Origin of the sequence: [Scytonema hofmanni] UTEX 2349, assembly GCF_000582685.1 — a bacterium.
In the GTDB taxonomy this organism is placed as follows: domain Bacteria; phylum Cyanobacteriota; class Cyanobacteriia; order Cyanobacteriales; family Nostocaceae; genus Hassallia; species Hassallia hofmanni.
This window is the reverse complement of record NZ_KK073768.1, coordinates 2,092,987-2,150,657: the sequence shown is the minus strand read 5'-3', so window position 1 is coordinate 2,150,657 and position 57,671 is coordinate 2,092,987. Positions and strand designations below refer to the sequence as shown.

50 protein-coding genes and 1 pseudogene (1 of these 51 running past the window's edge) are annotated in these 57,671 nt (G+C 41.5%); 25 read left to right on the top strand and 26 right to left on the bottom strand.

Annotated features, from left to right (window positions below; all coding sequences use genetic code 11):
- Both ctpB and TOL9009_RS0114675 read left to right on the top strand, forming a co-directional pair.
- On the top strand, positions 1–1,113 hold the 3' portion of the coding sequence (gene ctpB, locus TOL9009_RS0114680; protein ID WP_029633475.1) for a carboxyl-terminal processing protease CtpB. Its footprint begins 225 nt before the window's first position; only the last 1,113 of its 1,338 coding nucleotides appear in the window; its start codon lies beyond the left edge, outside the window; its stop codon occupies positions 1,111–1,113.
- A 78-nt stretch (positions 1,114–1,191) separates the two neighbouring features.
- Entirely contained in the window at positions 1,192–2,160 is a 969-nt protein-coding gene (locus TOL9009_RS0114675; protein WP_029633474.1) for a glycosyltransferase, read from the top strand.
- Between the two features lie 25 nt (positions 2,161–2,185).
- Here TOL9009_RS0114675 and TOL9009_RS0114670 read toward each other — a convergent pair whose 3' ends face one another.
- Positions 2,186–3,367 (bottom strand): RNA-guided endonuclease InsQ/TnpB family protein, encoded by a 1,182-nt coding sequence (locus TOL9009_RS0114670; RefSeq protein ID WP_029633473.1) that lies wholly within the window; start codon positions 3,365–3,367, stop codon positions 2,186–2,188.
- 51 nt (positions 3,368–3,418) lie between these two features.
- On the opposite strand from TOL9009_RS0114670, the gene tnpA reads away from it, so the two are divergent.
- Positions 3,419–3,817 (top strand): IS200/IS605 family transposase, encoded by a 399-nt coding sequence (tnpA, locus tag TOL9009_RS0114665; RefSeq protein ID WP_029633472.1) that lies wholly within the window; start codon positions 3,419–3,421, stop codon positions 3,815–3,817.
- Positions 3,818–4,193: 376 nt separating this feature from the next.
- Entirely contained in the window at positions 4,194–4,889 is a 696-nt protein-coding gene (locus TOL9009_RS0114655; protein WP_029633471.1) for a response regulator transcription factor, read from the top strand.
- Positions 4,890–5,497: 608 nt separating this feature from the next.
- On the opposite strand, the gene TOL9009_RS0114650 is transcribed toward TOL9009_RS0114655, so the two are convergent.
- Positions 5,498–5,779 (bottom strand): Npun_R1517 family heterocyst differentiation transcriptional regulator, encoded by a 282-nt coding sequence (locus TOL9009_RS0114650; RefSeq protein WP_029633470.1) that lies wholly within the window; start codon positions 5,777–5,779, stop codon positions 5,498–5,500.
- 1,368 nt (positions 5,780–7,147) lie between these two features.
- Between TOL9009_RS0114650 and ndhM the strand changes: the two genes are divergently transcribed.
- The 5 genes from ndhM (at position 7,148) to TOL9009_RS0114620 (ending at position 14,810) form a co-directional block, all read left to right on the top strand.
- Positions 7,148–7,501 carry an NAD(P)H-quinone oxidoreductase subunit M gene (gene ndhM / locus TOL9009_RS0114645; protein WP_029633469.1) on the top strand — a complete coding sequence of 118 codons (354 nt, stop codon included), beginning with the start codon at positions 7,148–7,150 and terminating at the stop codon, positions 7,499–7,501.
- A 186-nt stretch (positions 7,502–7,687) separates the two neighbouring features.
- A complete protein-coding gene (locus TOL9009_RS0114640; protein WP_242055727.1) occupies positions 7,688–9,025 on the top strand; it encodes an esterase-like activity of phytase family protein in 1,338 nt (445 codons plus the stop codon).
- Positions 9,026–9,832: 807 nt separating this feature from the next.
- Entirely contained in the window at positions 9,833–12,202 is a 2,370-nt protein-coding gene (locus TOL9009_RS39195; RefSeq protein ID WP_051502901.1) for a PP2C family serine/threonine-protein phosphatase, read from the top strand.
- A gap of 139 nt (positions 12,203–12,341) precedes the next feature.
- Positions 12,342–13,925, top strand: a complete 1,584-nt coding sequence (locus TOL9009_RS0114625; RefSeq protein WP_029633466.1) for a CHAT domain-containing protein — start codon at positions 12,342–12,344, stop codon at positions 13,923–13,925.
- A 237-nt stretch (positions 13,926–14,162) separates the two neighbouring features.
- Entirely contained in the window at positions 14,163–14,810 is a 648-nt protein-coding gene (locus TOL9009_RS0114620) for a hypothetical protein (RefSeq protein ID WP_029633465.1), read from the top strand.
- Between the two features lie 343 nt (positions 14,811–15,153).
- Here TOL9009_RS0114620 and TOL9009_RS0114615 read toward each other — a convergent pair whose 3' ends face one another.
- The gene (locus TOL9009_RS0114615; protein ID WP_029633464.1) at positions 15,154–16,527 is read right to left on the bottom strand and encodes a PrsW family glutamic-type intramembrane protease; all 1,374 of its coding nucleotides are present in this window, start codon (positions 16,525–16,527) and stop codon (positions 15,154–15,156) included.
- A gap of 663 nt (positions 16,528–17,190) precedes the next feature.
- Here TOL9009_RS0114615 and TOL9009_RS0114610 point away from each other — a divergent pair.
- The 3 genes from TOL9009_RS0114610 to TOL9009_RS39185 are packed head-to-tail and all read left to right on the top strand — an operon-like array spanning position 17,191 to position 20,738.
- Positions 17,191–17,745 (top strand): CHASE domain-containing protein, encoded by a 555-nt coding sequence (locus TOL9009_RS0114610; protein WP_029633463.1) that lies wholly within the window; start codon positions 17,191–17,193, stop codon positions 17,743–17,745.
- A 7-nt stretch (positions 17,746–17,752) separates the two neighbouring features.
- Positions 17,753–19,678, top strand: coding sequence for a PAS domain-containing protein (locus tag TOL9009_RS39190; protein ID WP_029633462.1), 1,926 nt, complete (start codon positions 17,753–17,755; stop codon positions 19,676–19,678).
- Complete coding sequence (locus TOL9009_RS39185; RefSeq protein WP_084763217.1) at positions 19,671–20,738, top strand: diguanylate cyclase domain-containing protein; 1,068 nt, start codon at positions 19,671–19,673, stop codon at positions 20,736–20,738. Before TOL9009_RS39190 ends, TOL9009_RS39185 begins: the two co-directional genes overlap by 8 nt.
- Here the strand turns inward: TOL9009_RS39185 and TOL9009_RS0114595 are convergent.
- From TOL9009_RS0114595 to TOL9009_RS0114585, 3 genes are all read right to left on the bottom strand, one after another.
- Entirely contained in the window at positions 20,718–21,182 is a 465-nt protein-coding gene (locus TOL9009_RS0114595; protein WP_029633461.1) for a nitrate reductase associated protein, read from the bottom strand. The two genes, TOL9009_RS39185 and TOL9009_RS0114595, sit on opposite strands and share 21 nt — an antisense overlap.
- A 17-nt stretch (positions 21,183–21,199) precedes the next feature.
- Complete coding sequence (locus tag TOL9009_RS0114590) at positions 21,200–21,658, bottom strand: phosphate-starvation-inducible PsiE family protein (protein ID WP_029633460.1); 459 nt, start codon at positions 21,656–21,658, stop codon at positions 21,200–21,202.
- 71 nt (positions 21,659–21,729) lie between these two features.
- On the bottom strand, positions 21,730–22,419 hold the full coding sequence (locus TOL9009_RS0114585; protein ID WP_029633459.1) for a helix-turn-helix transcriptional regulator: 690 nt from the start codon (positions 22,417–22,419) through the stop codon (positions 21,730–21,732).
- 123 nt (positions 22,420–22,542) lie between these two features.
- Here TOL9009_RS0114585 and TOL9009_RS43485 point away from each other — a divergent pair, with 123 nt between their 5' ends.
- Both TOL9009_RS43485 and TOL9009_RS0114575 read left to right on the top strand, forming a co-directional pair.
- Complete coding sequence (locus TOL9009_RS43485) at positions 22,543–22,968, top strand: DUF6220 domain-containing protein (RefSeq protein WP_072022139.1); 426 nt, start codon at positions 22,543–22,545, stop codon at positions 22,966–22,968.
- Positions 22,965–23,816: a sulfurtransferase gene (locus TOL9009_RS0114575; protein WP_038296355.1), complete on the top strand. Its 852-nt coding sequence runs from the start codon at positions 22,965–22,967 to the stop codon at positions 23,814–23,816. The genes TOL9009_RS43485 and TOL9009_RS0114575 overlap by 4 nt, the downstream gene beginning before the upstream one ends.
- A 54-nt stretch (positions 23,817–23,870) precedes the next feature.
- On the opposite strand, the gene TOL9009_RS39180 is transcribed toward TOL9009_RS0114575, so the two are convergent.
- The 4 genes from TOL9009_RS39180 to TOL9009_RS0114555 form a co-directional block, all read right to left on the bottom strand.
- A complete protein-coding gene (locus TOL9009_RS39180; protein ID WP_038296353.1) occupies positions 23,871–26,183 on the bottom strand; it encodes a molybdopterin oxidoreductase family protein in 2,313 nt (770 codons plus the stop codon).
- A gap of 649 nt (positions 26,184–26,832) precedes the next feature.
- A complete protein-coding gene (locus TOL9009_RS0114565) occupies positions 26,833–28,335 on the bottom strand; it encodes a NarK family nitrate/nitrite MFS transporter (RefSeq protein ID WP_029633457.1) in 1,503 nt (500 codons plus the stop codon).
- A gap of 218 nt (positions 28,336–28,553) precedes the next feature.
- Complete coding sequence (locus TOL9009_RS0114560; RefSeq protein ID WP_029633456.1) at positions 28,554–30,182, bottom strand: ferredoxin--nitrite reductase; 1,629 nt, start codon at positions 30,180–30,182, stop codon at positions 28,554–28,556.
- A gap of 567 nt (positions 30,183–30,749) precedes the next feature.
- Positions 30,750–31,322, bottom strand: coding sequence for a fascin domain-containing protein (locus TOL9009_RS0114555; RefSeq protein ID WP_206757746.1), 573 nt, complete (start codon positions 31,320–31,322; stop codon positions 30,750–30,752).
- A gap of 349 nt (positions 31,323–31,671) precedes the next feature.
- Here TOL9009_RS0114555 and TOL9009_RS0114550 point away from each other — a divergent pair, with 349 nt between their 5' ends.
- Positions 31,672–32,970 (top strand): HEAT repeat domain-containing protein, encoded by a 1,299-nt coding sequence (locus tag TOL9009_RS0114550; RefSeq protein ID WP_186227563.1) that lies wholly within the window; start codon positions 31,672–31,674, stop codon positions 32,968–32,970.
- Positions 32,971–33,213: 243 nt separating this feature from the next.
- Complete coding sequence (locus TOL9009_RS0114545; protein ID WP_029633453.1) at positions 33,214–34,017, top strand: DUF3598 family protein; 804 nt, start codon at positions 33,214–33,216, stop codon at positions 34,015–34,017.
- A gap of 107 nt (positions 34,018–34,124) precedes the next feature.
- Here the strand turns inward: TOL9009_RS0114545 and TOL9009_RS0114540 are convergent, their stop codons facing one another.
- Positions 34,125–35,483 (bottom strand): pentapeptide repeat-containing protein, encoded by a 1,359-nt coding sequence (locus TOL9009_RS0114540; protein WP_029633452.1) that lies wholly within the window; start codon positions 35,481–35,483, stop codon positions 34,125–34,127.
- A 221-nt stretch (positions 35,484–35,704) separates the two neighbouring features.
- Between TOL9009_RS0114540 and TOL9009_RS0114535 the strand changes: the two genes are divergently transcribed.
- Entirely contained in the window at positions 35,705–36,268 is a 564-nt protein-coding gene (locus TOL9009_RS0114535) for a Uma2 family endonuclease (RefSeq protein ID WP_029633451.1), read from the top strand.
- Between the two features lie 226 nt (positions 36,269–36,494).
- Here the strand turns inward: TOL9009_RS0114535 and TOL9009_RS0114530 are convergent, their stop codons facing one another.
- Both TOL9009_RS0114530 and aat read right to left on the bottom strand, forming a co-directional pair.
- Entirely contained in the window at positions 36,495–36,713 is a 219-nt protein-coding gene (locus tag TOL9009_RS0114530; protein ID WP_029633450.1) for a type II toxin-antitoxin system HicB family antitoxin, read from the bottom strand.
- 644 nt (positions 36,714–37,357) lie between these two features.
- Positions 37,358–37,930 (bottom strand): leucyl/phenylalanyl-tRNA--protein transferase, encoded by a 573-nt coding sequence (gene aat, locus TOL9009_RS0114525; protein ID WP_029633449.1) that lies wholly within the window; start codon positions 37,928–37,930, stop codon positions 37,358–37,360.
- Positions 37,931–37,993: 63 nt separating this feature from the next.
- On the opposite strand from aat, the gene TOL9009_RS0114520 reads away from it, so the two are divergent.
- Positions 37,994–38,323: a hypothetical protein gene (locus tag TOL9009_RS0114520; RefSeq protein ID WP_029633448.1), complete on the top strand. Its 330-nt coding sequence runs from the start codon at positions 37,994–37,996 to the stop codon at positions 38,321–38,323.
- 119 nt (positions 38,324–38,442) lie between these two features.
- Here TOL9009_RS0114520 and rpsN read toward each other — a convergent pair whose 3' ends face one another.
- The 4 genes from rpsN to TOL9009_RS49340 all read right to left on the bottom strand — a co-directional run bounded on the left by rpsN (position 38,443) and on the right by TOL9009_RS49340 (position 40,814).
- Positions 38,443–38,745, bottom strand: a complete 303-nt coding sequence (gene rpsN, locus TOL9009_RS0114515) for a 30S ribosomal protein S14 (RefSeq protein WP_029633447.1) — start codon at positions 38,743–38,745, stop codon at positions 38,443–38,445.
- 161 nt (positions 38,746–38,906) lie between these two features.
- The gene (gene nth, locus TOL9009_RS0114510; protein WP_186227562.1) at positions 38,907–39,560 is read right to left on the bottom strand and encodes an endonuclease III; all 654 of its coding nucleotides are present in this window, start codon (positions 39,558–39,560) and stop codon (positions 38,907–38,909) included.
- The gene (gene rseP / locus TOL9009_RS0114505; RefSeq protein ID WP_029633445.1) at positions 39,557–40,645 is read right to left on the bottom strand and encodes an RIP metalloprotease RseP; all 1,089 of its coding nucleotides are present in this window, start codon (positions 40,643–40,645) and stop codon (positions 39,557–39,559) included. The genes nth and rseP overlap by 4 nt, the downstream gene beginning before the upstream one ends.
- A 37-nt stretch (positions 40,646–40,682) precedes the next feature.
- Positions 40,683–40,814: a hypothetical protein gene (locus TOL9009_RS49340; RefSeq protein WP_260675895.1), complete on the bottom strand. Its 132-nt coding sequence runs from the start codon at positions 40,812–40,814 to the stop codon at positions 40,683–40,685.
- Between TOL9009_RS49340 and TOL9009_RS48430 the strand changes: the two genes are divergently transcribed.
- Together TOL9009_RS48430 and TOL9009_RS0114500 are read left to right on the top strand one after the other, a co-directional pair.
- Entirely contained in the window at positions 40,814–40,984 is a 171-nt protein-coding gene (locus TOL9009_RS48430; RefSeq protein WP_221928646.1) for a hypothetical protein, read from the top strand. The two genes, TOL9009_RS49340 and TOL9009_RS48430, sit on opposite strands and share 1 nt — an antisense overlap.
- 210 nt (positions 40,985–41,194) lie before the next feature.
- Positions 41,195–42,415, top strand: coding sequence for an RNA-guided endonuclease InsQ/TnpB family protein (locus TOL9009_RS0114500; RefSeq protein ID WP_029633444.1), 1,221 nt, complete (start codon positions 41,195–41,197; stop codon positions 42,413–42,415).
- 23 nt (positions 42,416–42,438) lie between these two features.
- Here the strand turns inward: TOL9009_RS0114500 and serS are convergent, their stop codons facing one another.
- Together serS and TOL9009_RS0114490 are read right to left on the bottom strand one after the other, a co-directional pair.
- Positions 42,439–43,719 carry a serine--tRNA ligase gene (gene serS, locus TOL9009_RS0114495; RefSeq protein ID WP_029633443.1) on the bottom strand — a complete coding sequence of 427 codons (1,281 nt, stop codon included), beginning with the start codon at positions 43,717–43,719 and terminating at the stop codon, positions 42,439–42,441.
- Between the two features lie 239 nt (positions 43,720–43,958).
- On the bottom strand, positions 43,959–44,543 hold the full coding sequence (locus TOL9009_RS0114490) for a DUF3611 family protein (protein ID WP_029633442.1): 585 nt from the start codon (positions 44,541–44,543) through the stop codon (positions 43,959–43,961).
- 889 nt (positions 44,544–45,432) lie between these two features.
- Here TOL9009_RS0114490 and TOL9009_RS0114485 point away from each other — a divergent pair.
- Positions 45,433–45,780: a PadR family transcriptional regulator gene (locus TOL9009_RS0114485; RefSeq protein WP_029633441.1), complete on the top strand. Its 348-nt coding sequence runs from the start codon at positions 45,433–45,435 to the stop codon at positions 45,778–45,780.
- Positions 45,781–45,832: 52 nt separating this feature from the next.
- The gene (locus tag TOL9009_RS0114480) at positions 45,833–46,363 is read left to right on the top strand and encodes a cofactor assembly of complex C subunit B (RefSeq protein WP_029633440.1); all 531 of its coding nucleotides are present in this window, start codon (positions 45,833–45,835) and stop codon (positions 46,361–46,363) included.
- Positions 46,364–46,768: 405 nt separating this feature from the next.
- Here TOL9009_RS0114480 and TOL9009_RS0114475 read toward each other — a convergent pair whose 3' ends face one another.
- A complete protein-coding gene (locus TOL9009_RS0114475; protein ID WP_029633439.1) occupies positions 46,769–47,086 on the bottom strand; it encodes a DUF3155 domain-containing protein in 318 nt (105 codons plus the stop codon).
- Positions 47,087–47,371: 285 nt separating this feature from the next.
- On the opposite strand from TOL9009_RS0114475, the gene TOL9009_RS0114470 reads away from it, so the two are divergent.
- Positions 47,372–48,697: a GAF domain-containing sensor histidine kinase gene (locus TOL9009_RS0114470; RefSeq protein WP_029633438.1), complete on the top strand. Its 1,326-nt coding sequence runs from the start codon at positions 47,372–47,374 to the stop codon at positions 48,695–48,697.
- On the opposite strand, the gene TOL9009_RS0114465 is transcribed toward TOL9009_RS0114470, so the two are convergent.
- Positions 48,694–49,263, bottom strand: coding sequence for a Uma2 family endonuclease (locus TOL9009_RS0114465; protein WP_186227561.1), 570 nt, complete (start codon positions 49,261–49,263; stop codon positions 48,694–48,696). The genes TOL9009_RS0114470 and TOL9009_RS0114465 overlap by 4 nt on opposite strands.
- Positions 49,264–49,376: 113 nt before the next feature.
- On the opposite strand from TOL9009_RS0114465, the pseudogene TOL9009_RS45650 reads away from it, so the two are divergent.
- Positions 49,377–49,553 (top strand): annotated as a pseudogene (locus TOL9009_RS45650) (ATP-binding protein); the annotation flags it as partial.
- Between the two features lie 122 nt (positions 49,554–49,675).
- Here the strand turns inward: TOL9009_RS45650 and TOL9009_RS0114455 are convergent.
- From TOL9009_RS0114455 to TOL9009_RS39175, 5 genes are all read right to left on the bottom strand, one after another.
- Entirely contained in the window at positions 49,676–50,917 is a 1,242-nt protein-coding gene (locus TOL9009_RS0114455) for an S-layer homology domain-containing protein (RefSeq protein WP_029633435.1), read from the bottom strand.
- A 657-nt stretch (positions 50,918–51,574) separates the two neighbouring features.
- Positions 51,575–52,240 carry a hypothetical protein gene (locus TOL9009_RS0114450; RefSeq protein ID WP_029633434.1) on the bottom strand — a complete coding sequence of 222 codons (666 nt, stop codon included), beginning with the start codon at positions 52,238–52,240 and terminating at the stop codon, positions 51,575–51,577.
- Positions 52,241–52,850: 610 nt separating this feature from the next.
- A complete protein-coding gene (locus TOL9009_RS0114445) occupies positions 52,851–53,264 on the bottom strand; it encodes a putative toxin-antitoxin system toxin component, PIN family (RefSeq protein WP_029633433.1) in 414 nt (137 codons plus the stop codon).
- On the bottom strand, positions 53,261–53,500 hold the full coding sequence (locus tag TOL9009_RS0114440) for a hypothetical protein (RefSeq protein ID WP_029633432.1): 240 nt from the start codon (positions 53,498–53,500) through the stop codon (positions 53,261–53,263). The genes TOL9009_RS0114445 and TOL9009_RS0114440 overlap by 4 nt, the downstream gene beginning before the upstream one ends.
- 26 nt (positions 53,501–53,526) lie before the next feature.
- Positions 53,527–53,778, bottom strand: coding sequence for a hypothetical protein (locus TOL9009_RS39175; protein ID WP_051502900.1), 252 nt, complete (start codon positions 53,776–53,778; stop codon positions 53,527–53,529).
- Positions 53,779–54,007: 229 nt separating this feature from the next.
- Between TOL9009_RS39175 and sbcC the strand changes: the two genes are divergently transcribed.
- Positions 54,008–57,031 carry an exonuclease subunit SbcC gene (gene sbcC, locus TOL9009_RS0114430; RefSeq protein WP_029633431.1) on the top strand — a complete coding sequence of 1,008 codons (3,024 nt, stop codon included), beginning with the start codon at positions 54,008–54,010 and terminating at the stop codon, positions 57,029–57,031.
- The last annotated feature ends 640 nt before the right edge of the window (positions 57,032–57,671 follow it).

Genomic DNA, 57,671 nt, shown 5'->3' with positions numbered 1-57,671 from the left:
ACCCTTTTAAGTAAAAATTATTCTTCTCGTGAGGAAGCTTACACAGCCATCCGGGAAGCTTTAAAAAAATTGGGCGATCCTTACACTCGGTTCCTAGACCCGAAACAGTATGATGCCCTCACCAGTCAAACATCTGGGGAAGTCTCTGGAATTGGCATTCGGATGGAACTGAATGAAAAAACCAAGCGACTCACCGTTGTGGAAGCTATAGAAAATTCGCCAGCACTCAAAGCAGGTGTCAGAGCCGGCGACGAGATTCTAGCAATTGACGGCAAGCCCATACATGACCTGAAAGTAGAAGATGCCTCTAAGCTGATTCGTGGCAAAGCTGGTACTGCCATAACGTTGCGGCTTGCACGTCAAGGTCAACAAGAAATGGATGTCAAGCTGACACGAGCCACCATTGAAGTGCCAACGGTGAAATACACCCTGAAGCAAGAAGGTGGACGACGTGTTGGCTATATCAGATTGCGAGAATTCAGCGCTCACGCTGCCGACCAAATGCGGCGAGCAATTCGCGACTTGAACGGTCAGCAAGTTGATAGTTACGTCTTAGATTTGCGCGGAAATCCCGGTGGTTTGTTACAGGCAAGTATTGAAATTGCTCGCATGTGGATAGATAATGGTGGAATTGTCAAGACAGTAGACCGTGTGGGAGGAACTGAACTCAGTAAGGCAAATAACACTGCCATTACAAAACGTCCCTTAGCGGTACTGATAGATAACAATTCAGCCAGTGCTAGTGAAATCCTCACTGGCGCACTCAAGGATAATAAGCGAGCAGTAGTTGTTGGCAGTCAAAGCTTTGGCAAAGCCTTGGTACAGTCAGTGCATGAACTGCCAGACGGTTCCGGTGTAGCCATCACCATTGCCCATTACTACACCCCTCAAGGAACAGATATTAACCATAAAGGAATTACCCCTGATATCAAGATAGATTTGTCAGAGGCGCAAGAGCGTCAGTTGGCGATTAATCCAAATTTGGTGGCGACTCAAAACGATCCGCAATATGCGCGGGCGATCGCCGCTTTATCTAGCACAAACTTCGCCCAACCCAATTCAAATCAACGGTCAAAACCCTTGAGCGTTCGTGCCTCAGATTTGAAATTGTAGACCAAATATGATACTACGGATTTACGATTTAGGACTGGGAATAATAATAATTAACCCCACCCCCAAAATCATAAATCCATGAATCATCAGCCACTTGACTTCACCACCACCAACACTTTTTTCCCTCATGTGTCGGTAGTGGTGCCTATATATAATGGTGAAAAAGACTTACCAGATTTAATTTCTTGTCTATTAGCACAAACTTACCCAAAACAGCAGGTTGAGTATTTGCTGGTAGACAATAACAGTAGCGATCGCACTCTCACTTTTCTCGAAACCGCTGCTTTATATTGCCCAATTACAATTCGTCCTTTAAGCGAAAACCAAATTCAAAGCTCTTACGCTGCCAGGAATACAGGCATTCGCGCAGCTAAGAGTGAAATAATTGCCTTTACTGATGCTGATTGCCGTCCGCAACATCAATGGTTAGAAGCATTAGTACAACCTTTTGTCAAGCAAGATGTGATAATTGTCGCCGGAGAAATTGCGGCGTTACCAGGCAAAACCCTTCTAGAGCAATATGCCGATCGCCAAGAGACTTTATCACAAAAGCACACCCTCGCCCATAAATTTTGTCCATACGGTCAAACCGCTAATTTAGCAATTCGACGCACCGCATTTGAAAAAGCAGGTTTGTTCCGTCCTTATCTGACCACTGGTGGCGATGCTGACATGTGTTGGCGAATTCTCAAAGAAAACATTGGGCGTTTAGAATTTTCACCAAGAGCGATCGTCCAGCATCGCCACCGCGCTACACTTAAGGAGCTACAAAGTCAATGGCGGCGCTATGGACGCTCAAATCGCTATTTACACGAACTGCACGGTATTGAGTTGATGCGCGAGACTACAGCAAAGGAATACGGCTATCTCTTGCTGCGTTGGTTGTTGAAAGAAATACCAAAAAATAGCTACAAAGCGATCGCTCGTAAAGCCAGCCTTGTAGACTTGTTAAGTACACCTATTGGTTTATTCACTGGCATAGCACGTTACTCTGGGCAAAAAGATGCCCAATTGCCAGAAAAAGCCAAAATTATTGATTGGCTCTAGGGATGCTTGACATACTCACCGGGAGTCAACGCCTCGGTGATTCTTGACGCTTCAACGGATTCTGCGTGACCGTTGTAGTCTTACAATTCCTCTGCGCCCGTTTAGAGTCGTGGCAATGCCCTATCCCGACTTTGTGTATGTTTTTCGCGGCGTTCTCATCTCGGTCGTGTTCAGTGCCACAATTCAAGCATTGAACCAACCGAACTTTTAAATCAAGTTTGCCCCACTTGTAACCACACTCAGAACAAACTTGACTTGTTGGTTCCCATCGACTTATAACGTGGAAATCACGATTAAATTTCTCGGATTTACCTTCACACAGCGTCCTAAAATCTCTCCACCCCTGCAAGCTTATTGCTCTAGCAAGTTTGCGGTTTTTGACCAGTCCTGAAACATTCAAATCTTCCAAAACAATAACTTGGTTTTCGCTAACGATATGGAGCGATAGTTTGTGCAAGAAGTCTTTACGGGTATCCGCGATTCTGTTATGCAACTTTGCGATTTTAATCCGAGTTATGCTTCTACGTTTTGAGTCTTTGGATTGACGTGCTAATTTTTTCTGAAGCTTGCGAACATTTCTGTCTAGTCTTGAGTAACTAGGACTTACAGCTTTTTCGCCGTTACTCATTACAGCAAAGGTTTTCATACCCAAATCTATACCTATACTTTGATTCTTGGCATCAATATAAACTGGTTCAATCTCTACTACAAAGCTGAGGAAATAACGGTTAGCACAATCTTTAATTACCGTGACAGAGCTAGGCGCAGAGGGTAAAACTCTTGACCAAATAGGCTTAACATTACCGATTTTGGCTAGATAGACCTCATTGCCCTTTATTGAAAAGCCTCCTATTCTAAACCGTGCTGATTGCTGATTAGTTTTCTTTTTAAACTTGGGAGTGCCAACTTTTTTACCTTTGCGTTTCCCTTTCAGAGAATCGAAAAAGTTTTTATAAGCAACACCTAAATCTGCAACCGATTGTTGCAAGGGGATATTTGAGACATCAGATAACCAACTTCGCTCAAGAGTTTTTTTGGCTTGAGTAATTACCAACTTTTGTAAGTCGTTATTGCTTGGTAACTTTTCTGACTGTTTACAGATTGCCAAGGCATCATTCCAAACTACACGAACACAACCAAACAACTGAGACAAAAGTTGTCGCTGTTGGTCTGTCGGGTAGAAACGGTATTGATACCTAGCTTTCATTGTTAATGCTATAATTGGTCTGTAAAATAATTATACATTGGTCTGCATATAATGGCAACTATATTTAGAAGAGAAAGACATAGCGTTACGGACTTAAAAATACACTTGGTCTGCGTAACAAAATATCGTAAATCTATATTTACGTTAGAAAGCCTTGCGGGAATTGAAAAGTCGTTTCAAGAGGTGTCCAAAAAGATGGATTTTCAAATAATTGAGTTTAACGGTGAAGGGAATCACGTTCACGCGCTGATTGAGTATCCACCAAAACTATCTGTTTCTCAGATAGTTAATGCTCTAAAAGGTGTTTCTAGTCGTCGTTACGGACAACAAGGATATAAAAAACCCCACTCATCCGCTTTATGGAGTCCTAGTTATTTTGCTATTTCTGTAGGAGGTGCGCCATTGGAAATTCTTAAGGAATACATCAGAAATCAAGAAACACGTACTTGAAGGACGGGGCTTGAATCCCATTTTTTCGGTCAAGAAGAAGGGTGTAGGGTGTGGGGGGTAGGGTGTAGGGTGTAGGGTGTAGGGTGTAGGGTGTAGGGTGTAGGGAACACAGCATTGGTAGGGGCGTATGGTTAGAAAGACAAGGGTGTCGGGAAAGAATATAGAGCTATTTGAACAAATCTGTATTTTATTTCCATACCCCACACCCCACTCAGCCACCCCCAACACCCTTTCTTTCACCACACCCCACACCCTACACCCTACACCCCAAGCCAACGGGGATGCGTGAATTTTGGATTGGCAATAATTTTATTACCCATTCCCCATTCCCCAATTTCCGCTAAATTTAATAAAAGTAGTGTCAAGGAAACTTCAAATGTCAGCACAACTGTTACTGGTGGATGATGAACCGGGATTGCGTGAAGCCGTCAAGGATTATTTGCAAGAAAGCGGTTTCAGCGTTCAAGTTGCCAGTAACGCCCGTGAGGGGTGGGACTTGATGCAGCAAAGTATACCTGATTTAGTGATTTCCGACATCATGATGCCTCAGGTAGATGGCTATCAGTTCTTAAAGCAACTGCGGGAAGACCCCCGCTTTAAAACCCTGCCGGTGGTCTTTTTAACGGCAAAAGGAATGACAACCGATCGCATTCAAGGTTATCAAGCTGGTGTTGATGCTTATCTACCCAAGCCTTTCGATCCAGATGAATTAGTCGCAATTATCGAAAATTTACTGATCCGTCGCACCCAAAAGCCTCATGCTACAGGTGAAGAGGGAGAAACCTTTGATATTGCGGAACTAGCCAATCAGATTGCCCAAATTAAAGCGTTGTTAACTCAAAAAAATGCGATCGCTCAATCTCCTGCACCTTTTGCTATCGACTTGACCCCCAGAGAACAAAGTGTTTTAAATTTGGTCGCTGAAGGGCTAATGAATAAAGAAATTGCCCGTCGTTTGGAAACCAGCGTCCGCAACGTCGAAAAGTACGTCAGTCGTTTGTTTAGTAAAACTGGCACTAATAGCCGTACTGAATTAGTTCGTTTTGCTTTAGAACACGGTCTTGCTAAGTAGTCATTAGTTATTTGTCATTAGTCATTAGCTTTGGACAAAAGACAAATGACAACTGACTATTGACTCTTGCCTGGAGGGGTATCTTTGTTTGGTTGAGAATAATAAATCGGTTAAATGCACCCGATTGAATTTGTTTTGCTTACTATGTCAGTAAACAGCTACCTAATCTTTAGACAAAACAGACACTCAGGGTAATGTCTCAAACTCTAGATGACCGATATCTCATGGCAAGGTTACTAGCTTAGGCTTCCTTTATTTTGTAAGAGTAATCTGGTTTGAGCAATAAAGAAAAGAAAAATACATCTTCAAAAACCCTAAGTAACTTCAACTGTTTTGGTATAAAGGCATAGTAAGCACCCAATCATAACCGTAGTGCAAAGAAAGTAAAGGCTACTGTAAATGCGATCGCAACTTAAGCTTAAAAGCCTAATTAAATCGGCTTCCAAATAGAGCGTACTAAGTCTTTGTTCCCCTGACGCACCTTAAAAGAGGTGTCAAATCCCAAGTGAGTGTAAATAGGCAAATGGTTAAACTTAAAAAAATCACCATTTTCTGACCGATATACGATTTGCTACTACCGAAATAAGATAAGCACTCTTAGCACCTAACTATTGAATAGTTTCAGTAGAGTTTCGCAATCGCATCAGTTGACGACGCATTTGCGGTGAGGCTTTAAGTTCAGAAACCTCCTGTGCCTTGACAGACGCGTGCAGGGTTTCCAGAAACTCGTCAGACCCTTCTGTTAAAGCTTCTAACAGTACTTGCAACAGTTGATCGCGATCGCTTAATATACTCTTTTCCTCAATCATTCGGAACTTGAGATGAATTTCGCACTCATAAACACTTACATCAATGTTATTTACCTGACATGGCAATGCTTTGGAGTTCATAGTGTTTAGGATTCCTTTACTTGGTGGTGATCATGGTTGGCAGCTAAATTTCCGGCACAAATTCTTTATATTTTTTTTTGAATCCAAAGTGTTTGAATTAAGAATTTGTCTTCATTCATCGAAACTCCTTGCGGTCTGAAACCCCGTCCTTTAGTACCGGTTTATATTTGCTCCATTACACGGGGGTTGTTTAATTCGGTGTGCCGTTGTATTGCACTTTCAATGGGACAATTACCATTTCAAATCTCACAACCCTGTACGCATAACGGTTTTGTTCCTTACGGAACCTCCCTTTCGGGGTAAAGTTAGCTTCGCCAATGTTTTAAGAGCTTTTTAAACTTGTAACACTGTTCCAGTGACCTTAGAACTGTTTAATCACAAGTGACAGAGCGGAAAACTAGCTTGTCTTGCGACACGCTTACGCGAACGCATTCTCCGGTGTCGTGACTCAAAAAACGTAGTCAGTTAAGACTTAGGCTGGTCAGAATGGCTTGATGAGTTCTCATGCAAGCCCTATGCCTTGAGGCTAGGGTTCCTGACAACATTTGTATTCCATTGCACTCTCCTGCTTGTTTTTTTCTAGCTAGACTTTTGATATCTAGATTTTCGCCACGACTGTGCCATCTGCGCTTTATAGTAAGCCATAACTATTATTCAGTTTTTAAGATTCTATACAATAAAGTTTCTGTAAGAAGTTGCCTGACCTTTTTAAAGCTTTTTACATCAACTTTATCTTTACGTCAATAACAGTTCTACATTTGACTAGAAAACTAGTGGTTACACTTACGCAAAAGTCAGGTTTTTTCTCTATTTCATTAGAGCCTGAGGCGGTTATAGCATAATTCCGTAAAATTACTACATGTGCGATTTTTTCATAAGAAATTAGATGAGGCATTTATAAGAAAAATTATTAGAGATAAAATTTTTTTTCGGGATGACATACACACCAATCCAATTATTCTGTGTTGAGTGCCTCACTGTGGCATGACTAAAGCGGCTGACGAACGCCAAAAGGGGCATAAACTTTTTAGCTTTGATTAGCAGACCGCTACGGCAAATTTGGGGTTCCCCAGACAGGAATGAGGAATAAAATTTATTTTCCTCTTTATTAAGGTACATCTGTTCTTGATTTTAGGAGTCTGTTTTTCCTTCAGCTTTAAGCATTGACTTTTTCTTTCTATCATGCATTAGCTTCCCTCAATAAATGGTAGAACCTCATGATTAACGCTCCGCAAGGTTTATAGGCATGATTACCACCCATAAAGGAAGTAAGGTGCGCCTTAAATGATAATCACAAGAAGACATTCAAGAGAAGAAAGAGCGTTTACAATAATTTCAGTGTAATCAACCAAAATCTTACACCGTTTTATGGACAACCCGATGCTGCTCAAGTCAACAACCCGGCATATCCGCATTTTTGCCGGAGAAATTGACTCTCATGGCGAACTGGTTCCTAGCAATCAGGTCTTAACGTTAGATGTAGACCCAGACAACGAATTTAACTGGAACGAAGATGCGCTGCAAAAAATTTATCGCAAGTTTGATGAATTGGTCGAAGGATCTAGTGGTGCAGACCTTACAGACTATAACTTGCGCCGCATAGGGTCAGATTTAGAGCATTATATGCGATCGCTTCTACAAAAAGGCGAAATCAGCTACAATCTCACTGCCCGCGTCACTAACTACAGCATGGGTCTTCCCCAAGTCGCTGTAGAAAACTAACAAAGTAGTCACAAAGAAGGGTGTGGGGTGTTGGGGGTAGGGTGTGGGGAAGACGGCTCATGCCAGGAGATTGAACTCCGACCAATGCTGTGTTCCCTACACCCCACACCCCACACCCCACACCCTTCTTTTTGACCCTTAACCCTTGACTATATGACTAAATTTTTCACAAGCAGGCTCATTTTTATGCCTGCTCTTATTTTGTCACTGTTACTCAACTCTCCAGCACTAGCCGCAGAATTGGTAGGACGTGCAGTTTTACCAGCCGATACTTTTGCTCCTGGTTCAACCACAGGTCAATTAAAGAAGACAAATCGCACCGTTCCCTTTATCAATGCACAACCCGTGCAGGGATTTTCCGCTGTCATACCAGGACAAAAAGTCGGTACTTATCTAGTAATTTCCGATAACGGTTTCGGTTCAAAAGCGAATTCACCTGACAACGTGCTGCGTATTTACGCACTAGAACCGGATTTTACTACGGGTCAAGTTTTCGCAGTTAATTTCCAAACTGGTGAAAGACTTAAAAGCTTTAACCGCAAAAGTTTTTTAGAACTAAATGATAAAAGAAATTTAGTTAACTTCCCCATAATCGCTTCACAGAAAGTTTATCCAAGTAGTAACATTCCCGTCAGTCGCGGAATAGCGAAAAATCGCTTGCTGACAGGAGGAGATTTTGATACAGAATCTTTTCGTCGAGTCAGTGATGGCACTTTCTGGGTAGGAGATGAGTTTGGTCCATTTTTACTACACGTAGGAAAAGATGGTGAATTGCTGGATTCCCCGATTCCTTTGCCTAACTTTGTAGCGATCGGTAAGTTAAATTTTGTAAAATCTCCAGATAATCCAGAATTAGCCAATTTACCTGATGATACTGCCCGAACTGCTGCCGCTAATCTTGGTGGTTCTAAGGGGTTTGAAGGCTTGGCGCTGAATAGTAGCGGCACAAAGCTTTACGCTATGCTAGAAGGGGCATTAAAGGATGAACAAGTGCAATCTAGGGCTTTGACTCTGGAGACGCGATCGCGGTTGTTAATTAATGAATTTGATTTAGCAACCAAACAGTACACAGGTAAAGTTTTTTCCTATAAGTTAGAAAACCCCGATTACGCAATAGGTGATTTGACTGCGATTAACGACAACGAATTTATTGTCATCGAACGCGATAATAACCAAGGCGACCCTAATAATCCAGCTTTTAAAACACCTGCTCAATTCAAACGCCTTTATAAAATTAATATCACCAATCTAGATAAACAGGGTTTTCTCAAAAAAGAATTACTAGTAGATTTGCTGAAAATATTCGACCCCAAAGGTATTGCTGGAAACCTTAGCAAAAATGGTATATTTACATTTCCTTTTGTGACAATCGAAAACGTTTTGCCTATAGATGCCAGAACATTGCTGGTAATCAACGATAACAATTATGCTGATAGCATTGGTCGTTATCCAGCGCAAGCCGATAATACTGAATTCATCAAAATTAGGCTAGATAAACCCTTAAATTTAGTTAAAAGTCAATAAGATTAAGTTTAATTAAGAAATTTTGGGAAAAAATACAGTTATTGCAGCAGATTGCGTTATGAAATACACGTAGAGACGTAGCAATGCTACGTCTCTACAAGGAGAGGGGTTTTACGCATGTACCTCCTAAATCTAAAATTTTCTGTAAGTATTTGAAAATGCAGATAAATTATTTATATTTTTATGAGTGAGAAAATTGACACGCAGCTTTAGTCCTATCTTATTTTCTAGCCTTGAGCGCAAGATTTCTATCTTCAACAGAATTTTATTAATTTTGATTACAGTTTGATTGAATTCAATGTGCCAATCTGCTAGGCGCAAGTAATGTAAGTGGTAATAAATCCAATTTTTGAGCGTCGCATCCGCACTTATTGTCATGAGCATGAAGCCAGTAGCAATTAGTGCCTAACAATTCGTTATCTTTAGGCTTAATTAAGGTTAATTTATGTCAACCTACTTATAAACTATAAAAATACCAGATTATCTGCCTATTGCTGATGAAATAATTCATCAAAAGCAAACTGGATGTTCTGGTGGGGGTTATGATTTGGTAACAGGTCTGGAGTAATAGATGCTTTAGTGACAAAGAGTAACAGAGCAGAGAAGCTATGATTGGGCTGTAGGGTTTACTATTGAGTATGTTAGTTGGGAAAGCTGATAAAGTTGATAAATAAGTATTAGCACCTGCTGGCTGCCGCGCTGGCGTTCCGATGATTCTATCATTAGATAAGTCAAGTTAAACATGAGCGGTCTGCCGCTGTCACTGCTGTTTTTGGAAATTGCTAATCGCTGATCGGTGCGAAAATTATGGAAAATGACGCGGCAACGCTATATTGCCCAAATGAACTTTGTCAGGCGCCCAACCCCTTAACCCATAAGTTTTGTCAGCAATGTCGCACACCCTTACCGAAGCGTTACTTGTGGGTGGTGGGAGATGGGGAAAGTGTGGGTAACTCCGGAGAAACATTAGCCGATCGCTATTTAGTCATCAATGAATCAGTTCTTTTAGATACTAAACCCGCTTTTGCACATGACACTCCAGGGTTAGAAAATTTCCAGTCAATCAGACCTTATCTGCGACTAATTCCCTACCGCTTACATGTTCCGCAGGTTTATGGAGTGCTACAGCTAGCTTCGAAGCAGCAAGTGCGGGAAATATTACTTATAGAAAAACCGCCACTTTTCACCAATAACAGCACCAACCAAGTACAACTCTACAACGATTTAATTACTGCTTGGAGTCATGCCACATCAATGCGGCAACTCAATTGGCTGTGGCAAATCGCTCAACTTTGGCAACCTTTAGCGAGTGAGGGTGTCGCCTCTAGCTTACTCGATCCTCATTTATTACGGGTAGAAGGATCGTTAGTGCGTTTGTTGGAATTGCGTGTAGATTCAACAACACCAGAGTTACCTGAATTGGGTAAATTTTGGCAGCAGTTATGCATCAAGGCAAAAAGTGCGATCGCCCAATTAGTAAATCAAATTTGTCATTCTTTGATTCAAGGAGAAATAAACTCCTCTGAACATTTAATAGAAGTTTTAGATAAAGGACTGGCAGACGTAGGCAAAACACAAAAACCTACGATTAAGATTATCACCAAAACCGAAACAGGTCCCAGCCGCCAACGCAACGAAGATGCATGTTATCCTCCCGCAGGAACTCTTTTAAGCAAACCCCCTAACTCCACAGCTTTAGCTATTGTCTGTGATGGTATCGGCGGACACGAAGGTGGTAATGTCGCATCACATTTAGCAATTGAAACGATTCAGCAGCAAGTACAGCATCTGAGCAAACTTCCCCCCGACCATATAGTAGCGGCAAATCTGCTCACAGACTTAGAAAACGCAGCAGCCGTTGCCAACGATCAAATTAGTCAGCGTAACGACAGCGAAAATCGCCAAGGACGCCAGCGTATGGGTACAACTCTGGTGATGGCGTTGCCTATTGCCCATGAAATGTATATTACCCACGTTGGTGATAGCCGCGCCTACTGGATTACACGCCACGGCTGTTATCAAGTTACCCTTGATGATGATGTCGCCTCCCGTGAAGTGCGGCTAGGCTATGCTATTTACCGTGAGGCTGTGCAACAAAGTTCCTCTGGTTCTTTAGTGCAGGCTTTAGGTATGAGTCCCAGTCTTTCATTGCATCCTACGGCACAGCGGTTTATCCTGGACGAAGATTCGATTTTCCTGCTGTGTTCTGATGGTTTAAGCGATTTTGACCGAGTTGATGAATACTGGGAAACGGAAATCTTGCCGATTCTTACTGGTGAAACAGATGTTGTCAAAGTCGCTAATCGGTTAATTGAAATTGCTAACACCAAAAATGGACATGATAATGTAACCATAGCTTTAGTACATTGTCAAGTCAAATACTCGGAACCAAAATCAAAGTTGACAGCAGTCATTCCTGAACCTTCCCTAATTAAAACTTCTGATTACGCGCCCACAGTAATTCAAAGCGCTGCTTCCAGCACTCCCAATCAAAAAACGCAAGTAATTCCCGAAACTAAGCCAGCGAGACGGTTGAAAGTGCCGCTACAGTTGGGAATTATCTTATTATTGGTTACGGGAGCCGGGTTATTCAGCTACTGGGTGACGGAATGGTGGCGATCGCAATCAATAACTGCAAATTTTCGCACTCTTCCAACTCAGGTGCAACCTACAAATCCGAGTGTTACCACTCCACCTGAGAAACAACTATCGCTTTCTGATTTAGATGTTGGTTCTGAGATTACCAGCGATAGAGAAATAACTCTGAGTAAAAAGAGTAAAAATAAATCTGCCCCAAATTTAGCAGTCACAGCACCAGCAGGTAGTATTCTGCAAGTTATCGAGAAACCAATTCCTCAAGAGGAAGACTCTCTAGTGCATCTGCGAGTCTGTTCAGTTGGTAACAAGGCTCAACCGAATAATAACACTGAACAAACAATAAAAAAATCATCTAACACCAAATCCACCACCACCGCTTCTAAACTTTTGGTCAAAAAAGGGGAAAATGTATGGATTCAATTCTCCCAACTTCAGGGCTTAAATCCCTTGATTTCCGCACCGAGGCAATCCGGTCAATGTCAAGCTGATAGTAAAGCTGCACCTGACTCTGTTAACCAACCTGTGGCTCCGTCTATAGTTGCACCCTCACCTGATGATGATGATCTACCCCAAAGGTAGCATCAACGAAGTAAAAGAATCGATAAACCAAAAAAAACCTAAAATAATAATAAAGGAAAAAATCAGCAAGGCAGAAATTTATGCTTTGTAACATGATTATTGGAAATTATTTGATTAAACCTTTTAGTTTGATGAATCCATGCCATTCCTGAACCTGGCGATCGCCCGTCTCAATATCGGCACCGACAACTTCGCCATTTGGGTAGTCAACGCACCCTATCCAAGTGGTTATGCTCACCATGACTGTGTATGGTCTCCACACCTAACTCAAGCATGGATTGAGTGGCAAGAAATGTTTGCTGGTCATGGTCGCTTGGATCTTCCTCCAGGCTCAACTCCTCCACCTACCAATCCACAAACTATGGACTTGGTTTCACCGCCGAATGGTCAGACCCCTGGTCCTTACACTAGTCGTCTGATGCAATACTTGGGAATAAGTTTGTGGCGTTGGGTATTTGACAAAGCTATTCTCGGTAGTCTAGAACGTAGTCAAGGTATGGCTATGGGTGAGCATACACCTTTGCGGTTGCGATTGGAAATTCGCGACCCAGACCTCATCGCCCTACCTTGGGAAATTATGCAGCGAGAAGCTGGTCAACCCGCAATTTCACTTAGTAAACAAGTGTTATTTAGTCGCACAACCACAGAAGTAGATCCTCTGCCGTATTTGCGAACTGATCCAGCTTTAAATATTCTGCTGGTTTTGGGATATGACGAGAAACTCCAACTGGAAAAAGAAGCTGCTATTCTCAAAAAAACTCTTTGCGATAGTCCTGTAGTCGGTAATCATTCTCAAGGATATGCGCCATGTACGGTGACTACACTTTTGCAACCAACTCGACAACAGTTGATTCAAGAGCTAGAAAGCAGAGAATATAATGTTTTATTTTATGCCGGTCATGGTCTGCCAGCCCCAGATGGAGGTTTACTGTTTTTGCAACCGGATATGGCACTTAATGGCATAGAATTAGCGCAAGTCTTGACTCGGAATAACGTAAACTTAGCGGTTTTTAATTCCTGTTGGGGAGCACAACCAGATGGCGTAAATCGCCAAGCTATACCTTCTAGTAGTTTGGCAGAAGTGCTGATTCGTCATGGTGTGCCGGCAGTTTTGGCAATGCGCGATCAAATTCGCGATGATGAAAGTTTAAGTTTTATTCAAGCTTTTGCTCAAGCTTTGCGAAAACGTTTACCAATTGATGAAGCTGTAGCAGAAGCAAGGCAACATTTATTAACAATCTATAAGTTCAATCAACCCGCTTGGACTTTACCAGTTCTCTATTTACATCCCAATTTTAATGGCGAACTGATTAAGAGCTTTGATGAAGGAATTACCGAACTGCCGGAAACGGCTATCCCCAGTATAACTTCCTCAGATCCGACTGCTTCTTTGCGATCGCAAACAGGAGGTGTAACCTGGTTTTTACGAAGTGGTGTTACCCGTATCGGTCGCACGAAAGATAATGATATTGTCATCCCAGAAGGATCTGTTTCTAAACGGCACGCAGAAATTTTATGCCGAAATAATCTCAGCGGTGCTACTCCCATCCGGACTTATTCCCTGCAAGATTTGTCCACTTACGGAACTACCTGGTTTTTAGCGGCAAACAGTTGGCAACAAATCCTCCGTCAGGAAGTACCCTTAAAATCGGGAATGCAGTTAAAGTTTGGTAGTCCTAAAGGTGAAATATGGCAGTTTATTATTGAAGATTCTGAGGACTAGGGACTGGGGACTGGGGACTAGGGACTGGGGACTGGGGACTGGGGACTGGAACAAGAATTATTACCTTGCATAATTAATTTATGAAGATGCCTGATAAAAGAAAATACAATTTATGTCAATATAACTTTTCGGAAAAAAAAATATATCTGTTTCAAGTAAATCAAATTTATTTTGCGGAAATCGGATTCTTCCAACTGTAGCTGTCAATAGTGGTAAATAATCAATCGGAGACGAAAAATGGCTAAAAATATAAACGCTTCAGACACTTTCCATCCCTTACCCTCTCAATTCGATTTAGAATTGTTGTCATCTCTCCTGGAGCCGGAAGATGCTACTTATCCCTGGAATCCTGCTGACGAAGAGTCAGAAATGTATTTTAGAGAACTAGAAGAACAGTTCGCTCAAGATTTAACAGATGAAGAACTGACCAGTAATTCCCAAATTTTTTATGGAAAACTTGACACGCTTTGGTCAGAAATTTCTGAATGCTCACACTACAAATGTAATACAATTAATCTTACTTTAGATAATCTTCAAAAAACTTTACATTCGGCTTTTGCTGCCAGTGTACCCCAAAGTTGGCTAAATGCGATCGCTCAAAAAGCATCAGAAATGTTAAACAGCAGCCGATCAATTGGCGATCAATTATTGGTTGAGTGTGTTCAGAGTGTACTACCAAGTTGGGAAACAGAAGACCTTTTAGTTCTAGCGCGTCCTTACGCTTATGCCATGCGAGGCTTGGAAGCGCAAAATGCAGAATCTACAATTAGTAACATCAACAATCGAGAATGGACAGCTTTATCTCAAATCGAACAAGCAAAAGTTAGTTTAGCGATCGCTCACTATGCCTTCACCCAATTAGATAATCTTCAATCAGAAACCTAAATTGAGAATTCTATGTATCTGGTTTGATTTCTTTGATGTGGGAAAGCAGCAGTGCAGCACAAAGAGCATTTATGTTGCTAGTGTAATAAGGGACAAGGTAGTAAGACTTGTAGTTTTTGTCTGAATGCCTGCGTTATTTTTACGCCTTATATGCCATTCTCACAATCTTTAATTATTTTTTCAAAGTATAGATCGCCTACGTTATCACAACCATAAGATAGACGTTAGATAAGCGTCATCTACCCAAAGACATAAAAGATAATTGAAGTTCAATAAATGTAAGTCAACAGTCAAAAGTCAACAGTCTAAAAAGTCTTGACCCTTGACCCTTGACCCCCATCTCTCATTTTGGTTCGATAAAGCGGGTAGCAAAATTTTGCGATCGCGTTGGAGATAATACCCGTGCTTTGAGAATTGCTGCCATCAAAAAGGCGTAAGACAACACCCCAACCACCACCAAAAGTAAGGCATTGATTGATCCTGTTGCGTTCCACAAAGCGTGGAGTGCTGAAGCGCTAAGATAACCAACAGGCAAAATCTGCCAACTTCTGCGGGGCTTGAGAACAGCTAACCCGATAAAATACCCTAGATACCCGCTATAAGCCATGTGTCCGGCAACAGACCCTAAAATGCGAGGAATTAACAGTTGCAATCCTACCAGTTGACCAGCCGCTATCCCCGATTGTACTGTCGCATTTTGAGTAATCGAAGGTACATACTGTCCCAAAGTTTCTAATAGTGTGAAACCTACGGCAGAAGCAGTTCCTAGAAGGATGCCATCTAGAGGTTCCCAAACGCCAACACGTTCGCGTAAAGGCGAGGGTAGTACTCTGGCGATCGCATAGGCACCCAATACTGGTAGCGCCTTCAGTAATTCCTCCATCAAACCGGCGCCAAAAAAGTAACGTACCAGTAACTCTGTGAAGGTGGGAGTATCTCCACCAGAAGGCAAGTTACCAGGTAAGATACCGCGAAATACGAAGATAAATATATCTAACAAAGGACTGCGTAAAATCAGCGTAGTCGTTAATGCTGAAGCTAATAGCACCCACCAAGGCTTTTGTTTGCCGCAAAGCTGATAGACAAAATAGTAAGCCGCAAAAGCGATGTAAGTGGCGACAATAACTTGATTGGCTTGGGGATGACCTACTGTGGCAAACATTAGTACTACAAATACTACTGTCAGCATTCCCGGTATCAGGTATGCTTTACGAGTTAAATCTTTGCCAGTCGAAATAATCGGAAACAGTTGAGTGAAGCTTACAGAGTCTACTTTTTGGATCGACTGGAGAGGAGTCGCTGCTGGTGGTAACGGTTTAGAAGCAGGTTGCGACATCACCGTTGCTTGGGGGATGAGTTCGTATTCAAACAGTAATTCTGGACCATCATAACCTAAAGTTATGCGATCGCCTGGTTGCAATTCCTGAGTACCTTGCAAGCGTTTTCCATTTAAATAAGTGCCATTAGCACTATTTAAATCAGAAATTACCCAGCTAAATCTAGCATCTGCGGATGATGAGAGGGGACGAACCACCGCATGACGACGCGATACCATCCGATAGTTCATGGCATCGAACATAACTTGGCAATTGGGATCGCGTCCAATTACCGCGTCTTTACTGGCAAGGAGCGAGTAGCGAGATGCCGACCCAAAAGCTGCTTCATTACCAGACACTAGCCGCAGAAAAGCATTATGTCTTGCGTTTTTCCCTGTCATTGAGTTAGAATTCGTTTCTCAATTAATTCGCTTAAATTATCACAGCAGCAGGACTTAACCGTAGCCACATCAACAGCAGCATTGCTAAATACAATATAGCCTCACTTACTGTTAAACAATTAGAAATTTATAAATCAGAATTTAAGATAGTATTATCCCTGACAGGTAAGGATTCTGGCTATCTAAGGTGTAGAAGTGCATTCTTTTTCCTAAGCTGTATAAAGTTATAGCTCATAGTTTATCTGCTTTCAAGCACCTTATTAAAGATTAAATTTATCCTAATTAATAAAATATTAGTAGTCTTTACCAAGATTAATTGTATTTAAAAATATAAAAAGTTTAAAATTTTTTGTAGTAGAGACGTTGTAGCGCAACGTCTCTACTATCTGTATTGCATACAAGTCCAAACCGCTATATTGCCTCATCAGCCGAGACATCTACGTAAGTTCCTTTAGAAAGGCTTATGTCGGGACTACACGCAGGGGAGAGGCGAATAAATACAGGGCTTACGCAGTGTCACTAATTTTCTAGCTTTTTTGTTAACACTCAACATTCTAAAAACCTGGATGCGTGAACTTTCTTATAAAACATCCTCTTAAATAAATTATGCTTTAATCAATCTTTTAGGGAAAACTAAACCACAGTGTAACAAAATGGGGAACAGTGAGAAAACGTTACTTATATCGTTGGTTTAAACTTTTTAGATTCATTTTTCCACAAACCAGCCAAAACCGCCTTTATCAGCTTTTTACTCACCAGAATATTGGGCGATCGCTCCCTGTTGCCATTGGCATTGTCATTTCAATTGTGGTTTTGTTGCTCTGGCAGAGTTTACTGATATATCAGCAAAATGAGATTAACCTTTTAATTGCTCAGGAAGCGACTGCTGTCAAAACTGACTTAAGCAGCCGACTTAACACCCGCATTCCTGCCTTAGAACGGATGGCAAGACGGTGGGAAGCCAGTGGAGGTACTCTTCGGTCAATATGGGAAATTGATGCAGCCAATTATTTGAAGGATCTCAAAGGATATCAGGCGATCCAGTGGGTTGATTCTACTGCTCATGTCCGTTGGATTGCTCCTCTCAAAGGTAATGAGGCTACACTCAATCTGGATCTTAGCCAGAGTGCTGAACGTCGAACTACCCTCTTAACTGCTCGCAATACAAGGCAAACAACCTTAACTCGCACCCTACCTAGAACTAAAACAGGGTGGTAAGGGCTTTTTGGTATTTATTCCTTTGTATATTGGGGAACGTTTCGATGGCTACCTTGTAGGAGTTTTCCAAATACAATCACTTCTTGATCGCATCCTCCCAGAACAAATTACCCAACATTATGAGATTACAATTCTTGATGGAGATGAACTAATTTACAGAGATGGATCTGCGTCTCTAGAGGCTTCCACTTGGATACAGACGCGAAATATTAATCTGCATGGCATTAATTGGCAAGTTCAGATTCTCCCTAGTTCAGCTTTGTTAAAGCAAAAGCGATGGCTCCTTCCAACTCTTATTCTGATTGGAGGACTTTTCATTGCCTGGTCTTTAGCGTTGACTCTGTATTTTGCTAAAGCTGCTAGATGGCATAGTCGTCGTATTGAGTTCATCAACCAGCAACTCGATCTCAAAATATCTGAACTTCAGCAAACAAAGATTAATCTACAGTCAGCTATGACATTCCAGCAAGCCATCCTGGATAGTGCCAACTACACCATTATTTCCACTGACACAAATGGCACAATTTGCACCTTTAATGCGGCGGCTGAACGTTGGTTAGGATATACTGCTGCTGAAGTGATTAGCAAAACAACTCCTGCCATCCTTCACAAACCAGATGAAGTTGTGCAACGAGCCGCAGAACTATCGCAAGAACTCAATTGCCAAATTACACCAGGGTTTGAGGTTTTTGTTGCCAAGGCACAGCTGGGACAAATTGATGAGCAAGAATGGACATACATTGCTAAAGATGGTTCTCGCTTTCCAGTTTTGTTATCAGTGACTGCACTGTATGACCAGACAGGTAAGCTGACCGGATTTCTGGGTATTGGCACTGACATCAGCGATCGCAAAGCCCTTGAGAAAGAACTGGCTCAACAACATGAGCTACTGAACGCATTTATTACTAGTGCGCCTGTTGGTATTACTTTGCTCGATAGTCAATTGCATTTTCTGGTGGTCAATGAAGCATTGGCAGAAATTAATGGAATTCCCGCAGCAGAGCATTTCGGCAAAACACCACGGGAAATTGTCCCTGATTTGGCATCCCAGCAGGAGCAAGTATTCCAGCACGTTTTGACTACTGGGGAATCTGTTCTCGATTTTGAAGTGCGTGGAGAAACTGCCAAATTCCCAGGTGTAGAGCGAACTTGGTTAGCTTCTTACTTTCCGATTAAATCTGGAACCAGGCAGCCGATGGGAATTGGAATGGTTGTTGTCGAAATTACCGATCGCAAAGCGTCAGAACAGTTTTTATTAGAAAGTGAATCCACTCTCCGCAGCTTTTTCAATAGTGGTGCAATGATGATGGGTATTGTCGAGTTACATGACAACGATGTTCGGCATCTCTCAGATAATCTCACCTCTGCACAGTTTTTTGGTACTACCCCAGAGGCATTAAAGAATCAGTTTGCCACTGATTTGGGAGTAACGCCATCGCACTTGAAACTCTGGATTGGTCGCTACCGGGAGGCGATGCAAACTCAAACTCCGGTAAAATTTGAGTATCCACACGCGACTCGTAACGGTCAAAAGTGGCTATCTGTAACCGTTTGCCCTATTGAAAGCCGCACTGGTGGACAGCCACGACTGTCATACATGGTTGAAGATATTACCGATCGCAAACAAGCCGAAGTAGAACTGCGGGAAATTAGTGCTGCCTTGGAAAACGCAGTAGCAGGGATTTCAAAAATCGATCCCCAGGGACGTTACATAGCTGTTAACCGAGCCTACGCTCGCATTACAGGCTACGAACCGGAAGAAATGTTAGGCATGGAGTGGCAACGAACGCTTCACCCTGACGATATTGAACACATAATAGATGCCTATCATCAAATGCTCAGGGACGGCAGAGTAGTTCCTCAACTCGAAACAGAGTATCAAAGGGTAGAAGCCGCTTTAGTATTACAACATCCCAATAGGCAAAATGATTAATTGCGATTTTCAAAATAACTCACCTTTAGTGCTTGTTGTCGATGATGAGAGAGCCTTGCGATTGTTGCTGCATCGAGCTATGGAGAAGGAAGGATATCGAGTTACCGAAGCGTGTAACGGTCAACATTGTTTAGATATTTGTCAAGAGCATCTGCCAGATTTAATTTTGTTAGATGCGATGATGCCAGGTTTGGACGGCTTTAGTTGTTGTACTCAGATGCAAACGCTTCTAGGTGATAATTGTCCGCCAATTTTAATGATTACTGCTCTTGACGATCAACAGTCTGTTAACCGAGCTTTAGAAGCAGGGGCAACAGACTATATCACAAAACCAATCGATTGGAGTGTACTCGGTCAGCGAGTCAATCGCTTGCTGACATCAAGGTGGGCAGTGGGGGAACTTCAACAAAAGATTCAACGAGAATGTATGCTAACAGTACAGGTAGAAGCTGCTAATCGAAAGTTACAAAGCCTCTCCTCTATGGATAGTCTGACTAAAATTACTAATCGTTACTACTTTAATGAATATTTAGAGCGTCAATGGAGCCGTTTACAAAAATATCAATTATCTTTATCTTTAATTTTGATAAACGTTAGCTTTAACAAGGCTGAAAACGAGCATCAGGTTAGAGATGAATACCTGCGCCAAATCGCTGATACTATAAGTAGCTGCAAGCTGCGTGGAGCGGATTTGGTAGCCCGCTTTGGTGATGCACAATTCGCGATGATTTTACCGAATACTCAAGCCGAAGCAGCTTTGCAGATGGCAGATGCCATTGTGTCTGCTGTGAAAGCGATTGACATCGGCGATCGCCATTCAAAAATCGATGAATTCGTCAGCTTCAGCTTAGGTATAACAAGTGTTATTCCCAGTTCGGAATTCTCTGTAAATCAGTTGATTTCCACAACAGAGAAAGCTCTCTCTCAAGGGAAGTTGGCAGCAAGCGATCGCAAAACAGAAGGGGATTGCTTGGTTCCCCTACCCTTGGAGCTTTCTCAAGGAGTAGGCTTCATTCGCTGGGGACATAGTTACGTTTATTTATTTGCATCCAGTATCTAAATTAAATTCTGCGATCGCTTTCGGGAAATTTTCATTTTCATGTCCTGGACGACTGAGTTTCAGCAGAGAGAACCGCTGCAACTCAGTTAAATCTGCCCATTGTTGAGGTGTGATGCTTGTACCTATTTCTTGAAGTTTTTTCTGAAGGCTATCTGGGACATTATTAGCATCCATCCACGGGGGATGAGGTTCGATAAATAATGTTGTCGGTGGTGTGCCGCTACGTTGTAAAATCAAATTCTCAAGATACTCGCGATAAGCTTGAATTTCGCTTTCTGTGGTGCAAGGTAATTCTACTAAAGCTTCACGCTCAACTTGCGTCATGTGGCTCCAATCGGATAATTTCAGCTTAATACCACAAGTATCGAGTTTGTAGCGCACTTGCATGGGAATGCAACGTAGAGATTCAACAAAATCTGCTTCAAATTTAAAAAATACTGCCATAATATTTCAACGATGATTTAAGAATTTGTTTTGGAATTGCTGTAACGAATAATCCAATAACTTATTGATAAAGCGAAAATGGCAATTGCCAAGCCAATCACTTCAACTCCATCGGTTTTTTCTAAATCCAGTAGAATAATTTTCCGAGATACAGCAATCAAAGAAGTTACAATAACCAACTCCACTTGAACAACGTGTTTTTTCAGATAAGCTGTGATGTTTTCTAATATTTCTAAAGCAATTAAAATATTTAAAAATAAACCAAATATTTTAAATAATGTTCTGTTTATTTCACCATATGGAGTACTAAAAAGTTCTTTAACAAGAAGAACTCCTAAGTCAAAAATGGCGACTAAAATTACCACCACCATCGCTACAGATAAAACTTTGGAAACCAGCACTTCTATGCTTTCAATGTGGTGGAGAAATTTATCATCTTTGGTAGAGTCTACAATTCGCTTAAATAGCCTCCGCATCTACTGCACCCCCCCTGTTAAATAAAAACTCTATGCTAATGTTATATCCTTCTCTGGGCTTTTCATGGCGATTACTTTGATTTCAAAAGTTTTGCGTTTGAAAAAAGCCGCGCTACCAACTCAGCACGAGATGAAACTTCAATCTTCCGAAATATCCGTTTTAAAGCTTGCTTAACAGAATTTTCTGTAATCCAAAGTGCTGTCCCGATTTCAGCATTTGTTAGTCCTTGTGCTACCAATTCGGCAATTTCTATTTCACGCTGGGTTAAGCGATTAATTGCCAAAGAATTCAATTCTATTTGTTGCGACCATAATGTTGCTAACTTGGTTGATAAATGTAGGCAAAGCGCACTTAAATCGGCAATATTGTGAACATTAAAAGCAGAAGAACCTCGAACACGAGTAAAGCCAACTCCACCAACAAGACGACCATTACTGACAATTGGTCCAGCCATCACATGTCCGTGGTCAAAGCGCGAGCATATAGTCTTCCAAATACCAGAAGGTAATAACAATTCTTCATGAACTGGAGCATGATGCTCAACTATGTAGCGCAAGACTGGATTATGTTCCAAAGATAAAGCCAATTTCATCATGCGCGGAATATTTGTTTCGGTAGAGGGAAGCTCATGAAATAAAAAAAGCTTCCGACGTTGGGCAACAAAATAGTCACTGATTTTAACCATGATGTGCAGTCGTAATTCTTGCTCATCACTAGCATCAGCTATTGCTTCAAATAAAGACTGCAACGAATTTGTCATCATTACTGCTGCTAAGAGTACTCGTTCGAGGACTAGCCGCGATCGCGCTTTTGTTCTTAGTATAGATTTTGTTGCGACGGAAACATTAGGCTTAGTCCTAATTTTCCCCAAGAATCATCAATCATGACCATAGATTTTAACTCTGATAGCGTGCAGCCATCTGTACGCAAGTTTCAAATTGGCTTTTACTGGGTAGCCACGCTTTTCAATCTCTGCCTGATTGCCCAAGTGTTGACCGTAGGACTCGCATTCTTTCACAACCCGGAGTGGTGGAACATCCATGTTTGGTTAGTACGGGGATACAGCGGACTGACAGTGATTCTGCTTTTATGGGTGTTCTTGATTTCGTTTCCCCGACGAGTACAAAGCCTGACAGCTAGTATTGCAGTACTACTGGGACTGCAATTTATCACAATTCACTTAAATTCGCCTTTTCATGCCGCAGTATTCCACCCACTTATCGGCTTTACGCTATTCTCTGTTTCCACAACTCTAGTTCATCGGGTGCGGCAAACGGTGTTTCCATCAAATAAGGAGTCATTATCATGAATTACGCTCATCCTGAAGTTCTCGTAGATACTCAATGGGTTGCTGAACATTTAAGCGATCGCGCAGCGGGCACTCCGTGCCATCCCAAAGTGCGTGTTATTGAAGCGGATATAGATATCACAGCTTATAACTCTGGTCATATTCCAGGTGCCATCTTCTGGAACGCATTGACCACCATCATGCAACCCGATTACCGTTTCAATTTCGATTCTTCGGCATTTTTAGAACTGCTTACACGCTCAGGTATTGCAAATGATACAACCATCATTATTTATAGCAACCATAATGCTGGTGCCCATTGTGCCTTTTGGTTTCTAAAAGTATTCGGGCATAACGATGTACGGGTAATGAATGGTGGTGGCAAAAAATGGCTTGCTGAAAAACGCCCTGTCTCTACTGAAATTCCCACAATCACGCCAACAGTATATACACTAAAGAATTTAGATACAAGTATCCGAGCGCTGCCAGAGCAGGTAAAAGCAGCAATTAACACAGACTCGATTTTACTGGATGTACGCACAGCCCAAGAGTATTGCGGCGAATTATTTATGATGAAGCCACCAGAAAAAACTGAGCGTGCCGGTCACATTCCGAGTGCAGTTCATCTTTTTTATGAATCAGCTTTGAACGAAGATGATACGTTTAAATCAGCCGAAGAACTGTATGCTTTATACAACAGTAAGGGCATCACTCCTAATAAGGAAGTGATAACCTACTGTGCAGTTGGGGCACGCTCCTCGAATACTTGGTTTGTCTTAAAGTATTTGCTGGGCTACGAGAATGTACGTAATTACGATGGTTCTTGGAATGAGTGGAGCAGATTACCTGATGCACCCGTTGAAACTTGACAGGATTCTGTAGGGGCTTTAAACCCGTATAAGGGAAAAGAATCAATAAAAGTTTTATGCGTGCATCTTTATAACTTCTTCTCCCTTTACCCTTTTTTCCTTTCCCCTTTCCCCCTCCTGTCTGGTAATTGGCGTTAGTTGTACCGCACAAGCTTTTAATTCTGGTTGGAGTGAGTCGGGACAAGATTCTGGATGTGTGAGAGCGTTTGCTTCAGAATTCTCTGCCCACAGTGTACCCCAATGCATGGGGACAAAGACTGTACCGGGTGCGATCGCTCTGGTAATTTTAGCAGGAAACTTGGATTTTCCCCGACGCGATCGCACTTCCACCCACTGATTATCTGTAATATTCAACTTTGCCGCATCACGAGGATGAATCTCAATAAATGGTTCCGGATGCATCAAGCGAATTTTTTCAATGCGACCGGTGCGCGTTTGAGTGTGCCAATGTCCATAAAGTCGCCCATTTGTCAAGACAAAGGGATAATCAGGATCGGGTGGTTCTGCTAATCCTCGCGAATGATATGCACCAAATCGAGCGCGTCCATCAGGAGTGTGAAAATGCAAATCGGTGTAAAGTCTTTTGGAATTTAAAGTTGTAGAGACGCCATTAATCGCGTCTGTATTTGTAGAGACGCGATTAATCGCGTCTGTATTTTCTTCAAAACCGATAACACCAGTATCAGAATCGATATATATCGGTTCAGGTTTCTTTTCTGGATGGGGCCATTGAGTCGCACCTTCCGCTTGTAATTGCTCGTGACTCATACCTGTCATATCGCAGGGGCGATCGCAAGTCAGTTTGACAAACTCAGCATATACCTCAGCCGAGTTTGTAAAATCAAATTCTTTCTTAAAACCTAAGCGACGCCCAACTTCAGCAAAAATTTCCCAATCTGCTTTCGCTTCCCCTGGTGGTGTGCGGAATGCTTGACATAAGGTGACTACTCGTTCGGAGTTTGTCATCACCCCAGTTTTTTCACCCCATTGTGCTGCTGGTAAGAGGACGTGAGCGTAAGCAGCGGTTTCTGTGGGATAATAGGCATCTTGATAGATTGTAAAAGGCGATCGCAATAACGCTTTTTTTGTCCGCTCTAAATCTGGCATACTCACAGCCGGATTAGTCGCCGCAATCCACAGTAAACCAACATTACCATTTTCTAACTCAGTAATCATATCCCACACCGACAAACCGGGATTTGGGGAAATTTGCCCCGGCTTCAGTCCCCAAAATTCCTCAACTTCCCCTCGCTGCTGGGCATTTTTCACCGTGCGATAACCGGGTAACAGATGTGATAAACCTCCCGCTTCGCGTCCTCCCATCGCGTTTGGCTGACCGGTCAAGGAAAATGGTCCAGATCCAGGTTTACCAATTTGTCCGGTCATTAAGTGCAAATTAATGATGGTTCTAACTTTTGCAGTACCTTCCGATGATTGATTTACACCCATTGACCACATCGACAAAACCCGCTGTGATTGACCCCAGTAGCGAGCTGCTGTTTCTAAATCTTCAACGCTGATACCGCAGCGATGAGCTACAACATCAGGGGAATAATGGCGAATCACCTCAGCGTATGCGGGGAAGTTGCTGGTACAATCTTCAATAAACGCGGGATCGATGTAATTCCAGCGCATTAACAAGTGAGCCATCCCGTTCATCAAGTCGATATCTGTACCGGGACGAATCGCTAAATGTAAATCTGCGGCTTCTGCGGTTGGTGTCTGTCGGGGATCGACCACAATCATTTTCACTTTGCGATTCTTTTTGTGGTATTTCTCCAATCGGTTGAAAATGATCGGGTGACATTCAGCCGTATTCGTGCCAATTAAAAAGGCACAGTCAGTTAACTCTAAGTCATCGTAGCAGCACGGGGGACCATCTGCGCCAAAGCTTTGAATATAGCCAGCTACAGCGCTGGACATGCATAAACGAGAGTTGGCATCAAAGTTGTTAGTACCCAAACAGCCTTTCATCAGTTTCTGAGCGATGTAGTAGTCCTCAGTTTGAAACTGACCGGAACCATACATACATAAAGCTTCTACTCCTTGAGTAAAGCGCACAGTTTGAATGCGCTGGGTGATAAGATTAAAAACTTCATCCCAAGTTGCGCGGCGAAATTCCTCTTCTAAGGAGTTTCGTACCATTGGATAGCGTAATCTATTTTTATCTAAAGATTCGGTGATGGTTGCGCCTTTGACACACACCATACCTTGACTTGATGGATGTGCTTTATCCCCCCGCACTCGCCAAATTGGAGTTCCTTGGCTATCTCGATTTGTCGGTTTGCCATGTTGCGCTGGGGGGGAGACTTCTAGTCCACAGCCTACACCACAGTAAGGACAGACGGTTTTGGTAATTTCAGTCATGGCGTTTATACCGTATCAACCAATTATTTAAATTTTTAACAATAAGTTTTGTAAAGACTTAATTTAAGAGCGAATATATGAAATTCGCTGCACTTAAAAATGTTTATAGCGTTTCCTAGTCTGCTGAGGTACAAATTTATCTGCGTCCATCGGCGTTTATCTATCTTCATCTGCGGTTAATTCAATATTCTGTATTTCATGAATGTGGAAATCGCTATAAGCTGCCGGCATTGCATATTTTCGGGATGATTTTGTCATATATGTCAAAAATTGAACGTATTGTAAAGACGTTCCGCCGGAACGTCTCTACGATTCATCCCACGGTTATACAATGCTGAAAAATCTGATAGTTTGTGTTAAGAAGTTTTCTCAAATTTGCTTGGAAAAACTTTCGGAAATTTTCCTGATAGCATTTTTACTTAATCTAATATCAATTGTGACAAAGAAAAAGTGTTTTGTGATACTTTTTGCTAATAAACCAATATCATTCAGTTAAGCCCCAAATCTTCGCAGAGACGTAGCATTGCTACGTCTCTACATAAATGGGATTTTTTCCTTAAATTGAAGAGACACACAGGTTCATTTTGTGTGTGTATCTCAGATGTGATTTTGAGAAGTTTATTAGTAGTAATCCAAACCTATTTAAATCTTATTCTTCGGCTAAGATAGGAGCTTTTTGGGTTGTATTTTCTAGTGATTCATCTTCGTAAGCACCAGCGAAAGAGCCTTTCGGTTCTTTGAGGAAGAAGGCACACATAAAGGCGCAGATCATTGCAGCTATACCCATTGTGCTAAAGAGAGTCGGTGCATCAGTTAAGCTGAAGATTGTGAGATAAACCACACCGCCGAAATTACCGTAAGCGCCGACATTACCAGCAATTTGACCTGTGGCTTCTTTCTTAATTAAAGGTACGATACCGTAGGTTGCACCGCAGCCAGCTTGGGCAAAGTATGCGGCTAATATAGTAACAGCGATCGCTAGTGGAAGAGACCAGTTTTTGTTAATAAAATGTGCCATCAAATAACTGACACCAATCCCAGCAGAAATAATTGTCATTGTCCATTTGCGAGATCCAAATTTATCAGAAATTAAGCCACCGGTAGGACGAGAAATTAAGTTCATGAAGGGATAGATAGAAGCAATCATCCCCGCTACTACATGCTCTAAACCAAAGGTCTTTTCAAAAAATGCCGGCAGCATGGAAACCGCTGCAAGTTCAGAACCAAAGTTAGTTATGTATGTGAATTCGAGTAAAGCTACTTGACCAAATTGATAGCGTTCGGATGGAGCATAAATTTTTCTGCCAGTTAATAGTTCCCGGTTGACTTTATAAGCTTGGTAACTTTGATAAGCAAATAATCCGAGTAACGCAACCCAAACCAAATACATTTGGCTGAGATTTAAGAAATGAATGTTCTTTTGTTCCAAACGCCAAGCTAATAAACCTAAAGCGAAAATCAAACCAAAGTTTGAGATAATCATCGCCCAGAAACTTTTGACACTGGTTACTTCTAAAGAACCATTTTTCTTAGGACGATTGTAAGTTTTGCCAGGAGGGGTATCTTGAACGGTGTTGAAATAAATTACACCGTAAATTGCTGCAATTATACCTGTGAGAGCGATCGCCAAACGCCAGTTAGAAGCACCACCAGTCATAAAGCTAGCCGCAACCGCAATCATCGGTAAGGCAAATTCAGCCCCAAATGCCCCAAAGTTGCCCCAACCACCATAAACCCCTTGAGCTATACCGATATCTTTCGGGGGAAACCATTCTGCCACCATGCGGATACCGACGACAAACCCAGCACCGACAATTCCCATCAACAAGCGACTGATAACTAATTGGTTGAAGTTTTGTGACAGCGCTGTAGCCATACAGGGAACCACTGAAAAAATTAGCAGCATTGAGTAAGTTTTTCTCGGACCATAACGATCCAAGAGCATCCCAATAATAATCCGCGCTGGAATTGTCAGCGCTAAGTTGCAGATGCCCAAAGTTTTAATTTGTTCGGGTGCTAATTGTAATTGTTTACCAATAGTTGTCGCAAAGGGAGCAAAGTTAAACCAACAAACGAAAGTGAGAAAGAAGGCAAACCAAGTCTGATGTAAGATGCGGTAGCGACCGGTTAATGAAAGTAAACCTTTGAGCATTGAGTTTTCCTAAGTAAAAATTGAATAATTGCGTAGAAAAATCTGTGGACAATTATGTAATTGCCCTAAGATGTTGGTTGATAGTTGTTAGTTGTTAGTTGTTAGTTGATAGTTGTTAGTTGATAGTTGATAGTTGATAGTTGATAGTTGTTGGTTGATGGTTGTTCTATTAACCACTATCCCCTAGCCACTATCGACTAACCACTATCCCCTATCCCCTAACTAATAACCACTAACTCTTCTTTTGCGCGTGCGCCGAAGTTTTCTATTAGCAGTTGGCGTAATACTGGCTGCAAATCTTCGCAGGGTATGCTTTTCGTGACACAAGTTCCTAAATGTGCGTCTTTACCAACTTTGCCACCCATATAAATGTCAACTCCTTCTAAAGTTTTGCCATTTTTGCGTACTTTAGTTCCCATTAAGCCGATGTCTGCAACTTGGGGCTGTCCGCAGGAGTTAGGACAACCTGTCCAGTGAATGCGTACAGTCTGAGTGAATGTTAACTCGCTTTCCAATGTTTTAATCATTGCCAAAGCGCGGTTTTTGGTTTCAATTAGGGCAAAGTTACAAAATTGGGCGCCTGTACAAGAAACTAGCGATCGCATTAACGAACCAGGCTCAATTCTAAATCTTTCTAACAATCTCTCTGTTAAAAATGTTGCCAATCTTGTATCAGCAATATTGGGGATAATCACGTTTTGTTCAACCGTCAGCCTAATTTCATTGCTGCCGTAAACTTCCGCAAGTCGGGCGATTTCAAACATATCATCGGCAAAGAATCGACCAACGGGAATGTTTAACCCTACGTAGTTTAATCCGGGTTGCTTTTGTTTGTATACGCCAATGTGGTCGCGTTTTTCCCAGTCGATTTCGTCTTTCGCTGCTGCGCTGATTAATGACTTACCCAAACGGTTTTCGACTTCTGAGCGGAATTTATCTAAACCCCATTCGTCAATTAGCCACATTAAGCGCGATTTTTGGCGATTTGCGCGTAAACCGCGATCGCGAAAAACTTCCAAAATCGCTCTACATACAGCAACTACATCTTCTGGGGGCACCCAAGCATTTAAGGGAATCGCTGCATCACACCGTTTGGCAGAGAAAAAGCCACCAACCAGGACATTGAAGCCAAAGATAGGGGACAAGGAAGAGGGGGAGGACAAGGAAGCAGTTTCGTCCTTTTCCCCATGTCCTCTTTGTCCCCCTTGTCCTCCTTCCTTAAAAGCAGGGACAAAAGCCAAATCGTTAATTTCCGCATGAACTGAGTTATCACGTCCACCGGTGATGGCTATATTAAACTTGCGCGGCAGGTTGCTAAACTCTGAGTTACCAACGCCATTGTTGGTAATCATATCTTGAATTTGCTGTACCAACTCTCGCGTATCAAACAACTCCGAAGCATCTAATCCAGCTACGGGATCGCCTGTAATGTTGCGAACGTTGTCCATTCCTGACTGTACACTGGTTAAGCCAACAGCCTCAAATTTATTAAAGATATCTGGTAAATCTTGAATGCGGATGCCCCGTAATTGGATATTCTGTCTAGTAGTGATGTCAGCGTAGCCGTCTTCGCCGTAACGCTGCACTACTTCAGCTAACACACGCATTTGATGAGAAGTCAGAATACCGTTAGGCATCCGCAACCGCATCATAAACTTGCCGGGAGTGACTGGGCGAAAAAACACACCCAACCATTTTAGCCGATGGTCGCGATCGCATTCGTCCATTGCTTCCCAACCCAAGGAGGCAAATTTTTCGATTTCTGCCTTTACAGCGAGTCCATCTTTTTCTGCTTTGAATTTCTCGAACTTGTTTAAGCTGGGTATGGTAGTTGCTGTGTCTGTCATTTCCGTTGCTTTGTTGCTAGTTCGCGTTTGAATATCTGAATGTAGTTTTATCGGGTTGTGAATTTACGATTTTTTAAGTCAGCTCTATTTAGTGAGTTTTACCAGACTTGTAACGATTTGCTTGTTTCTAAGATTAAGGTTGCATGAATGTGAAAATAGTATAAATAGCTACGAAATTTTGGTAAAATTGACGAAAATGTATCGCAATGATGCAATTTATGCATAAATAAAATTTAATTAGCGATCGCAATAGACATCAAACAAAAAGAGGAGCAATTGCCCCTCTGATTCTTTAGTGCTAGTCAATACAGTTGGTGTTAAGCCCAAAATACCAGTGTAGAGACGTGAAATTTCACGTCTCTACAGGTCTAAAATCAGTACTAAAAATCCTTAACACCAACCGTATTGACTTATCTGACTTTTCACGTCATGTGGAAAAGCTAACGCGAAACCTAACCCCCTAGCCCCCTTCCCTACAAGGTAATGGGGAGAATTCAAAGCCTCTCTCCTTGCAGGAGAGAGGAATGGAAGTGAGGTTTTCCAGATCCCGTGAAAAGTCAGATTGACTTATAGGTTAGGAAGGACAGGGATTATATCCCACTGAGCAAAACTGTTTCCTTTGGGAGTGTCAACGTGAATAGTAACGGTATCTGATACCGCAGCACCAGGAGAACAATTGTTGCATCGTGCTACATATTTACCAGTATCTGCTTTGAGAGCATACTTGCCATTCAACAAGTATTCTGGAGTAAATTGGGCATAGGGTAAAGAAGGATCAGTTACATGAATTGTGAGGCTATCTGGATACGCACCTCCAACAATACAGTTGTTGCATCGTGCTAAATATTTACCAGTATCTGCTTTGAGAGCTATTTTGCCATTACCTACATTGACAACCTCAAATTGAGCATAAGGATTACTAGAGATGGGTTGGTCAATATGTACTGTAGCTGTATCAGGATTGTTACCTATAACTTTTTGGCAATTGTTACAACGAGACAGCCATTTTCCTGTATCGGCTTGTAAGCCTATTTTGTAGCCTGCGCTAGTTGCTTGTGCGTTTGCAGGAGCAATTGAGAAGTTGAAAGTAACCACAACAACTAATAATGCGGCAAACATTACTGAAATTAATTTTTTCATGGGTTCCTTAATCTCTTGCATTTGATTAGCTAGCATTCTGTTTGCTAGCTGTATATATTTTTATCTTCTCTGTCCCGTTTCCGATAGTCGGCAAAGTCGGATTTTAAAGTCGGATCAAGTCGTAACTTGCATAATTTATTACATATACTGATGAATGCATAGTCGTATTAGAGCAATATTCATCTATTTGAACCACACATCAAAAACCTATGTAACAGACGTAGCAATGCTACCTCTGTTACATATTTTTCGGGTAACGCAGCCATAAACAGCGGTGGATGTCTAAATATAGGCAATTAGCTGGACATGATATAACAACCAATAACCACCAACCAACAACTAACCAATTGTGAATAACATCAACGAGCTTTTGGTGCAAGCGCAGGCAGCACATGATGCGGCTGATTGGTCAGGAGTGTTGCAATGCGTGCAACAGTTGACTCTGGGAGAGGATGCCAAAAACCCAGAAATAGTTAAAAATCAAGCATATTTGCTGGAATTAGCACTCTGTGTTTTAGAAATGGGGGATTTTCAGCAACGCTGGGAAATTGGTAAAGTGTTTGTCCGTTTGGGAAATGTTGCTATAACCCCGTTGATTGACATCCTAGAAGATGAAGATGCAGAGTCAGAATTGCGGTGGTATGCAGTCCGGATTTTAGGAGAACTGAAAAATCCCATTGCGATCGCATCCCTGGTAAAATTTCTTCAAGCCAATGAAAATGAAGAACTTAAGGCGATCGCTGCTGCTGCATTAGCAAAAATTGGACAAAGTGCGGTTATTGCTTTATCAGAACTTTTAGCATCCCAAGAGACACGAGTTTTCGCAGTGCGATCGCTTTCTTACATCCGCAAACCAGAAATTATTGCACCTCTATTGAGTGTGGTGCAAGATCCCCTAGTTGAAATCCGCGCTATAGCCATTGAAGCCCTCAGCAGCTTTGCCGATCCTCGTATTCCACCGATTCTTTTAAATGCTTTAACTGATGTCGCTGCTGCTGTTAGAAGAGAAGCTGTGCTTGGGTTGAGTGTTCGCACTGACTTACATCAAGAATTAGATTTGGTGGGGAAACTGCAACCCAAACTTTATGACCTTAATATAGAAGTTGCTCAAGCAGCAGCGGTTGCACTTTCACGCATTGGCAGTGATGAGGCTGCCAAACACTTATTTTTAGTGCTAATATCGCCCCAGACACCAATAAAATTACAACTTGAAGTTGTCCGCGCCCTGAGTTGGATCAAGACATCATCCAGTTTAGAATATCTCCAACAAGCATTTGATCAACTTTCATTAGAGACAGTGTGGTTAGAAATCGTTACAGTTTTAGGTCGAGTCAGCGATTCGGCATTAACGGCAAAAGCGACAGGTATTTTACTTTCAATAGTGCGATCGCAACATCCAGCAGTTGAGATTGCCTCAATTAAAAGTACCATCGCTTTATCTTTGGGACAATTAGGCAATATCGAGGCAATTGAACCGTTGATTTCTCTCCTAACAGATAATAATGAAGTTGTCAGATTGCACATCGTCGCTGCACTAAAGAATCTCGCAGCAGAAACCGTTTATAATCAATTGCAACAATTATTAAATAATCCCGCACTTACACCAGATTTACGAGAAGGAGTTACCGCAGCTTTGGCGGAATGGTAACATCTAGTAAGCACGAAGAGTGCTGACTACGCTAGCCACATTTATAATTCTCTCTCTTCCTCATTTCTCTGTGAACTCTGCGTCCTCTGCGGTTCGTTTTTTCATTAGACATCTCCAGAAAAGACGTAAAGACGTTCCAACGGAACGTCTCTACAAGGGTTTCGGGCAACGTATAATTAATTTCCACATCGGTTGTCTATTAAGAAAGCGTAAATCCTAACCAATCTCAAATCCAAAATGGCTATGCGATCGCAATGGGAACGTTTGCTGCAAAATATCGGTGTTTGGTCTGGTTCATTTACCCGTTTCTCTCCCCAAGGTGAATTGGTGAATGATACTCCCTCAATTGTCTCCTTGGAAGGTTTGAACAATAATCAGACTATTCGCCAAATTATCCGTCTGCGGGAAGATGAAAAAGTTTTAGAATATAGTTCGCTAGGGAGAAGTGTTCTATTTTTTGAAAATGGCGAATTTTCTCAAGGTTCGATTCAGTTAGCACCCTATTCTGAATTTGGCGCCGAATTTGGATTTATTCAAAAAAATCACCGCTTACGGTTGGTGCAGCTATTTGATAAAAATGGTGATTTAGACCAACTTACCTTAATTCGCGAACATTTGGCGGGAACCCAAGCAGCACAACGTGCAGTTTTAACGATAGATGACTTGTTGGGAGAATGGCACGGCGAAGGTGTAACAATATATCCTGATTGGCGATCGCCTGATACGTTTTCTTCTACTCTACAATTACGACTTGATGCTGGGCGATTAATTCAAAGTTTAACCTTTGGCGAACGGACAATTACCTCAACTGCTACGGTTAAAGGCTCTATAATTCACTTTGACCAAAATCCTCGCCATCAGGTGCAAGTATTACTCTTACCCGATGGTGCTTCTGCTAATTTACCAGTTAAAGTGCAATTACGGCAAAGCTTTATCTTAGAAGCGGGTTGGTTAATCGAACCTAACTTACGCCAACGCATGATTCGTAGTTACAGCGATAAAGGCGAATGGGTTAGTCTCACCTTAGTAACAGAAAGGCGAGTTTAATATTATATTCGTAGTCGGCGCTTCAGCGCTGAAAAAATCCCCAATTTCACAGTGGAAGACTATAACATGTACTCATAATAAAAGCGCTCTTCGCGCTTACTACGTTCTTAAATCTTAATTTTCGACAAGGGATTAAACAAGCGGGAAAATTCACCATTTTCAAACGTTTCATCCCAATTTGTGGGTAAACGACGAGGATTAGGATTTTCCCGTGTGGGAATTCGCATGAAGATGTACTCACACTTAACATTATCTAACTTCGTTTCCCAAGTAATTAACCAATCTTCGATGTAAGCACCGGTAAGAGTAGCACCTCTAAAATCGGTTTTGTTTAATTGCGTTTGTCCGAGGTTAGCTCTAGAAAAATCTGCATCTTGCAAGTTAGATGCACTCAGATTCGCTCCTATTAAGCTAGCGTCCATGATATTCGCTCCCTGCAAATTTATATTTTGCAAGTTCCAGCCATTCAAATTTTTGTTTTGTAAGTCTTTCGTAACCAACAATTCTCGTAATTGCAGATCATCAAGATAAGTTGTCCCCACAGCCGCAAGATCCAACTTTTTCGCTTGATACCAGCAAGTGCGTGTCAAAATAGCTGTGGTAAAGCTAGTGTTTTTTAGTGTCGCTTGGGTAAAGTCAGCATCTGTCAAATCACAGCCTTGAAAACTAGTTCCATGTTTTGTCACAAAAGCGATCGCTAAATTCCGAGTTAAGCTTTGTTTTTCATCTCCAAATAAGGCATGACAACTGACATAAGCACTCAATAATACTACTGCCCCTGATATGAGCAATGCTACACCACCAGCAATCAAATTGACCATTGCTGCCGCTACAGCTACTGCTCCTGCTATTGCCCCCGCAATTGACACTGTGACAGTCACTGCAAGCAATCCAGTGATAATTCCGGCAAATGCGGCGGCTCCAGCGATAACTACTGCCCCTACCGCCACAAGAACTACCGATATTGAAGCGGTAACAATTACTGCTACAATAGAAGCTAATTCCATTACACTTGTGACTGCGACTCCAGCCCAAGCTACTGCTACTATACCAGCCCAAGCGATCGCCGCCAAACCTGCCCAAGCGATCGCCACGATCAAAAACCCCCAGGCTGCTGACAAGCCCCGGTGGATAATGGTAATAAAAAAAACTAACAAAACTACCAAGCTAACTACAACAACGTAAAGATTTTCGCGATGATTGTTAACCAGAAGAAATCCTAGCAGGGAACCACCAACAGATGATAGGAGTCCGGATATTGCCGATAGTAGTAATGCAAATATTACCAAAGCGATCGCCCACCGGCGCTGTAAACCTGCTTTAGCGTTGCGAAAATTTGCACTTTTGAGAATGGCACCAGTAAAATCTGCACCACAAATATCAGAATCAGAGAAATCTGCGCCTGTTAAATCTTGCCCTTTAAAGGATTTCCCTCTGAGCTTCCCACGGCGATAATTTTGAGCCATGTTCAATTTCAACAGAGTGGGACACTTTTTGCTACAGGTTGTAGGATATCAGGTTTTGGTGAGTTTATTTCTGTTATGTATTGAAATTTTGAAATCTAGCTTTATGAGGAGTTGGTGAAAGGTATTTGGTTGCATATCCGCTAGCTGGCTGGCGTAACCTATTGTTCTGTAGAATAAGAAATAGCAGTAGTACAACTTACCCCCTCGTAAGGAAATCTTAAATGGTACAGACCTCTGCTAAACCCCTTACTCTAAGTGAATTCCTGGATTTGCCAGAGACAGAACCTGCCAGTGAGTACATTGATGGACGTATCATCCAAAAACCAATGCCCCAAGGAGAACACAGTGCAATTCAGACTGAGTTAGCACCTGCAATTAACTTGGTCGTAAAACCCAAACAGATTGCGCGGGCTTTTTGTGAGCTTCGCTGTACTTTTGGCGATCGCTCAATTGTGCCTGACATTTCTGTGTTTACGTGGGACAGGATTCCCCGCAAAGAAAATGGTGGGGTTGCTAATGTCTTCTCAATTGCCCCAGATTGGACAATTGAAATTTTATCTCCCGATCAAAGTCAAACTAAAGTTACCAAGAATATTCTGCATTGCCTTAAGCATGGAACTCAGATGGGATGGCTGATTGATCCTGAAGAAAAATCTGTGTTTGTCTACTTGCCAGATCAACCAACTACTTTTTACGAAGAATTAGGAACACAGTTGCCAGTGCCAGAATTTGCTTCATATTTCAGCCTTACAGTAGAAGGTTTATTTAGCTGGTTGCTAGAGTGACCAAAGAAAGGATGAAGGATAGATGTTGGGTTTTGTAGCGTCAACTAAATTTACAAGATCAGCGATCGCACTATAATATATTTTCATCGTACCTGAAGAGAAAATTGGGCGATCGCTCTATTCATGTCAGAGAGATTATATTGCTTACTCAACACCCCTACAGTTCACCAGAGGCATATAAGTAGTAAACATTTACTTTGCCAATTCAAGGGTTTTGGAATGGTAATCAGGCAATTTGAAGCGTGCTAGGTTCAGGAATAGATTCACCTTCTACTTTCCAAGCTTCCAAGTACATTTCAATCACTTCTTCACTATTACGAATAGCTTCCTCACGAGTTTTGCCATGAGTGCAAGGCATGACAACACGATCGGCAAACTCTGGAATGGTAACGAGGAAAAGCTGATCTTCATCAGACCATTGAAGAATCATACTGTATCGATTCATAAATCCTCTTCTTCCCTTAACTCTTGGAGTTCAGTTAATAAACTTGCTAACTGTTTTTCTAGGTAGATTGGCACATCGTCTCCATCCTTACCGGGAATTGTTAGTGTTTTTTTGACCCAAGGATGTCGCCAACGCTGTGGAAGTGTTTAAGGTTGTCAGTGGAAGAAAATGTTGGGTTTTCTAGCGTCAACCAAATTTATAAGCGATCGCCCAACCGCTTAAACCTGCTTTCACATTGCGAAGAAAAGACGCGAGTTGACAAAAAATTGATTATGTGATTATGCGGGCGCTTTTGCTTTATAGTTTAATAATGGGAATATTTTGACTTTTTAATATAGCTTTATACTTATAATTTTAAAATATAATAAATTTTTAGATTTCTACATCTACAAAACACTATCACCAATTTTCCTAAATGGCAAGGAGCACCACCTTTAAAAACCAAAATTAGCCAAATTTTGGAAAAAACGAATTTTATTGCTTTCATTCTCATTATTAATGAGAATGAAAGCAAGATTATTAGATAACCAAGTCAACAATATTGACAAAAATGGATATTTATTGACACTGAAGTGAAAATGCTTCACTTTTTGAGAGAAAGTAAAATATTAATTTTTGTAAATATATAGGTGTAATTAGTAAGACTAAACTAATTTACAGCGACGTTGCAACGCTTGCTTGAGTAACGTTTGATATTGATCGTCATCAACTCGATAAGCACCAAACCTTTCCAAATGAGGATTCATCATTTGGGCATCAAACAGCACAAATTTTCTTTCTCGCAATCTTTCTACCAACTTCACCATTGCCACCTTAGAACCTTCAGGAATGCGGTAGAACATCGACTCACCAATAAAAGCCCCACCAATAACAATTCCTAAAATTCCTCCAGCTAGTTCATCACCTAGCCAAGTTTCAAAACTATATGCCCAACCTGCTTGGTAAAGTTCCCAATAAATATCTTGTAACTCAGGCGAAATCCAAGTTGTATCGCGGTTAGCACATCCAGATACCACAGCCTTGAAATCGCGGTTAATTGCCACAGAAAAACGCTCTTGATTGATAACACGTCGTAAAGACTTAGGGTAGCGGAATCGCTCATCCAAAGGAATTAAAGTGCGATCGCGACTGCTGTACCACTCCAAGCCATTGCTGTCATCAGCCATGAGAAAATAGCCTTGAGCATAGCCTTGAATAATAGCAGCGACATCATACATACGTTAAGCGCAAAATAAAAAAAGCCATCCTCCGCCTATCACTCTGCGTTTAAGATAAAGAAAATGACTGAACCCATTGGATCAATCACCCTGCCACCGTCAAGAAATCCCCAACAAGAGGGAAAATGGTTGCGAGAAAGCCTCTTGCGGTGGCTAGATACAGAGTTTATTCCCGAAGCCGTCAATCAAATTATCGCCCAACGTGCAGCACAAATTTTTGTCCGCCAACGCATGGAAGGAGAAAATGACCTGGGTTCTCTGGTAATTGCCATTGTCACAGAGATGCAGGCATTTGATTTTTCCAAAAGTTTCTATGGAGAGTTTGCGATCGCCAACGCCGTCAGCGATCTACTCTTAGAAAGTCTCGGAATTGATAAGTGTTGTGGGGAATAGGATTTTGTTAGTACTTAGTAGTTAGTGGTTAGCGGTTAGTGGTTAGTAGTTAGTAGTTAGTGGTAAACAACCATCAACCATCAACCATCAACCATCAACTATCAACCATCAACCAACAACTACCAACTAGACTTAACCACACCAGGTAAAAGACCTTCGTGTGCCCATTCGCGCAGCACGTTGCGAGATAGCCCGAAATCGCGGTAATAACCTCTCGAACGACCTGTTACCCAACAACGGTTGTGCTGACGAGTAGGAGCGCTATTGCGGGGTAGCTGTTGAATTTTCCGGTGAACTTCCAACCTATCAAGGGGAGATTCAGTACTGCGGAACTCTTCCAGCAACGCTTCCCGCTTTTCCGCATATTTTTCGGCTATTTTGACGCGCTTTTTCTCGCGCTCAATCATGCTCTTTTTTGCCATATACTTTTTACTTATTTAAAGACAGCATTTTCCATTCTATCGGATGGTTCGGTAAATGGGGAATTGGGCATTGGGCATTGGGGACTGGGAAGAAACAGATCAATGTGAATAATCTTTTCCTAATTCCTAATCCCTAGTCCCCAGTCCCCAGTCCCTAGTCCCTATTCCCCAGCAGAGGGACATAATTCAGCCAATTGACAATCAATACAGGCAGGCGATCGCGCTTTACAAATGGCTCGACCGTGATAAATTAGTCTAATTGACCAATTTTCCCAATCTGCTTGTGGTAACAACTCTATCAAATCTAGCTCAATGCGGATCGGGTCTGTATGTTTAGTTAAGCCCAAACGTTGGCTGAGTCGCTTTACGTGAGTATCTACCGTCACTCCAGCATTGATGCCATAGGCATGAGCTAACACCACATTAGCCGTTTTCCGTGCCACACCCGGAAGTTGTAAAAGCTGTTCCATTTGGTTTGGCACTTGCGAGTTAAACTCGTTGACAATCATCCGACAAGCAGCTTGGATATTCTTCGCCTTATTGCGATAAAACCCAGTTGAACGCACCAAATTTTCTAACTCAGTTAAATCGGCGATCGCCAAACTAGCTGCATCCGGAAATTTACCAAATAAACCTGGTGTTACTTTATTCACTCGCTCATCTGTACACTGAGCAGAGAGAATTGTTGCAACTAGCAACTGTACAGGCGTTGAGTAATTCAACGAGCAAGTCGCATCAGGATATAAAAGCTTCAGGCGCAAAAGAATTTCTCGTGCCCGTTGCTTTTGAGATAGCCTTTTGCCAGTAGTGCTCACTGGAATAATTTTTGTACCCACTCCAACTGTGTAGTTTCTTTAACTATCAGAAAAAGTCCTAAACCTAAAAGTAGCACCAAACCAGTTTGCATCACACCATCTTGAATGCGAGATGGCAGAGGTTTACCGCGCACACCTTCAATCAGCAGGAAAGCCAGTTGTCCTCCATCCAAAGCAGGAAGAGGCAAAATATTGATAATAGCCAGGTTAATGCTGATAATTGCCGCAAATGAAAGCAAATTTGCACTGTCATCAGCAGCCAACTTTGCACCCACTTTAACAATATTAATTGGTCCAGAAACTTGTCCGGCAGTTTGTTGAAAGTTCGTGATTAACTGTCCAAAACCACTCAGCGTACCCACAACTAATTTTTGAAATCTATTAGCAGCAATGCTAAAAATTTCTAGCGGATTGCGAGGACGACGATAAACGGGTGTACCATTAGCACCAAGTTGAATACCAATCAAACCTTTGCCATCAGTTCCTTTTTCTGGCGTTAGTTTTAGGGTACGTTGTTGATTTTCGTGCTGAACTGTCAGTTCAATTGGCTGATTTGGATGATTTTGAATTTCTTTTCTCAGCAAAGTGCTGGAATTTTCCGAAGCTGGCAGTTCTTTACCACCGACAGCAATAATAACGTCTCTTTCCCTAATTCCTGCTTGGTAAGCGATGGACTGTTCATTAACCGGTTGCACAAGTACACCAGGCTGGTAGTTGATTTTTTCCGGAATACCAAGGATACCCAACTGAAGAACTAGTACTAAATAAGCAAAAATTAAATTTGCTATCACTCCGGCACTGATAACGATCGCCCGATCTAAAATTGGACGGTTACGCAGCAGATTCGGGTCATTCGGCGGAATATCACTATCCGGGTCATCGTCGGGAAAACCAACAAAGCCACCCAAAGGAAAAGCGCGGAGAGCATATTCAGTTTGTGAACCTTGGTACTTGAAAATAATCGGACCAAAACCTAAAGAAAAACGGTTGGCGTAAATACCTTGAGACCGTGCTGCGATAAAATGTCCCAGCTCGTGTACCAAGATCAAAACAGCCAAGACTGCGATCGCTGCTAAAACTGGCATAGAGAAAATTATTGAACCTATTGAGCTATATATACCTTTATTTTAAAATCTCTGAAACTTTAGCACTTCTCAAAAGAGGCATATTTTCTCGCTTTGGGCATTGGGCAATGGGAATTAAAAAAGCGGCTGTAAGTGATGCGCGAATAAATATAATTCTTTCCATGCCCATTGCCCCATGCCCATTGCCCAAACTTTACCTTAAACAGCAAGAAGGCTCACACTGTACCTGTAATCAGGCGGCACGTTTTGGGGGGAAACTTCCACTCCATCGCTGCCTTGTCAGTGTTGAGACGGCAGTTGCTTCAAGTCGGGAAACCCGCCCAACGCACTGCCTCATGAATTGCGCGTGAGTCGAGTTGCGTAGTCTTGACGATTTTGAGCGTAGCGAAAACAGGAAAAGGCTACAGCGAGGAGATGAACAAAATATTTCTTTTTTTTGGGTAGTACAATCATTTAAAAACCTGTTACCATAAATATGTAAACACGGTAAGGTCGATTCGCCACTTTGCAATCGTGATGGAGACCGCCAAGACTGCAAGTGGTCTCACCATGTATAGAGCAATTAAAGTTAGAATTTATCCTACTGACCAGCAAGAATCCTATCTGACTAAGTGTTTTGGCAACACTCGTTGGTTGTGGAATTATATGCTTAATGCCACTACTGTCGCGTATAAAGAAACGGGGAAAGGTCTTTCTAAAGCAGCTATGGATAAATTGCTTCCAGGGTTGAAAAAGGAATATGAATGGCTAGGACTTGCATACAGCCAAGTATTACAACGAGTCACATTCAACCTTTCAAGTGCTTTCGTCAACTTCTTTGAAGGACGCGCTAAATTCCCTAACTTTAAATCTAAGCATGGTAAACAATCGATTCAATATCCTCAGAATGTGAAATTGATGACAGAAGACTCTGTGATTAAGTTTCCTGGTAATTTGGGGTTAATGAAAACCGTGTTTCATAAAGAATTGCCGGATGCAAAATTCACGGCTGTGACAATATCAAGAAATGTAGACGGTAGATATTATGCATCTATTCTTTTTAACCGTCAGGACAATCCGGTAGTCGCAATTAGAGAAGCTATTGGTGTTGATTTGGGGTTGAAAAACTTTGCTATAACCTCGGAAGGCTCAAAATATGACCTACCTAAGAAGCAGCTAGCCAAGTTAGAAAAAAATCGAAAACGTAAACAAAATAAACTAGCTAAAAAAACCGATAAAACTTCTAATAAACGTCATAAAGCAAAACGTTTAGTCGCAAAAGTTTCTAGCAAAATAGCTAGAGTCCGTGAAGACTTTCTACACAAGCTATCTCGCAAAATAGCATACGAAAACCAAGTTATTTGTGTAGAAGATTTAGCAGTTAAGAATATGGTTAAAAATCCCAACTTGGCAAAAGCTATTAGTGACTCTTGTTGGGGAATGTTTCAAACTATGCTCAAGTACAAAGCAGAGAAATTTGGACACACTTATCAAGAAATAGGTAGGTTCTTCCCATCCTCTCAACTTTGTAGTGAGACTCTACTGCCAATTCCAATGTTGCAAAAAGGATATGATTCGTTGGAAGTTAGGTTTGTAGATTGCCCTCATTGCCTGAGTAAGCATGATAGAGATATCAATGCGGCAATCAATATTAAAAATGAAGGTTTGCGAATTCTGGCGTTAGGAACTAGCGCTTCTGCCCTTGGAGGGGATGTAAGACCAAAATCTTCAGGACGTAAAAAATCTATGAAAGTTGAGGCAATCTCCATTGAATTGGGAAGCCTACACTGACCTTGCGGTACAGTGTAGGTAGTTCACAATACCTCTCTCCCCAAAAACGGTTGCAGCGCTTTCGGTATACGCACAGTCCCATCTGGTTGTTGATAATTCTCCAAAATAGCCGCCATTGTGCGTCCCACAGCCAAACCAGAACCGTTTAAGGTATGTACGAACTGAGTTCCCTTCTTACCTGCCTCTTTAAAGCGAATATCGCCCCGTCGCGCTTGGAAGTCGATAAAATTGGAACAGCTAGAAATTTCTCGATACTTACCGGAAGAAGGCAGCCAAACTTCTAAATCATAAGTTTTGCAAGAAGAAAATCCCAAATCCCCAGTACATAAATCTATAACTCGGTAAGGTAACTGCAAAGCTTGTAAAATCGCTTCTGCATTTGCCACCAATTTTTCTAGTTCCTCAAAAGAAGTCCCTGGTTCAACAAATTTCACCAATTCAACTTTGTTGAATTGATGCAGGCGAATCAATCCGCGCATATCTCGTCCATAACTACCTGCCTCACGGCGAAAACACGGAGTATAAGCACAATGGTAGATAGGCAAATCAGCCGAATCGAGAATTTCCCCTCGGTAAAAATTAGTTACAGGAACTTCTGCTGTAGGTATTAACCACAAATCATCATCAGCGCATTTAAAGCTTTCTTCCGCGAACTTAGGTAACTGACCCGTAGCGGTCATGGACTCAGTATTAACTAATATTGGCGGACTAATTTCTATATAACCAGCTTGAGTCTGGCGATCGAGCATAAACTGAATTAATGCTCTTTCCAATGCGGCACCAGCCCCTATAAGCGTTACAAAGCGACTTTGAGCCACTTTTACCGCTCGTTCAACATTCAGAATACCTAACTTTTCGCCAATTTCCCAATGCGGGAGAATATTCGGGTTTTGAGGAATATAATCATCACCCCAACGGCGTACTTCTACATTCTCTTCCTCACTCTTACCAATGGGTGTAGAGTCGCTTGGCAAGTTAGGAAGCGCAAGTACAAGTTCTTCAATTTTGGCTTTGAGTTCTTTTTCTTGCGGTTCCAGTAAACTCAATTGCTCTTTAATAGATTTGCCCTCTTCCCGCAAAGCCAGAATTTCTGCTCCTTTGGGGTCAGAACCAGCTTTAATTTTGATTGGAATTAAACCTGCAATTTCATTACTACGTGCTTGGAGTTGATTTCGCTTTCCCTCCAATTCTCGCTGTTGCCGATCCAACTCTGAAATAGGCTGAATGTCATACTTGTTACCGCGACTATTCAACCGTTCCTGAACTAATTGGGGATTTTCCCGTATTTGCTTAATATCCAGCACAGATTTTTTTAATTTCTAGCCTATAGTCTTCCAGTCCAACACATCAGCATTATACTGATTTTGGCTTCCTATGTAACGAAAAAGAAGGAGACAAGGAGACTTTTTGAAGAGGGGAAAGGGGGAAAGGGGAAAGGGGAAAGGGTAAGAAAATGCTTTTAAGCGTGTTTAAATAACTCTTTATTTCCAAACCTTTACCCTTTACCCTTTAACCTTTTCCCCTCATGAAATTCCCCCCATCCTCATTGCGGTTTGCTAACGCGATTAAGTAGCCAAATCGTCCCTACCAGCCCGATAAACTGAGCTAGAAGGGTTTGGGTGTTTGCCTGTACAACAACAATATCTAGGGCACTGATAATTTGAGAAGGATTAATTTGTAAAAGTCCTGAACCTTGTTGCGGTAAAGTTAATGCCTTTGCCAACAAAGCACCAACGATCGCTTCGGCGCCCACTAGCGCTAGTGTCAGTCCGACTAAATTGACTATTAACCCCGTCCGTAAGAGTACCATCGTCTCTGCCTTCCGGGGACGGTTGTTAGGATTGCTCGATTGCAGTTGTCTAGCGATTCTCGTATAACGAAAAGCCCAGAATATAGATACTGCTAAATTAATTACCGCAGCTACTGCAAAAAATATACCTAAACCAGTTCCCACAGCTGTTTGATTAGCATTTGTGTTGCGAATCAAGCTGGCAAACACCAAAATTCCGCTAGCAATTACCCCCAGTACTAACTGCGACCAAAAGCTAACCCATCCTGTGAGACGAAATGCTTGGGCTATTTCCTCTAGGGGTGAGGAAGAAGATTGCGATCTGGGCTTTTCTGACATACCGATCACCAAGGTGCTTGGAGAATTGCTAATTTACTATCATACTTACCAGAAAGGATAAGAGTATCTCAAGTACATAAGTCAGTACTTAATCTCAATCTGTGCCATCAACAGCCTACTTCAGCTTTGAACCGAATATCTCATCAATCTCGGAGGGGCAAAGGGGAAAGGGGAAAGGAAAAAATATTTTCTTTTCTCTTCGACTGACTTTAAATGACTCCACCCCCTAGGGAGGGGCAAAGGGGAAAGGAAAAAAGGGGAAAGGGTAAGAAATATAGAGCTATTTGAATAAATCCGTATTTTATTTCCATACCTTTCCCCTTTCCCCTTTAACCTTTCCCCCTCTTAAAAACCCCTTTCCCCTTTCCCCCTCTTCATGAACAAAAATGGGGTCTTCTTAGCCTCTCCAAGAGTCCGCGAGCCTTAAAGGGCTTTTTTGGCGAGTCGGGCAACCGCTTTATTCTTGCATCGCTCGGTAACTTAGCTTATTTTTTGAGGATTGACACCGGGATAATCACCGTAAAAAAAAGTGTTTATTAAGTTTTAAAAAAAAAACGCATTTTGCCTTTAAAATTGCTTAGATGGCATCTTATGCTTAAGCAGTTCTAACTAGCTCGGCATCACTTGACACAAGGATGGCGGTATATTCGTTGTCTCATCCCTTTTCACCACAACCCAAGCTCGCTTGGGTAGAGGTGTAATTTCTTGCGCCTCTAAAACTTGCATACCCGCCCTACACTTAACCGTAGGAACTGGTGTAATGTTGGCGCTTAGGCAATAAAGCCTAATTTAGCGTTAAATATTTACTAATCAGGAGCGTAGCACTATATACTAACGTTCCAAATTGTAGGTTCAACAACTATAAGGCATTTTTAGCCATTCACAAACCATGAAACTTGAGGATATATATCAATTCTTTGAGAATCCTCCGCCAACTTACCTCTGTCAGGAACTAGCAGTTTGTTACATTTTGCATATTTTGCTAGAAGGTGAATCCTACGGTACTGAGTTGATCCAGAAATTGGAAAACGAATATCCTACTTATAGGCTTTCGGACACTGTGCTTTACAGTGCGATTAAATTTCTGGAAGACCAAAAGGCAATCACTGGGTATTGGAAGAAACTTGAAGGACGCGGACGTCCTAGACGGATGTACCAAGTTTCCCCAGAATGGCTTTCTTTGGGGCAGGATTTAGCTCGTTTGTGGCAAGAATACAAACAGCGGAGGACAAATTAACCAATAATTAATAATGAATAAGTCTCCTCCACTACAAAAGTAACAATTTCCTATGGATACTACTATTCTGCCATCCACGTTGCTGCTAACTTTGTTGTTATCGGTCGGGCTGTTTTTCTTTATCCGTGCCTCGACTAAAGACCGCATAGAAAAAGCGCAACTAGTGTCCACTCTCGACGAAGATACTTTAATGCCAAAAATAAAGGAGTATTTTCGCTCGCGGTCTTACCGAGTGGCAGCGGTAGACTCTCAACAGAACCAAGTAACCTTTGAAGGGTTTGTCAGACCCAGTTGGTTTTTGGCTTTGTTTTTGACTTTTTTAGCAGCGGCGGGTATTGTTTCTCTAGCATTAGTGTTGTCGCTGCTTTTACCTAGCCTGAGTACGGTGTTTCTAGGGATGGTATTGCTTTCACCCTTGAGTGGTATTTATTATTGGAAAAAAGCCGGAAGACTTGAGAAGGTATTGCTCAAAGTAGAACCAACTCAAAGCGAAAAAGACGAACCAACTAAAATAACTGTAATTGCCCATCGAGATGAACTCAGCGAGTTACAGAGGGAATTACAGCTAAAAATTTCTGAATAACCGAAGTTTTAAGCATCTTTGATGATTGAGATGTAAGCTGGTGACGAAAAAAGACTTTACCTGGGGGAAAGCTATTTAATTTCACTCGTAATGCCGTTAAAAGTTTCTTCTTGCCAAAGTAATAAACTTTCAAGCGAGAAAACACAACTCACATTTTGTTAGTACGCGCTAATTGTGTGACGCGCTTTATCCCCATTACTAGTGAAGTATCTAAATAAGACAAACAATCAACCCTGGCAAACAAGCGCAGTTTGATCGGGGTTGATTGTTTGATATCTTAGACTAGCTCGACTGGCAAATCAGCTACAAACTTAAAAAAAATTGAAATTTTTAAATAACTGAACAATTTTGCCAGTTAATAATTGTCACAAGCCCCACTCAATCTCTAAGACAACTATTGCTTTTTCAACGGCTAGCCAGAGCTAGAGTTTCTTGACCTGAAGGATTTTCTAATACCCTCAAGCTAGGAAACAGAAAATGGTTCTCTTCTACGTATTGAGCACCAAACAGCCCCTTTTCTGCCCAAAAATAACGGTCTGTGGTGTGTTCATTCCGCTTTACGAGTAGCAAGGCGGGCGGCAATATACCTTCAGCTTGAATGAATTTTCTCGCTGCTGTCACAGGCTTCTCTTCGCCGCTTTCGATGCTATATTGAGGCACATGCTCTAGGATACGTCGCCCTTCTTGACGACGACGACTCTTCCGTTTGCGTCTCCTTGCCAACCTATTTTCCTCCTCTTTCAAGCTACGCAGATTGTAGTGATAGCTACAAAATCCGTCGTCATTATATAAGTTCTAGTTAAAAAAATCAATAGTTTCTTAAGTTTTAATACAATAAAAGTAATATTTGTGAATGTAAAGAAATTAAAAGGAGTGAAGTATATAATCCTCAGGGTAAGAGCATTACTTGCAAGTTTTAGTTAAGCTTTATTAAATGAATGAGGGAAAAACTAAGCTATGTTAGTTAATCATCCTTCATATTCTGTAATTTTAAGCAAGATGTGAAAAATGTTAATGTCTGCCAGTTCTGAGTTTGTTACTCTGTGCCAAGAGCAAATCGCACTTTTAACCCAAGGGCTGGGAGCAACTCTGAGTGTCGTGTATTTGACGCAAGAATTGGCAGAAGCGACGACGGGTGAAGCAAAACTGATTCCGGTAGTAGTTTACCCAGATACGGCAGTAGTTCGGCTCATAGAAGACACTGCGGAGGTATCAACACGCAAGTCCTTTACAGTCAGAAATGCTTTAGCATTACCAAAGCAAAAGTTATTGAGACCATCAGGATCGCAAACGCCAAATGAGGCACAACCCCCTTTACAAGAAGAATATGTATTAAATGACAATCAAATTGTTTTACCTCTAATCCACGAGGGTGTAATGATGGGATTGTTGGTGACAGCCAGAAAAGAGAGAGGATGGGATGAAAAGGAGCGCAGTGAAATTCAACGGATAGCCCAAACTCTGGCGATCGCAATCATTTTAGATCAGCGTCGAGCGTGGTTAGAGCATTCGTTGCATCAACAACAAATTATCCAAGAAAAGCAACGGGATTTACTCGATAACTTATTGCACCAGTTTCGCAACCCGCTTACAGCTTTGCGGACCTTTGGTAAACTACTTCTCAAGCGACTGCGATTAGGCGATCCTAACCGGGAAGTAGCCGCGAGTATAGTTCGAGAAAGCGATCGCCTTGAAGAATTACTCCAACAGTTCGATAAAGTCATTGATTTAACAGCAACAGATTTAGCGCCGTTCAAACTTCCAGGCAAACAAGTATTTGTGGAAGCAACTGTGCAGAACGAGCCGAAACCACCGTTGTTATTACCCGGAAGCGAAGACAAAGAAACTGACTTCGCTTTAGTCGATATCTTAAATCCATTATTAGCGTCAGCTCAAGCGATCGCCCAAGAAAGAAAACTACAACTAATTTGCGATGTGCCACCAAATTTACCTTTAGTCCGCGCTAATTCCAAAACATTACGAGAAGTATTAAGTAATGTTATGGACAACGCCTTGAAATACACTCCTACTGGTGGTAAAATTTTAATTCAGGCAGGACAAGAAAAACCTTCTTTTTGCGGAATTGTCATCAGTGACAATGGTCCTGGGATTCCCCAACAAGATTTAGAACATCTGGGAGAACGACATTATCGCGGCGTCCAAGCCGAAACAGAAATTCCTGGTTCTGGATTGGGGTTAGCGATCGCCAAACAATTAATAGAACAAATGCAGGGCGAAATTGAAGTTTTCAGCCCTGCAATTAACTCAATTATTAAATCATCCGACGCACCGGGAACCACTTTTATTATTTGGTTGCCCATTGTTAAGAGTTAATAACAAGATAGACTCAAGGTAAATCCTGGCAATATATTTTCACCTGACAATTGTGTGGGTAGATTTCGTACTTCTACATTTTGTTTTTGACGATAAATTTCCACTTGTTGCTGTTGGGGGTTAATTAACCATGCCAATTGCACCCCTGCATCCATATATTCTTGCATTTTGGAACGCAACATTTCTAAATCATCTGTTGCTGACCTTAATTCAATGACAAAATCGGGTGCAATGGGGGGAAATTTGCGTCTTTGTTCAGGTGTAAGTGCTTCCCATCGTTGATATTTAATCCAAGCAGCATCTGGGGAACGGTCAGCACCATTGGGTAATTTGAATATAGTAGAAGAACTGAAGGTGTAACCGAGTTGTGTTTGGCGATTCCAAATTCCCAGATCAATAATTAAGTCAGCTTCTCGATTGCCACTTTCTCCCCCAACGGGTGACATAATAATTAATTGTCCTTTGGTAGTACGTTCAAATTTCAACTCGTGGTTATTTTGACATAACTGATAGAACTGTTCGTCTGTTAGGTGAACGGTGTCTAGATTTAATGTCAAAGGACTCATAACTATACACCTAATGCAGAATAGCGCTAAATATTATATCATGCTCTATTTTAGAACAAAAGACTGCTGTGGCGAATGGTGCGTTACGGATTTCAACAATCACGCACCCTACAGTACCTATTAGCACAGAAATTCCTGGTTCTGGATTGGGGTTAGCGATCGCTAAACAATTAATAGAACAAATGCAGGGCGAAATTCAAGTTTTCAGCCCTGCAATTAACTCAATTATTAAATCACCCGACGCACCGGGAACCACTTTTATTATTTGGTTGCCCATTGTTGAGGGTTGATAGTGGGGCAATGGGCATGGGGCATGGGGCATGGAAAGAGTTCTATTTTGATATAAAACGCGTATCAAAAATCGAAATCTTTAATTCCCATTGCCCAATGCCCATTGCCCCATGCCCACTAACTATTTAAGTGAAACTTGGAAGTCTTGATTGATTGTCATTTGTAAATCGGTGTTTGGCTCGATCGCGATTAAGTCAACGCTCTTTTTACCAAAGAATAGACCAATCAAGGCGCCGATACCAGCACCACCCAAAACTTCTTCTGTAGCGATACTGCGATCGCCTGTCACAGCAGAGACGGCAGCAGCGGCACCTGCACCCAATACGGTATTCTTAAGAATAGCCGAAGTACTAATGCCTTTTTTCACTGTTTCGGTTTTGCTAATTACTTCCGAAGTAGCATTGATTGGATACTCTTGACCTGAAGGTAATACTAATTTCTGAGCAACGAATTGAGAACCACCTTTAACTGGTTTCAGTTGACCGACAACCTGACTACCAGCGGGAATTACAATAGTTCCTTCTTGTGTCACCACATTTTGCGCTACTGTGAGTGTCAAAGGTGCTGTTTCTTCCTTAGTTACGAGGATTTTTTCTGCTTTGTCGTACTTAATAGGAATAGCTGTTCCTTGAGGAATTTTTACAGCTACAGGTGTGGGAGTAGTCGATTGAGCTGCGACAATGTAAGGTGAGTTAATTGCAGCAGCTTGATTGGTGCTAACCAAAGCCTGATAAATAAAAGCCGCTACCTGTGCTCGTGTGGCAGTTTGGGTAGGATTGAGGAAGTTAATATTAGGATAGTTGACGACAATTCGCTTTTCAGTCGCTGCTGCGATGGGATTGCGGGCATAGCCAGCGATATTAGAAGAGTCGTTGTAATATTGCAGAGTGCTTTGAACGTCACTGCTAGGAGAATATTCTAGACCATTGGACAGAGAAACTAAAACTTGTTGCCGAGGAATAGCTTGGTTAGGCTCGAAGCGATTGCCGGGATATCCTGATAAGAAACCAGTAGTATAAGCTTCTTGAATGGCGGTGTACGCCCAATAATTGCTAGCTACATCGTTAAATCGAGTTGCTTCCCGTTTTGGCGCTTTTTGGAAAGCTTTGCGAACCATTGCGGCGAATTGAGCGCGGGTTACTGGTTCTTCTGGGCGAAATGTACCATCAGGAAAGCCAGCAATAACGCCTCTTTCTGATAATTTTTGAATAAACTCTCCTGCCCAATAGTTAGAGTTAACATCAGAAAAAGTTGTTTGAGCAAATGATGGTGCAGGTGCAATGAAGGGTGCTACAGCACCTGCTGTTACGCTCAAAGTCATCAGTGCAGCTGTTGTTTTTTTGCAGCGATTTAAACTAAACATTGAATTCGTTCTCCCCACCAATTCTATTTATTTTGTGTTAATTAATCAGACAATTTGTCAGATAAATAGTTCCAAATATTTCCTGACATCTATCAATAGCTTTAGTTGGCTATAACGATCATAATATTGCTATTCTTTAGCCAACTTCAAGGGTATTTGCACCGAGTTAAATCAAGTTTATTTAATTGTTTTTTGAGATAGTCACGTTTAAGCATGACAAACTATCAACTCATGAGCAGTTTGAGCTATGATATAAGTATTTAAACAATCCTTGATATTCAGTAAGACGTGGCTTGGAAAAAATAGTTGCGGGAAAAGCAATAGTTTTTTTACTATTAGTTAATCTAAAATAAATCTTTACGCAAACGCCGTAAAAGCTAATCACATCCAGCTTTCGCAAGAATCAGGTTTTCACTCTTAATAAGTATCGCTCTCAGATATGGTGTTGCTTAAATAACTTATGACGTACCTCAATATACTGAAAACTAACAGTATGAGTGGGTGGTAAAAAAAGAGACACACGTAGAGACGTTCCAGCGGAACGTCTCTACATTATTAATATATTGGAAGTGAAAAAATTAAGCGATCGCCACTTCAATCTGTGTGTGCGATCGCTCGTCAGAAATGATCAAAGTCACGGCTTAACTAAACTTAAGCCTAGTAAGAACGGGATACTACCAAATTAGAACGCAGAGTTATATTTAAATCTTGTTCTGGATTAAGGACAAAGACATCAACTTGGTTTTTGCGTAACAGCACACTTGCAGCTGCACCAGCTGCCGCACCACCAATCGGTTCAAGCGCTTGAATTCTGCGATCGCCTGTAATTAGTGATATCACACTGGCAGCACCCGCACCAATCGCTGCATCTGTAACAATTCTACTTGTATCGCTTCCTTTGTTGATTTTTTCAGTTCTGGTAATTACGGGAGAAGAAGCATTTACATACTGACGCTGACCAGAAGCAAAAACTAACTCTTGGGCAACGAATTGAACACCTTTTTTACCATTTCTAGTTACTGGTTGCAATTGTCCGACAATTTGAGTTCCCCCAGGAATTAATACATTTCTGCTGCTATCAATAATGTTGCTTGCAACTGTTAGTGTTAAGGGTGTAGTTTCCCCAGGAGTTACAACAACTTTATCTTTTTCATAAGCTACAGGAAATGTCACTCCGCTAGGAATAGAAACTGATCTAGATTGACCATAAATGCGTTGTGCGCTAGCAGGTGTAGATACAAACATGGGCAGAATAGCACCCGTGCTTACAGCTATTGACATAAGTGCAGCCGTTGCATATTTCCAGCGATTAAGGTGAGTCATAAGAGGGTTTCCGTTTGTTTTTATCATGTGTTTAATGACGTCGTTTTACTGATATTGTTTCTAAAACTTTTTAAACCTGTCTATAGGCATATTCCGAATGTGAAAGAATTTATCTGACGCAGAAGTTGAGTTTATTGTTCCTTGACATATTTATAGTACTGATATGCAAAAATAAATCAAGGGCGAGACTCATAAATGACGTAAACTTCCCAAAATTGTTCCAGAATCTTTTTTAGTGTTTATGTCCACATCTGTATGCCATTAAATAGAGGCGAATCGGCTGAATGCGAACTCTTATTTACATTGTAGACAAATTTGCAATGTTATGCATAAATACTTTCTATTTACTTTAGAATTGGACTTTGGACAAAAAAGAGCTGTTCGCGGGTATTATGCGCGAACACAAAATGATTAATCTTATTTATAATTTTCCGCCTCTTTTATAAAATCTGCTGACCCTACTAGAGACTAAAGTAGGTAAAGTAATATAAAAATCTATGCTCTCTGGTGATATTACTTATTTGAGTTGGGACAAAAATTGTCAGAAAAACTTATTCATTTCGCTTGCTTTAGCTCGGTTTTTGTCCAAAGTCCAATACCAGAGTGAAGCTTATTTATTCACATCACAAACTAACCTTTTAAATAAAGGCAGAGAAATAATAGTTGTATTTAACAGCGTTTGCGCTTCATTAAAATCAGCATCACCCGTAATGAAAAAATCTGCCTCTGCTGCAATAGCACAAGCTAAAAACTTTGCATCTTTCCTATCTCTAGGAAAATCAACCTCCACATCCACATTAATTAGTGTTGTCACTGAATCAATCAAATAAACCCATCTTTGATATTGCGCCTCAGTTAACTTTAAACGAGGACGCTTTAAAACCTCCTTATATTCTGCTAGGATATCTGCCGATACAACCCACTCAAAATCAGAATTAGCAATCACAAATAAAATTACTGCCTCTGGATTTTTATCAGCTATAGCAGCAGAGACTACGATATTAGTATCAATAATAACTTTCATTCTCCCCGCCTATATGCTTCAATTTCTGCTGCTATCTCTTCATCAGTCAAAGGATTATCTGCATGTGTCGCTTGTATTTCTTTGAATAACTTTTTTAAGTCTGCTGCTAAAGTAACCCTTTGATTACCCTCTGCTAAAATAATCACCTCAACTCTCTGTCCTGCTTGAAATGGTAAATCCGATAGTACTAACTGTTTTGGATCTGCAATGGTGATGTAGGTTTTATAAGCGTTCATGATTTATCCTGTTACTCAACTTTTATCTAACTTTGTTCTAACAGCATCGCCACATTCTCTGCAATTCTCTCCTCTAACTCCCTCGCTTCCAGATTCAAAACTTCCAATTCCTCATTCAACTCCTCCAACCTCTCAGTAAAATCAAAATCTTCCACTACCCGTTCCGCAACTCCCACATAACGTCCAGGGTTTAAACTCCATCCCTGCGCTGCGATTTCTTCTAAAGCAGAGTCAGGCTGTAGGGTAAAGTTTTTTCTCTTGTCCCCCTTATTTATCACCCCTGCTTTATTCTCGGTTAACTGGCAGGAAAAGTCAGCGACAGGTTAATTTTTTATCAATAAAATAAAATTTTTTGCATAACAAGAAAAATACGACGATCATATTGTTAATTTTTGTAAAATTAATGTCTTTAATACTAGAAACATGATTTCCAGATAGGTAAACTAATTTATAAGTGCATCTGTACTGTTATTTCTAAAATGTAGTATATGTGGCGCTATAGCCTCGATGATCCCAGTACAACTAATCCTCAAAAACTTTCTCAGTTACCGTGATGCAACCTTAGATTTTCGCGGCTTGCATACGGCTTGTATTTGTGGTTCCAATGGTGCGGGTAAATCTTCCCTTCTCGAAGCTATCACTTGGGCTATTTGGGGTCAAAGCCGCGCCGGTGTTGAAGATGATGTAATTCATTCTGGCGCAAAAGAAGTTCGAGTAGATTTCACTTTTCAAAGCAATCAGCAAATTTATCGAGTTATTCGCACTCGTCCTCGTGGTGGTACTGGTGTTTTAGAATTTCAAGTGGAAACACCTTCTGGGTTTCGCGCACTTACTGGCAAAGGAGTAAGGGCGACTCAAGATGTTATTTTAGAACACATTAAGCTCGATTATGAAACTTTTATTAACTCCGCTTACCTGCGTCAAGGTCGTGCGGACGAGTTTATGCTCAAGCGTCCGAACGAACGTAAAGAGATTTTAGCAGAGTTATTGAAGTTAAATCAATACGATGAATTGGAGGAACGAGCCAAAGAATCCTCTCGTCAGTTCAAAGCAAAGGTAGAAGAATTAGAACGCTCTTTGGAGTCGAGCAAAACTCAACTGCAACAACGTGAAGCTACCCAGGCACAACAAGCAGAATTAGAAGTTGAACTCAATCAACTGCAACAAATACAAGCTTTTGATAATATTCAAATCCAAAGTTTGCAAGTTGTCCAGCATCAGCGTCAAAATTGGACTGAACAATTGAGTTTTGTCAGGCAACAATACCAAAATCTGAGTTCTGATTGCGATCGCTTGCAACAAGAACAGTCAGCAATTAAGAGTCAGCTATCAGATTTACAAGCAATCTTAAGTCAAGAAACCGAGATAAAAGCAGGATACGCGCAATATCAAACGCTACAATCTCAAGAAGAATCTTTAAGCGCTAAATTTGCAGAATATACACAGCGAATACAACAGCGTCAACAACTACAACATCAACTGACCAAACAAATTAACGATCAAGAACGGCAACTGCAACAAGCGATCGCTCAATTAGAGGTTTTGCAGCAACAAGAGCAAGAAATTCAACATACTCTCACCAATAAAAGCGAAGTTGAAGCAGCTTTAGCACAGCTAACAAGAGCGCGTAACCGAGTTGCTCATTTAGATCAACTACAAATGCAAGTATCTCCCTTATTGCAACAACGAGCAACTTTGCAAACCCAGTTAGATCGGGTTGGTGCTGGTTTGGTAGCGCGACTCGAACAACTCCAACAAGTAGAAAATCAACTGCAACGCGCTTTTGGACGCCAACCGCAACTGCAACAAGCGGTGATAGATGTTGGAACGCAAATTGAAGAATTAGAGAAAAAGCGAGTTTATCTGCAAAGAGTGCAGGAAAAAGGACAGGAAAGGCGTCATTTTATTGAACGCTTACAAGCCCAGCAACGAGAGTATGAAAGACTTTTAGGGGAATTAGATCAAAAATTGCAAATGTTGCAAAATCCGAATGCCCTTTGTCCGTTATGTGAACGTCCTTTGGATGAACATCATTGGAATCGAGTCACAGATAAAACCAAAGCAGAGTATAAGGATACAGAAGGGCAATTGTGGGTATTCCGAGAGCAAATGGCATTTTCGGATAGAGAAATTCAGGTACTCAGGCAGGAATACCGCGAAATAGCGCAAAAATTAGCCAGTTATGATGCTTTGCGCGAACAAAGAGGACAATTAGCAGCACAACTTCAGTCTACCACTGATGCGTCAGCACAACTACAACAAATTGCTGCCGAAAAACAGCATTTAGAGCGATCGCTTGAAGTTGGCGATTATGCCCCAGAAAAACAACTCGAATTAGAGCAATTAAATCAATATCTTCAACAACTAAATTATAACGAACAAGACCACGCCCTCGCCCGTAGTGAAGTTGAGCGTTGGCGATGGGCAGAAATTAAACTTCAGCAAATTAAAGACGCAACCAAGCGAAGTTCGCAAATAGCGGCACGAAAACCACAAATTGAAGCGCAAATTGCTGAATTGAAAGTTCAAATTCAGCTTCTTCAAACCAATTCTGAATGTGCTAACCAAATTGCCGCCCTTGAGCGTCACATTACCGAAATTAATTACAGTTCCGATCAGCATAATAATATTCGCACAACTGTACGCAAAATGCAATCTTGGGAATTGCGCTATCAACAACTTTTGTCGGCTCAACAGCAGTATCCGCAACTCAAAGTGAGATTTCAAGACTTAGAAGCCTCCAGAGATGCGAGAATGACTGAAAGGCAAACAATTGAGCGCCAACTTGAAAGCATCGTTGCCCAACTTGAACAAACAGCAAACCCAACTGCTCAAATTGAAACCCTACAGCAACAAATTGCGGCTCGCAGACGAGAACTTGATGAAAAAATCGGGCAATTAGGGCGTTTACAACAAGTTGCTCACCATCTGGAAATGCTGCAAACTCAGCTTTTGCAACAGCAGCAAGAACTCCAAGAAGCCAAGCGACAACAGCGCGTTTATCAGGAATTAACGCAAGCCTTTGGTAAAAATGGCATCCAAGCACTGATGATTGAAAATGTCTTGCCTCAACTGGAAGCAGAGACAAATCAATTGCTTTCGCGATTGAGCGCGAATCAATTACATGTGCAATTTGTGACGCAGAAAGCGGGAAGAAGTAGCAAAGCTAAGAAAAATGCCAAGCTGATAGACACTTTAGATATTTTAATTGCTGATGCCAGAGGAACGCGAGCTTATGAAACTTATTCTGGTGGAGAAGCTTTTAGAATTAACTTTGCCATTCGTTTAGCTTTGGCGAAACTATTAGCGCAACGGGCAGGGGCGGCGTTACAATTGTTGATTATAGATGAAGGTTTTGGTACACAGGATGCCGAAGGATGCGATCGCCTGATTGCTGCGATTAATGCGATCGCCTCCGATTTTGCCTGCATCCTCACTGTAACTCATATGCCTCACCTCAAAGAAGCCTTCCAAGCCCGGATTGAAGTCAATAAAACAAACCTTGGTTCACAGTTACATTTGTCGATGTAATCAATTTTTTAGTCTAAGCTCTTGCTATAATCAAAAAAAAATTGAAATGCACCCATTCAATCTTTATCTAGAGAGATCTTATGTTAATAAGAGAAAATACCGATAAAATTGTAATCGTTCAGGGGGGGTATACACAGGTACTGCTTTAAGGCTTTGATTGAAAAGCTTATGTGTTGTAGTGGAAAGAATTAATATCACAAAATTATTTACCACTCAGAATTGAGTAAGGATGTGCCAGACTATGAAGAACAGAAAAAAACTCGTAAAAGATGCGCTGTCTATCTTTGTAACTCTTGGTATTACTACGATTAGCGCTAGCGCGACTGATGCTCTTCCTCTAAAAGAAAATACACAAAAAGGAGCGAATGCTGCTTCTAATTGTATTAGGAACACTAAGCAAAAACCAACTCCATTAAAACTGAACTTGATTTCTGGTAGTGATAATAAGATACCTCACCCACCAAGTAATATTTGCAACTATTGTACAAGTATAAATAGTAGAGGGAATTGTAATTGTGAGAGGCTACGATGTAGTGAAGATAATGACAATAGTTATTACAGATGTAACTGATATCGATTCAATAATGATTGATAAGAGTATGCTGTTGCACTCATAAAGCTGTCGATTGTTGAAATTTTG

What these genes read in the sequence shown, in the direction of transcription:
- TOL9009_RS0114590 (WP_029633460.1), bottom strand. Translation starts at nt 21,658, where the DNA reads ATGCGGAGGCTATTTAAGCGAATTGTAGACTCTACCAAAGATGATAAA.
- rpsN (WP_029633447.1), bottom strand. Translation starts at nt 38,745, where the DNA reads ATGGCAAAAAAGAGCATGATTGAGCGCGAGAAAAAGCGCGTCAAAATA.
- TOL9009_RS0114640 (WP_242055727.1), top strand. Translation starts at nt 7,688, where the DNA reads ATGCCTGCTCTTATTTTGTCACTGTTACTCAACTCTCCAGCACTAGCC.
- TOL9009_RS0114445 (WP_029633433.1), bottom strand. Translation starts at nt 53,264, where the DNA reads ATGAAAGTTATTATTGATACTAATATCGTAGTCTCTGCTGCTATAGCT.
- TOL9009_RS49340 (WP_260675895.1), bottom strand. Translation starts at nt 40,814, where the DNA reads ATGGGCATGGAAAGAATTATATTTATTCGCGCATCACTTACAGCCGCT.
- TOL9009_RS0114565 (WP_029633457.1), bottom strand. Translation starts at nt 28,335, where the DNA reads ATGCTCAAAGGTTTACTTTCATTAACCGGTCGCTACCGCATCTTACAT.
- TOL9009_RS0114670 (WP_029633473.1), bottom strand. Translation starts at nt 3,367, where the DNA reads ATGAAAGCTAGGTATCAATACCGTTTCTACCCGACAGACCAACAGCGA.
- TOL9009_RS0114485 (WP_029633441.1), top strand. Translation starts at nt 45,433, where the DNA reads ATGAAACTTGAGGATATATATCAATTCTTTGAGAATCCTCCGCCAACT.
- TOL9009_RS0114560 (WP_029633456.1), bottom strand. Translation starts at nt 30,182, where the DNA reads ATGACAGACACAGCAACTACCATACCCAGCTTAAACAAGTTCGAGAAA.
- sbcC (WP_029633431.1), top strand. Translation starts at nt 54,008, where the DNA reads ATGATCCCAGTACAACTAATCCTCAAAAACTTTCTCAGTTACCGTGAT.
- TOL9009_RS0114470 (WP_029633438.1), top strand. Translation starts at nt 47,372, where the DNA reads ATGTTAATGTCTGCCAGTTCTGAGTTTGTTACTCTGTGCCAAGAGCAA.
- TOL9009_RS0114545 (WP_029633453.1), top strand. Translation starts at nt 33,214, where the DNA reads ATGCGATCGCAATGGGAACGTTTGCTGCAAAATATCGGTGTTTGGTCT.
- TOL9009_RS0114650 (WP_029633470.1), bottom strand. Translation starts at nt 5,779, where the DNA reads ATGAACTCCAAAGCATTGCCATGTCAGGTAAATAACATTGATGTAAGT.
- TOL9009_RS0114625 (WP_029633466.1), top strand. Translation starts at nt 12,342, where the DNA reads ATGCCATTCCTGAACCTGGCGATCGCCCGTCTCAATATCGGCACCGAC.
- aat (WP_029633449.1), bottom strand. Translation starts at nt 37,930, where the DNA reads ATGTATGATGTCGCTGCTATTATTCAAGGCTATGCTCAAGGCTATTTT.
- TOL9009_RS0114490 (WP_029633442.1), bottom strand. Translation starts at nt 44,543, where the DNA reads ATGTCAGAAAAGCCCAGATCGCAATCTTCTTCCTCACCCCTAGAGGAA.
- TOL9009_RS0114480 (WP_029633440.1), top strand. Translation starts at nt 45,833, where the DNA reads ATGGATACTACTATTCTGCCATCCACGTTGCTGCTAACTTTGTTGTTA.
- TOL9009_RS0114555 (WP_206757746.1), bottom strand. Translation starts at nt 31,322, where the DNA reads ATGAAAAAATTAATTTCAGTAATGTTTGCCGCATTATTAGTTGTTGTG.
- TOL9009_RS0114440 (WP_029633432.1), bottom strand. Translation starts at nt 53,500, where the DNA reads ATGAACGCTTATAAAACCTACATCACCATTGCAGATCCAAAACAGTTA.
- TOL9009_RS0114500 (WP_029633444.1), top strand. Translation starts at nt 41,195, where the DNA reads ATGTATAGAGCAATTAAAGTTAGAATTTATCCTACTGACCAGCAAGAA.
- TOL9009_RS0114450 (WP_029633434.1), bottom strand. Translation starts at nt 52,240, where the DNA reads ATGACTCACCTTAATCGCTGGAAATATGCAACGGCTGCACTTATGTCA.
- TOL9009_RS0114585 (WP_029633459.1), bottom strand. Translation starts at nt 22,419, where the DNA reads ATGACAAATTCGTTGCAGTCTTTATTTGAAGCAATAGCTGATGCTAGT.
- rseP (WP_029633445.1), bottom strand. Translation starts at nt 40,645, where the DNA reads ATGCCAGTTTTAGCAGCGATCGCAGTCTTGGCTGTTTTGATCTTGGTA.
- TOL9009_RS0114455 (WP_029633435.1), bottom strand. Translation starts at nt 50,917, where the DNA reads ATGTTTAGTTTAAATCGCTGCAAAAAAACAACAGCTGCACTGATGACT.
- TOL9009_RS43485 (WP_072022139.1), top strand. Translation starts at nt 22,543, where the DNA reads ATGACCATAGATTTTAACTCTGATAGCGTGCAGCCATCTGTACGCAAG.
- tnpA (WP_029633472.1), top strand. Translation starts at nt 3,419, where the DNA reads ATGGCAACTATATTTAGAAGAGAAAGACATAGCGTTACGGACTTAAAA.
- TOL9009_RS39185 (WP_084763217.1), top strand. Translation starts at nt 19,671, where the DNA reads ATGATTAATTGCGATTTTCAAAATAACTCACCTTTAGTGCTTGTTGTC.
- TOL9009_RS39195 (WP_051502901.1), top strand. Translation starts at nt 9,833, where the DNA reads ATGGAAAATGACGCGGCAACGCTATATTGCCCAAATGAACTTTGTCAG.
- TOL9009_RS0114465 (WP_186227561.1), bottom strand. Translation starts at nt 49,263, where the DNA reads ATGAGTCCTTTGACATTAAATCTAGACACCGTTCACCTAACAGACGAA.
- TOL9009_RS0114655 (WP_029633471.1), top strand. Translation starts at nt 4,194, where the DNA reads ATGTCAGCACAACTGTTACTGGTGGATGATGAACCGGGATTGCGTGAA.
- TOL9009_RS0114535 (WP_029633451.1), top strand. Translation starts at nt 35,705, where the DNA reads ATGGTACAGACCTCTGCTAAACCCCTTACTCTAAGTGAATTCCTGGAT.
- TOL9009_RS0114675 (WP_029633474.1), top strand. Translation starts at nt 1,192, where the DNA reads ATGAATCATCAGCCACTTGACTTCACCACCACCAACACTTTTTTCCCT.
- TOL9009_RS0114595 (WP_029633461.1), bottom strand. Translation starts at nt 21,182, where the DNA reads ATGGCAGTATTTTTTAAATTTGAAGCAGATTTTGTTGAATCTCTACGT.
- TOL9009_RS0114615 (WP_029633464.1), bottom strand. Translation starts at nt 16,527, where the DNA reads ATGACAGGGAAAAACGCAAGACATAATGCTTTTCTGCGGCTAGTGTCT.
- TOL9009_RS0114530 (WP_029633450.1), bottom strand. Translation starts at nt 36,713, where the DNA reads ATGAATCGATACAGTATGATTCTTCAATGGTCTGATGAAGATCAGCTT.
- TOL9009_RS0114575 (WP_038296355.1), top strand. Translation starts at nt 22,965, where the DNA reads ATGAATTACGCTCATCCTGAAGTTCTCGTAGATACTCAATGGGTTGCT.
- TOL9009_RS0114520 (WP_029633448.1), top strand. Translation starts at nt 37,994, where the DNA reads ATGACTGAACCCATTGGATCAATCACCCTGCCACCGTCAAGAAATCCC.
- ndhM (WP_029633469.1), top strand. Translation starts at nt 7,148, where the DNA reads ATGGACAACCCGATGCTGCTCAAGTCAACAACCCGGCATATCCGCATT.
- TOL9009_RS0114540 (WP_029633452.1), bottom strand. Translation starts at nt 35,483, where the DNA reads ATGGCTCAAAATTATCGCCGTGGGAAGCTCAGAGGGAAATCCTTTAAA.
- TOL9009_RS39180 (WP_038296353.1), bottom strand. Translation starts at nt 26,183, where the DNA reads ATGACTGAAATTACCAAAACCGTCTGTCCTTACTGTGGTGTAGGCTGT.
- TOL9009_RS0114620 (WP_029633465.1), top strand. Translation starts at nt 14,163, where the DNA reads ATGGCTAAAAATATAAACGCTTCAGACACTTTCCATCCCTTACCCTCT.